This is a genomic window from Collinsella sp. HCP3S3_D1 (genome assembly GCF_052064015.1).
In the GTDB taxonomy this organism is placed as follows: domain Bacteria; phylum Actinomycetota; class Coriobacteriia; order Coriobacteriales; family Coriobacteriaceae; genus Collinsella.
On the sequence record NZ_JBQHWK010000011.1, the window covers coordinates 1 to 56,780 of the forward strand.

Sequence of the window (56,780 nt, forward strand, 5' to 3'; positions counted from 1 at the left end):
GCGCGGGCCCTCCCGACGGGAAACGAAAAAGCCCGGTTTAAAACCGGGCTCGAACAAACACGCCTATTGACAATGGCTTTCTCATATTAAAAGGGGAGGTGCCGGCTTTCGCAAGGCGCGAACCTACGAAAATCGCCGCACGGCAACGCGGGGCGATGAGCTCAGTCGGGGGATAGGGCCCGCTTCGCCCGCCGGCCCGTAAATTGTATCATCCAGTGTGGAACGAGAGCGCCCGTTTCCGTGTGCGACGGGCTTGCAATAAGAGGAGAGCCATGTCGAAGCAAGCGGTCGTTGGAATCTTGGCGCATGTCGATGCTGGCAAGACCACGCTGGCCGAGGCCATGCTGTTCAATGCGGGTCGCATTCGTAAGCGCGGCCGCGTGGACGATGGCGATTCGCATCTGGACACTAACGCGATCGAGCGCGAGCGCGGCATTACGATTTTCTCGTCGCAGGCCGTGCTCGACCACGGTGATACCCGCGTCATGCTCGTGGATGCACCGGGGCATGTCGATTTTTCTGCCGAGGCGGAGCGCACGCTGCGCGCACTCGATTACGCGATTTTAGTTGTGGGCGCCAACGACGGCGTGCAGGGGCACACCGAAACCCTGTGGCGCCTGCTTGCACGCTATGACATTCCGACGTTCATCTATATCAACAAAATCGATTTGGAGAATCCCGGCCGCGATGTTTTGCTGGCACAACTTGGGCGGCGTCTTTCCGAAGGCTGCCTGGATGCCAACGAACTGCTGGAGGGCGGCGCCGTTCAGGAGGACGCTGCAGCGTTGGACGAGGCGGCGCTCGAGGAGTTTCTTGAGGCAGGTGAGCTTTCCGTCGCAACGCTGTCGCGCATGGTTGCCGAGCGCAAGCTCTTTCCCTGCTTTGTCGGCTCGGCGCTCAAGGACCAGGGCGTGAGCGAGCTGCTGGATGGTATATGCGTGCTGATGCGCGAACAGATATGGCTTCCGGAGTTTGCCGCGCGCGTCTATCGTGTCAGCCGCGGGGATCGCGGCGAGCGCTTGGCATGGGTTAAAGTGACCGGCGGCACGCTGTGTGCAAAACAGATGATCAGCGGACGTTCCGGTGCCGAGGTATGGGAGCAGAAGGTCGATCAGGTGCGCATCTATAACGGTGAAAAGTATGAGCTTGCCCAAGAAGTTGCTGCTGGCGGTATTTGTGCCGTGACGGGTCTTGCGCACGTTCGCCCAGGGGACGCCTTGGGTGCGGAGCCCGTGTGTGATGCGCCCGTCATCGCTCCGGTCCTCACCTATACGGTGCTTCCGGGCGAACACGATGTCCATGCGGTGTTTAAAGCGCTGACTGAGTTGGCGGACGAAGACCCCATGCTCGGCGTAAGCTGGAATACTCATCTGGAGCAGATTCACCTGCAGCTGATGGGCGCCGTGCAACTCGAGGTCGTGCAGCGGGTGTTGGTCGATCGCTTTGGCCTTTCGATTTCGTTTGAGCCCGGCGGCATTCTCTATAAGGAGACTATTTCGCAGCCGGTCGAGGGCGTGGGCCACTTTGAGCCACTGCGCCACTATGCCGAGGTGCATCTGAGCCTGGAGCCGTTGCCAGCGGGTTCGGGCGTGCAGTTTGGCACCGTGACTTCGACCGACGAGCTCGATCTTAACTGGCAACGCCTGGCGCTTACAAACGCCATGGAGCGAGATCACCTGGGCGTGCTGACCGGCTCGCCCATCACCGATGTGCGCATTACGCTCACAGGTGGCCGTGCGCATGCCAAACACACCGAGGGCGGCGACTTTCGCCAGGCCACGTACCGCGCGATTCGCCAGGGGCTCATGCAGGCGCGTGAGGCCGGCGCGGCGGTGCTGTTGGAGCCGTGGTATCGCTTTGAGCTCGAGGTGCCGGGGGAGTGTGTGGGCAGGGCGTTGTCGACGCCACGCGCATGGGTGCCGAGTACGAGCCGCCGACAATGGCGGACGAACGGGCAAAGCTTGTGGGTCGCGTGCCGGCATCCGAGGTCCAGGATTATGCGCTGGAGGTGGCCGCCTACACGAGCGGTCGCGGGCATCTGTACCTGGAGTTTGCCGGTTATGCGGCATGCCATGATGCCGAGCGCGTCATCGAGACTGTCGCCTATGAGCCCGAGGCCGATCTACCCAACACGCCCGACTCGGTCTTTTGCTCTCACGGCGCCGGCTACACGGTCAAATGGTACGACGTGCCCGCCGCGGCGCACGTAAAGGTCGATCCCGCCACCTTCCGCCCCTGGCGAGCGGCGGACGTCGAGTTTTTCGGCCATAGGTGATGGAGGGTCAGTCTCTTTGTCGCATCCTGTTGGTATAACTCGGTATAAGTTGGTATAACTGTTACCAGGGTTTGCCAATCCGAGGAGGCCGACATGAATCCAAATCCCTTTAAGCCCACGGCTGGTAAGCGGCCTCCGATACTCATCGGCCGCGAGTCGGTCATCGAAGATTTCGAGGAAGGGCTCGATAACGGCGCCGGAGCTCCGGGCAGGCTCATGCTCATTACGGGAAACCGCGGCTATGGCAAAACGGTTCTCTTGCGGGAGCTGCAGCGTTTAGCTAGCGAGCGCGGATGGGCGGTTGTCTCTGATTCCGCCTCGCTTGGCCTATGCGACCGCCTGGCCGATGCGCTTCGCTCGAATATGTCGGTTGCGACGTCAATGGAGTTCGGGCCGTCACTTGGCCGGATGTCGGTCGAGGCGGCGCGGGCAAAAGGCGAGACGTTGCGCGGGTTAGTCAACGAACGCCTCGAGAAACTCGGGCCGGGAAAGGGCTTACTGTTTGCGATTGACGAGGCCCAATCGGCATCTATCGAGGAGCTGGCGGCGCTGGCCGTTCTCTATCAGCAGGTGCTCGGAGACCAGGATGCTACGGGCTTGCCCGATAGAGACCAGCACGGTCTTGCGCTGGTTTTTGCCGGCTTGCCCAGCATGGTTGATGACTTGCTCGAAGAGCCGATCGTAACGTTTTTGCGCCGCGCCCAGCAGCGTACGCTGGGTGCGATTTCTTTGCCCAAAGTGCGCGATTCATATATCCAGACGGTCAAAGGCACTGGTCTTTTCGTTGATGCGGAGACGGCGGACCTTGCGGCGCACAAGAGCATGGGGCATCCCTATATGGTTCAGCTGGTGGGATATTACATGTGGAGGTCTGCTGTCCGGCGTGACTCGCGGGTCATTGAAGTGTGCGATGTCGAGGCTGGCTACGCGGATGCCATCTCCGAGTTCTATGAAGCAGTGGACGCTCCCTTGTATTACGGGTTGCGCAGTCCGCAGCGCCTCTTTACCGAGGTCATGGCGGCTGATGGGGGCAAGCCGACGCGCATGGCGGCCATCATTGAGCGCTGCGACCCACCCAAAGCTGAGCGAGCAAATATCGCGCAAGCCTGATTCGCGAGCGCGTCATCGAGGCTGCCGGATACGGTCTCGTCCGGTTTACCGTGCCCATGCTGGGCGAGTGCATCCGCGACCGCGTTTTATGGCATGAGTAGGGTGATAAAGGTGACGGAACAGAAGATGAGCCCGCAGGCTATAGAGGTACGTGGCGCGCGTGTGCACAACCTCAAGGACATCGATATCGATATTCCGCTGGGAAAGCTCGTGGGTATTGCTGGCGTATCGGGTTCGGGCAAGAGTTCGCTGGCACTGGGCGTTCTTTACGCCGAGGGCTCGCGTCGCTACCTGGAGGCGCTTAGCACCTATACCCGCCGCCGTCTGACGCAGGCCGAACATGCCCAAGTGGACGAGGTGCTGCACGTACCGGCGGCGCTCGCATTGCATCAGCGCCCCAGCGTGCCGGGTGTGCGCTCGACCTTTGGTACCATGACCGAGCTCAACAATAGCCTGCGTCTGCTCTTTAGCCGTTGCGCCCATCACGTGTGCCCGCACTGCGGGGCGCGCGTGGAGCCGAGCCTTAACGTGGCCGCGGGTCTGTCGCTCACGTGCCCCGTGTGCGGCCGTGAGTTCTGCGCGCCGGGTGCCGAGGACCTTGCCTTTAACAGCGGCGGCGCGTGTCCCACCTGCGGCGGCACCGGTGTCATGCGCGAGGTGGACGAGGCGAGCCTGGTGCCCGACGAGTCCAAGACTATCAACGAAGGCGCGGTGCTTCCTTGGGGCACGCTCATGTGGGATCTGATGAAGCAAGTGGCAGGCGAGATGGGTGTGCGTACCGACGTGCCGTTTAACCAGCTCACGCCTCAAGAGCGCGACATTGTGTTTCACGGTCCGGCGGTTAAGAAGCACATTCTCTACGTTCCCAAAAACGGCGAGGGCGCCACGCCGCTCGACTTTACCTATTACAATGCCGTCTATACCGTCGAGAACGCGCTCGCCAAGGTTAAGGACGATAAGGGCTTAAAACGTGTGGCGCGCTTTTTGCGCGAGGGGCCATGTCGTGACTGTGGCGGCACGCGTCTCTCCGAGGCTGCGCGCCAGCCCCAGGTGCGCGGTATCAATCTGGCGCAGGCCGCGGCCATGACGCTTGGTGATGCGGTTGAGTGGGTGCGCGGGGTGCCCGCATCCTTGCCGGCCGAGATGCGGCCCATGGCGGCGGATATCTGCGATTCGTTTTTGAGCGCGGCCCGTCGCCTGGTCGATCTGGGTCTCGACTACCTTTCGCTCGATCGCGCTGGTGCCACGCTCTCCACGGGCGAGCGTCAGCGCGTGCAGCTCGCCCGCGTGGTGCGCAACCGATCGACGGGCGTGCTCTATGTGTTGGACGAGCCTTCGATTGGCTTGCATCCTGCCAATGTCGACGGCTTGGTGGGCGTGATGCGCGATCTGGTGGATGACGGCAACACCGTGGTTGTTGTCGACCACGATACACGTGTGCTGGCGGAAGCCGACTATCTGGTCGAGATGGGCCCCGTTGCCGGAGCTGGCGGCGGCAATGTGATTGCCGCTGGCACGGTGGACGAGGTCGAACAATCGAAGGGCAGCCGCATCGCCCCGTTTTTGAGCGCAGACCCCAAGCGTATGCGTCCGCAGGTGACTGACGACGAAATGTTCGACCAGGGCCACATCCGCATGGCAACCGATGCCATCCATACCGTCAAACCGCTCGAAGTCGATATACCGCGCGGTCGTCTCGTTGCGGTGACGGGCGTTTCGGGTTCGGGTAAGACGACGTTGGTGCTCGAGACACTCATCCCGGCGCTTAAGGCCCAGGCAGCTGGCGAGCGCGTGCCAAGCCATGTGCGCTGGGTCGACGCCGAGGGTATCGCACGCGCAAACCTGATTGACGCTACACCTATCGGCGCCAACGTGCGCTCGACGGTAGCGACCTATGCCGACATCCATGATGAGCTGCGTCGCGCTTTCGCCCGTACGCCCGAGGCCAAGGCAGCCGGCTACAAGGCGGGTGCCTTTAGCTACAACACTGGCGCCTTGCGCTGCCCTACATGCGATGGCACGGGCTCGATATCGCTCGACGTGCAATTTTTGCCCGACGTCGAGATCATCTGCCCAGCATGTCGAGGCTCGCGCTACGCCGAAGCCGCCTCGCATATCCATCGCGAGGGCAAGGACGGGAGCAAGCTTACGTTGCCGCAGCTCATGGACATGAGCGTGGACGAGGCTCTCGACGCCACGGTGGGGCTCAAGAAGGTTCAGGCGCGCTTGCTGACCTTGCACGACCTGGGCTTGGGCTATCTTACACTCGGTGAGCCCACGCCGGCGCTTTCGGGCGGCGAGGCGCAGCGTTTAAAGCTTGCGAGCGAGATGGGCCGCGTGCAGGACGATGCCGTATTCGTATTCGACGAGCCCACGATCGGCCTGCATCCGCTCGACGTTCAGGTGCTGCTGAACGTGTTTGACGGCCTCGTCGCCAAGGGCGCCACGGTTATCGTGATCGAGCACGATCTCGACCTTATCCGCAATGCCGATTATGTGATCGACATGGGGCCGGGCGGTGGCGATGCGGGCGGGCAAGTCGTCTGCGCCGGCACTCCGGCGGATATCGTTGCTTGCTCCAAGAGCATTACCGGCCGCTACCTATAACCGAATGTGACAAAGGGACAGTCCCTTTGTCACATGCCGGCAAAGCCTGTCAGCATCACGCTTTTCTTTTCTAGCCAATTCTAGTTAAAAGCAGTTAATTACCGTTAAAAGCTAGCATGTTGTCGACGTAGCACTTGAACAGCTTGTGTCCGAGGGCCAAAATGACCTCAGCCCATTCGCGAAATTTGCACGCCCTATAGTGAGTGGGTTCTCGCTTGAGCCGATGCTGCCAAGAGGCGGCCGATAGGGGCAATTATGGACAATCGAATCTTTGGGTATGTGCGTGTCTCTTCCGCGGACCAGAACTTGGACCGCCAGTTAGGCGCACTGGGAAGGTTTCCCGTTCAACAGGGTCAGATTTACGCTGACAAGGCAAGCGGTAAGAACTTTAGACGTCCCCAGTACCAGCGTCTTCTTCGCAGGTTGCGCGAGGGTGACGTTCTCGTGATCAAAAGTATCGACCGTTTAGGTCGCGATTATCGTGAAGTCCTCGATGAATGGCGACGCATCACGGTGGATAGGCGTGCTGCCATCGTGGTGCTTGATATGCCGTTACTCGATACGCGCGAGCAACCCGATGGCATCACGGGAACGTTCATGGCGGATCTGGTCCTTCAGATCTTGAGCTACGTGGCGCAGCTGGAGCGCGAGAACATAAAGCAGCGCCAGGCGGAGGGTATCGCGTCGGCGCGCCTGCGTGGCGTGAGATTTGGGAGGCCGGCGCTCGAACGCCCGGATGGCTATAACGATGTCATCAAATCATTCGAAGGGGATGAAGTTACGAGGCGAGAGGCCGCAACGCCCCTGAACGTCAGCGTATCGACGTTCGATCGTTGGAGACGGGCGGACACGAACTGATATGACCGTTCGCCGTCTGTCCGTCCTCTTTAACTAGACATTTTGAAGAGGGGAGTTTATTGCACAGAGCCACTCCTTCCCTCGATGTTTATCCAGTTCACGCCCTGGAACCAAATAGTGCCACCGTGTTGCCAATTCGTCTGCTTTTTGACGAGGGGTTATGAGCTGTAACGTCAATCGAAGGGAAATAGTCATGAAACGAAATATTACTAAAAAGATGCCCATGATGGGTTTGCTTGTTCTGCTCACCTGTTCTCTGGGGTTCATTTCGGCCTGTTCACAGAATGATGCAAACGCTGCAAAGTCGAAATATGTCGACGATAAGGCGATGAATGTTATCGCCGCCGGGTTCGAGAGAAGGTTCGACGTCATTGAATCTAATGCAAACGATGATGATCCTCATTCAACCGAGAACATCCAGGAAGCTATTGAGGCCGAAATCAAGAACGACAAGGAACTCAAGAACGCTAGGTTTAAGGATTCCAAGATGCAACAGGACGTAATCACATATCTGAATCTGCTTGATGACCAGCTTAAGGTGACCGAGGACTACTCGCAATCGTCTGCGGATTATTACGAAGAGTGGAATAAAGTCTACGATAAGCGGTCTGCGCAACTCAAGAAGCTTGTTGATAATTACGGGCTGGAAGTAGGGGAAAAATATAAGGATGATTTCAACGACTTAATTAAGAATGGAAAGTCCGTAACAGAGAAGACCTGCTATGAGGATGCCATCAACAGTTTGATTCAGGGAGCAAATTTCGAAAAATCGGATGACGGTTACGGTCTGTATACGTATACGGCGGTAGTTGAGAACACCTCTGGTATATCGTTCTCTAACGTCAGCCTGACACTTGCTCTCTATGATGCAGATGACATCAAAGCGGAGGAGACCTATGCGGACACTTCTTCGTGGGCGCCGGGTGAGAAAGTCAAGTTCGAGGCAATGTCCGATGTTGACGCTGCGCGCGTTGTCGCATCTGTTTCCAGCTACGATGTAAATAAATAAGTTCTGCACGGAAGGGGCGGGTTAATCGGCAATGAATGGTTGACCTGCCCGTTTTATGCCAAATATTGAGCAACAAGTGCTGCGAACGAATGTGTATTATTTCGGATTGCAAACAACTGCCCTCGTCTAAAGACATGCTGAAAACGACAATTAAGGCATGAGGTATAACCCACGGCAGTTTCTTAAATAACAGGGATTTTGAAAGGAATAGGGGATGGATGAGATGGAGGAAGGCATGGGGGCGCTGAAAGCGAAACTCGGGAGAATCCTGACAAAGCCCAAGGTATTCTTTGCGGGCCTGGCGCTTGGCGGAGTGATTGTGGCTGTACTTTTCATTACCATCTTTAGTAACGGCAAAGCTGCGGGCGCGAAAGAAACGACCCCCAATACGCTTTCCCCGTCGGTCGTGTTTGAACGCATCGCTTCCCAGAACGAGATGGTTTCTGCATCGCAGAACTATGCGATTGTCGATAAGGTGACGGATACCAAGAGGTTCTTCGATTGGTTTGATATCCCGTTTACGGAAAACAGCTTTTGGTACCGCTATGTGGGAACCATTAAGGCGGGTGTGAATCTCGAGACGGCAGAGATACATACAAACAAGAAAAAGCTGACCATTACGATGGATGAGCCTTATGTAATCTCGAACACGCCGGATATGAATAAGTCGGGTGCTCTCGAGGAACGCAACAACATCCTCAACCCCATTGAGGTCAAAGATGTCACGGCGTTTGAAGCGCAGTGCAAGGAGCGGAGTGAAAGCGAGGCCATCAAGGATGGCAAGCTGCTCGAAGAGGCTCGAGTGAACGCCGAAGCAAATATCCGTGCGATGTTCAACTCGGCATTTGGCGATGAATATACGGTTGATTTCGACTATCGGAAATAGGAGGTCACTATGGAGGATAAAGACGATCTAGCTGTTGTCGAAAGGGAGGAGCTGTCGCGACATAAGCAGAGCTTTGATATCCGTAAGGCCGCTGCCGGGTTGGTTGATGGCGCCGGAAGCGCGATGGCGGGCGCGGTTGCAACCGTACAGAAAGTTGCCGATGGTGTAATGTGTGCTGCAACTCCGATGGTCGATGACGCCTTGGCGGCTATTGCTGATGCGGCCGATGGTGCGGCAGGTGCTGCTGCGGATATCGGTGACGCCATCAACGATTGGGCATACCAGCAGCAGCTTAATAGATACAGGCCGGTAACCAAGGAGACCTATCAGAGTCCTTCATTTTATTTGCCGAATATGATTCGAATTGTTGACGGAAATGAGCGTCGTGGCATCGACGCCTGTAGGGATGCCATTGGTTGGCTGGATACCGTTAAGGGTACGCAGATTTTCAATCTGTACCGCGAGGCAATCGGGGATAGCGAATTGTCTTTCTACCCTAAACCATCTCTTTATTCCACATATTACATAGATGCTTTTGATCGGTCTCGCTTTGTTGATCTTGACTCTTATTTCGCAACCATGCAACAAGACAAGATGGCCGAGTTGAGACGGATTGCGTTCATGCTTGGCGCGAAGCGCTGCAAGTTGGAGGTGACGGAGTACGAGGAAACTCGGAGAGGCCACCAGGTTAAGGGAAATGCCAAAGCGGGAAAGAAGGGCTCGGCTCGAATCAACGGCTCTTTGAGCGATTTAACGAGAAATGAGAAGAAAATCCTGTTTACACAGGAATTTGAGGGAGACATGGTTCCACAGCGCCCTGAACTCCATTGGTATGCCCATGACTCTGACATTCTCTTGTTAATCGAAACGAGATGCGGTGGAGAGGATAAAAACAAGGCGAAGAGCTATCGGGTTGAATTGAAAAGCGAGACGACCATGACCATGTCCGTATCGCTTGCTATGGCTATCGATGAGGCATGCAGCAAGCTGAACATAAGGGCGAATTCGAGCCTGACAAGCCAAGCTAAGCGAGAACTTCGGCAGTCATTTGTATTTGAAGTTGAATTCTGACGTGAATTGCTAGCAGCCAAATGCGGCAAAGGGACTGTCCCTTTGCCGCATTTGATGTCAAAACCATTTTGTCAAGGACTAGAGAGTTTGAAAGTCTACCATTTCTGCCCCGTCCCCTAATGGCAGGTTTTTACATGCCGGCAAAGCCTGTTTGGCGCAGGGCTTCGTAGAGGACGATGGCGGCGCTGTTGGAGAGGTTGAGTGCGCTGATGCGGTAGCCGTCCGGATTGACGAAGTTGCCGCAGATATCCTGCCGAAGGATGGCCTCATGGCCGTTCTCGGTATGTCCGAGCGATTCCTCGTGGGCTTCCCAGGCCTCGGCGTTGTCGAGTGAGTCACAATCGCGCAGCATGGGGATGCGCTCGCAGCGCTCGGGCGCTGCGGCGAGCAGCCCTTCGGGAATCCCCGAGCTTTCGCTGCCAAAGACCAAATAGTCGCCGTCACGGTAAGTGCTTTGCGCATAGGTTCGGCGTGCCTTTTTGGTCAGCAGATGCAAGCGGTCGTCGGCGGGGGAGAGGTCATTGCGCGCAAGGAAATCCTCCCAGCTGGCATAGGTCGTCACGTCCAAGTTTTGCCAGTAGCCCAGGCCGGCGCGACGCACCGTTTTGTCGTCGAGCGAAAAGCCCAGTGGCTCCACCAGATGCAGGCGGGCGCCGGTGACCACGCAGGTACGGCCGATATTACCCGTATTGGCCGGAATCTCGGGAGCATACAGCACGATATTGAACATGAATCTCCTTGGCATAGAACGAAAAACCACCACGAAGGGTACCTTCGTGGTGGTTTGATGGTTACGTGGGCGGAAAACGCCCACTTGGATAACCTAAGCGCGGTGCCAGTCGGTCAGGCAGGCATCAAGGGCGGCGATGAGCGCATCCTTGTCCATGTGACGGCCGATGATGCACAGGCTCGTCATGCGGTCGCCCGTCTCGTCGTCCCAAATCTGCATGATCTCGGGGTTCTCGTCGATGATCTTCTGCTTCTCGCCCTCGGGCGCCGAGTCAACGAACAAGCCGTTCTCCATCAGGCGCATCTGGCGGCCGGCCTGCTCGAACATGTAGCACATGTCCGGATCGCCGGTCTGCCACAGCGGACCCTTGACGCGAATGACCTCGTCGGGCCACTCCTGCTCAACAAAATCGGTGAACTTCTGCAGGTCAAACGGCTTACGGCGCGAGTACACAAAGGTCTCGATGTCGTACTCGAGCACCTCGGGGTCGTCGTGCTCCTCGGGATGCTCCATGGCCTCGATCCAGGCGGCGGAGTTGTAGGCGCGCATAAAGTCGAAGCGATCGGTATCGAGCAGCTCCTCCATGGGGACCTCGCCGTTTTGAGCCTCGACAATCGCGGCGTCCTTCTGCAGACTGCGCACGATGGCCTTGAGCTCGGCGATCTGCTCAGGGCTCACGGTATCGGTCTTGTTGAGGATCAGCGTGGAGCAAAACTCGATCTGCTGGATGAGCAGGCTCTCGATGTCGTCCTCGTCGATATCCTCGGCCAGCAGGTCGCGACCGCCGTTGAACTCGTCGTACATGCGGGCGCAGTCGACCACGGCAACGATGTTGTCGAGCGCGAGCTTGGGTTCGCCGCCCACTTTGGCCTCGTCGCAGAAGCTCGAGATGGTGTAGGCGATGGGGATAGGCTCGCAAATACCGGAGGCCTCGATGATGATGTAGTCGAAATTGCCCGAATCGGCAATGCCCTGCAGCTGGTTGGCCAGGTCGTCCGAAAGCGTGCAGCAGATGCAGCCGTTGGTGAGCGGGATGAGGTCGTCGGTCTCGGAAAGGCCACCGTCGGCGATAAGGCTGGCGTCGACGTTGATCTCGCCGATATCGTTGACGATCACGGCGGCGCGGATACCGCCGTCGTTGGCGAGGATATGGTTGAGCAGCGTGGTCTTGCCGGCACCGAGGTATCCGGTAAGCATGATGATCTTCACGGGTTTGTTGGGCATGTGCCCTCCTTTGTTAGACATGGCTTACAGTAAAATCATATGCCAAACGCCTGCTCTTATACCCACGCGCCGGCAAATAACACAGGCTACTCCCAGGCTCCCCATACATCGGGGCAATAACCGACGGTGGCCTTTTTGCCGTTGCGCACGATGGGCTCGGCCAGTACCTGCTGATTCTCGAGCAGCTTATCAAAGCGCTGGCTGGGAGTGAGGTGCTGGATAAGTGCGAGTGTCTCCTCGTCCTTGGCTTTGGGGTTGAGCAGCTTGTCGATGCCGCCGACCGCCTGCATCACGCTCGTGAGCTCGCCTTTGCTCATCTCCTTTTCCTTAAGGTCAATAAACTGCACCTTAATGCGGCGCTCCTTAAAATAGCGCTGGGCCTTCTTGGTATCGAAGGACTTTTTGGTGCCGAAGATTTGCACGTTCATAGCATGTTCCGCCGTTCTAACGAACGGCGGTCACCTCGACGCTGCAAAGCCATCTGATGGGCAATCTGCCTTTCAATCGTCGGGCGCGGGCAACAGCCCAGCGCCCTCCTCTTTCAAGGCACCTTGCCTCATCAGCTGGCTTTTCGCTGACATTGATAGAACATCGAGGTGACCACCGCTGGACTTATCGAATGAAGTTGGTGCGCTCGCGATCGGCTTCGGGCGCGCTGATGCCGGCGGCCTGTCCTGCTTCGATACATTGCAGGAGCCAGGCCATGTTCTTGCCGATGTTGCGCATGGTGGCAAGGCCCTCGGCATCCCCATCGGCGTCGCCGGGTACGCGACCAAAGACGTTGTTCCAGTACGTGGAGGCGACCACGGGCATCTGGTTGATGGTGAAGTACTTGTTGAGCACATCGAAGGTGGTCGACGTGCCACCGCGACGGGCGACAGCGACCGCGGCGCCGGGTTTGTGCGCAAAGGCGTGCCCGCCCGCATAGAAGGCGCGATCGAGGGCCGAAAGGATGCGTCCGCTGGGGTGCGCATAGTAGACGGGTGAGCCAAAGACAAAGCCGTCTGCCTGCTCAGCGGCAGCGATGAGCTCGTTCACCACGTCGTCGTCAAAGGTGCAGCGACCGCCAAGCTTGCCGCACTGGCCGCAACCGATACAATCGCGAATGGGCTTGGCGCCCAGCTGAAACACCTCGGTATCAATGCCTTCGGCATTGAGCTGCTCGGCGACTTCGGCGAGTGCGCGGGCGGTGTTGCCGTTTGCCTTGGGACTGCCATTGACCAAAAGAACCTTCATCACAAACTCCCTCTGCTGTCGGTGACTTCTGCGGAGGATTATCGCACGAGAGGGGCAGATGGCGTGGGGAGCGATGTGAAACGGCTTGTGTTTCACATCGCTCCCCACGACGCTAGTCCAGCTTGGTGCCCGGTACTTGCGGCGCCTCTTCAAGCAGCGCTTTGAGCTCGTTCAAAATGGAAACGGGCTGTCGGTCGACAGCGTCTAGATGAAGTGTCGCCACACGAATGGGCGGCTGATATTCAAATGAGCCAAAGAGCACGGGCGACCCCAAGAATCGCTCGATTTCGTCTGCGATTGCGTCGGTCTCTTCGGGATCAAAGTCGTCGAAAAGCGCCACGAACATTGGTCCCGTCGAGCGGAACAGACGACCCTTGCCGCGCGAGCATTCCATAAGGCAGGCGGCACTTTCTGCCAAAACACGGTCGCCCGCATCAAAGCCAAAGCGGGCATTGACCTGAGCGATATCGTTGATTTTAATGGCAATAAAGCCTGCCTCGCGCGCCACGCGACGCATTTCACCAATGGCGTTGACCAGGGCGTGAATATCGCCCAGGCCAGTCACGGAATCTGTCGTATCTGCCAAGCTTCGGTTGATGATAATGCCCACATACATGCTGGGCTCGGTATCGGTGCCGTCCAAGCGGTAGCCCGTGCAGTCGCAAAGCGCGTATTTTCCGGTGGCATCCATTACGCGATACTGCATGTAATGGAAGTGCCACGTACCGTTTATCACCATGTCGAGCTCGGCGCGCACGTTGTCGCGGTCCTCGGGATGAACGCGGGCGAGCCACATGTCGAGTGAGTTAAAAGGGTGCTGGGAGGGCAGGTCAAAATCGCGCATGGCGTTAACCGACCATTGCGATTCTCCCGTATCGAGGTTAAGGATGAACGGATAGCGCGTCTCGGAGCTCATGGAGATCGCTTGGAACACCCGGTCGTTGCAGGGAAGCTGATCGACGATTGGGCGTTGCGGCGCATCATTGTCTTTCGGTTGCTGCACACGATGCATAAGCTTATAGCGATACATCTTGCGATCGGCATCCATCGTCATCTGGCGACGCGTGTCGCCGGCAAGCGGATCGACGCGCGAGCAGCCAAAGCTAAAGCTGGCGATCATGTGCGCCTTGCCACCTGAGCTCGCCTCGATCAGCCCGGCACGTACCTGCTCCAAGCGCTGCTCGAGTTCAGTCTCGTTTGCGGAGAGCGAGATAAGCACAAACTCGTCTCCACCGATACGGAACAGCATCTCATCGTGCTCCATGGTTTCGGAGAGTGTGCGGCAGATACTCAGAATATAGCGATTGCCTTCGGCGTGGCCAAACATATCGTTGCAATGCTTGAGATGGTCGATGTCAATATAGGCGCAGGTGAAGGGGTCGCCTTTGCGCCAGAGCTGCTCGACGTGACGGTCGAGTCCGCTGCGGTTGCCCAAGTTGGTGAGCGGATCGATATAGGCGTTGCGCTCAAGCAGCTGGCGCTCTTGTTGCAGGATGGCATACGTCTTTTGCAGTTGCTCACCAACGGCGCGTAGCCCAGCGGGCAGCGCGGCAACATCGAGTTCGGCGGTCGAGATGCCATTCGCAAGTCGCTGAAGATAGGCAATAATCGATTGCTCGCCCATGCGGTACGACTCGTTCATGATGGATAACCTCCTTGGGCAGGACAACGGTTTGTATCATATCCCCAATTCGGCTTGGATTGGGTATATGAGTTAGCCAATGGGGACAAATGCTTCCTTCGACGGTGGCGTTTTGCGCGCGAGCGTATCAGTTGTTATTGCTGCCATCGAGCAATGCCTCAAAATCCTTTGCCTGCATGGGTCGGTAGTAGAGGAAACCCTGAGCGTAGCGGGCGCCCATGTGGCGTAGCATGTTCGCCTGCTCATTTGTCTCGATGCCTTCGATTACAACGGGCAGATGGAGCGACTGCGCCATCTCGAGCATCGATGACACGATCCGCGCGCTGCGGCCTTGATCGCGGTCGGTGGGCACAAAGGTGCGGTCGAGCTTGATGACGTCAACATTCACGTTTCTGAGCATCGCGAGCGTGGACTGGCCGGTACCAAAATCGTCCATATAGGTCGAGAAGCCGCGGGTGTGCAGATCCGCGGTCAGCTTATCCACGGCCTCGGACTCTCCGGTATAGGCGGTCTCGGTGATCTCGATACGCATGAGCTCGGGCGGCAGGTTGTATTGGGCGGCGAGCGCCCCCATATGTTCGGCAACGTCGCAGGCAAGAATGTCCACGCGCGACACGTTGAGGGAGATCGGAACCACGCGAAGACCGCGATCGAGACGCTCGCGAAGCCATGTGGCAACGCCCTGCCAAACATATTTGTCGAGCGTTACCACAAAGCCGCTTTCCTCGAGAGCGGGGATAAAGGTGACAGGTGAAATGAGGGATCCATCCTTGTCAATCCAGCGTGTGAGCGCCTCGGCGCCAATGATCTCGCCGGTTTCCATATCGACCTGGGGCTGCAGGTAGTAAGTGATGCGGCCGTTTGAGAGCGCATACTGGAACTCGGTTAGCGTGTGGTGGAACGCAACCTCATGCTCGTATTCCTCGGGGCGGAAAACGGCAATGCGCTCCTTAAAGTCGTTTTTGGCGCGTCGATTGGTAAACATGGCCTTGGCCTGGGCATCAATGGTGATTTCCTCGCTCGCGTCGATGGGGCATACGCCCATGGACGGCCAAAAGCCTACGCCGTCGTCGTGCTTGGCTACAGCCTCGCGCACGCGCGCATAGACTCGGTGAACGAAATCGCGCTCAAAGGGTATGAGCAGACAAAAGTCGTCTTGCCCCCAGTATCCCGCGACACCCATGTCGGCGTTCTCGATATCCTTGAGCACCGTGCCCACATCGGCAAGCATACGGTCGCCTTCGGCCTGTCCATACCATTCGTTAAATAGGCGCATGTGGCCCATGTCGACGGTGGCGATACACCAAGCGCCGTCGCGCTTTGCCTTGATGAAGGCATTGGCACGGCGCATAAACTCGCTGGGTCGGCAGAGGCCGGTGAGCATATCGATGCGTTCGGCGATTGCGCTTTTGCGCTCGATCTCGGGTATAGGGAGGCTGTCGTTGGGGACAAGCCCGCCAGCCGTGCGAAGGCGACGGTCGAGTTCGCGCAAAACAGCAGATGTTTGGTAGTCCAGGCGCTCGTAAAAGACCGGGGCGACAATGCAAACGGGAGTGATGGTGTCGCCCGCGATCTGAACGGGGGCAAAAATGGTCTCTTTTAGACGATGGGTCAGGAGTTCAAATGCCCCGTGGTCCAAAGCGTTGCTGAGCACGACGAACTGGACACTTCGTGAACGGAAGACGCGACTCCTACCGCGGGTGATCGACAGCATACGGCTTGCGTATTCGGCAAGCATGCTGTCGACCGCCTCGGCTCCATAGAGCTCGTTGAGCTTCGTCGTGCCGCGAACGCGCACGGCGATGAGTCCTGTTTTGCAGCGGTCACGGCGACAGGCATCGATAGCGTTGACCAGCATACGCTGCGTTCCAAGCCCCGTGGCGGCGTCGACGGTCTCGGCAAGGGAATGATTGACGAGCTCGCCGACATAGAGCGAGGGCTCGTTTTCGCTCCCATCGATGCGAAAACCGCGAGCACGGCAGAGCACGTAGTCGCCTGTGGCGTTGCGTACACGATACTGCATGACTCGATGGTGCTTGGAGCCGTTATAGACTTGGTCGAAGTCGTCGGTAAAAGCCTCAAGGTCATCGGGATGGACGCGCTTTTTCCAGTAATCGCGACAGTTGTCTATGTGCTCTGAAGGAAGTCCGAGATCGCGCAAGGCACCTTGTGACCAAAGGGTGCGATGTTTGTCCAAGTTCTCGATAAAGAAATAACGACCTTCGTTGAGCATCGAAAAGGCGTCGAAAACACGGTCGCTTATTTCGAAGTCGTCGGTATGGACTTGCGTGATATTGCGTCGATCGAGGTGCAAGGCATGGCGTAGTTTGTAGTCGTACATGCGATGGTCGGCATCGAGCGTCATGCGATTGGGGGCTTCGCCCAGGGCGGGGTCGGCGTGGGACACTCCGTAACTAAACGAGTGGGGCATCCCGGAATCGTTGTTGTTGAGCAAGATTGTTCGGCAGTGTTCCAGACGATCGGCGAGGTCGTCCTCGGTTGCAATCGTAGAGAGGATGGCGAACTCATCGCCTCCCAGTCGAAACGCCGCCTCGTCCACCTTCATATACAGCTTGAGATAGAGGCTTACCTGCAAGATGTAGCGGTTGCCCTCGTCATGCCCAAAGACGTCGTTGCAGTGCTTAAGGTTATCGATGTCGATAAAAGCCATGGTGACGGGCAGTTCCTGCTCCCAGAGCTCCTCGAGGGAACGGACAAAGCCGCCGCGGTTGCCAAGTCCGGTAAGCTGGTCGGTAAAGGCGGTCCTGATCAGATCGTCCTGACGTTCAAGAAGGTCGCGGACGGTCTTTTCGAGCGTCTCGGTGTAATTGCTGACAGTATCCATGTCGTAAGCGGCTTTCTGAGGTCGGGCGAATTGCGTCGGGCGAGCTCGTTGTGCACACGCGTTGTTGTTCGGCGCTTTGCGTGTATCCAGGCCCCCGCCTCGCTGCGTTGTTGGGTTAATTTACCGGCTAATGTTTGCAGTTGATAACTGCTGAATAGTATAAACAACAGCGCAGAATTATATATGGGTGCCCATGCTGTGCGCGGCCATTATTCGCTAAACGGTACCGCAATGATGAGATGTCCGATAAAAATGCGACTGAGACGCTATATGTTGACGGGTATACTTGTCCCGGTTTTAAACGCAGGAACGGAGATGGTCGCATGGCACAGCCGGATACGACGCGCACGGTGGGGCTTGCGCTCGAGGGAGGCGGCTACCGCGGTATGTATACGGCGGGCGTACTCGATGTCTGGATGGAGCACGGCTTAACTTGTGACCATATGGTGGGTGTCTCGGCGGGTGCGGCGTTTGGGTACAATTTTAAGTCACGCCAGATCGGTCGCGCCATTCGGTATAACAAGGCCTATTGCGCCGACAAGCGCTATGCGAGCGTGACAAGCTGGTTGCGAACCGGTGACATGTTCAATGCCGATTTTGCCTATCATGAGGTGCCGCTTGAGCGCGATCCTGTCGACTTAGAGGCGTATCGTGCCTGTCCTATGCGGTTTACGTGTGTGTGCACCGATATCGAGACGGGTGAGGCCATCTATCACGACCTGCCGTATGGCGATGAGCGCGATATCGAGTGGATTCGGGCATCGTCGGCGATTCCCGTGGCGACCAAACCCGTTCGGATTGACGGACATCGATATCTGGATGGCGGCGTGGCCGATTCCATTCCCAGTGCGTGGTTATTCGAACAGGGGTATGACCGCAACATCGTGGTGCTGACGCAGCCGGCAGGCTTTGTAAAACAACCCAATAGCTTGATGCCTATGCTGCGCCGCGTGTTTCGCCGCTATCCAGAGTTTGTCGCGGCGCTTGAACGCCGGCACGAGGTATATAACGCTGCACTCGACGACCTGGCGCGTCGCGAGGCCAGCGGCGAGGTTTTCGTGGTGCGTCCGAGCGAATCGGTGAAGGTGCCATCGCTGTGTCGCGAGCCGGAGGAGCTCGAGCGCATCTACCAGGTCGGTCGTCGTGATGCGGCCGCGACCTTGTCGGCGTTGGAAGCATATCTGGCAGAGTAGGGCAAACTGCAGAGCTCTCGGCGGAAAGTGCGTCCCAGAATTTGCGTCTGGAATGGGATGCAGTTTCCCAATGGAGTCGCATGCGGAAAACGCATCCCAGAATGGAGGTCCAAACTGGGATGCGCTTTGCGCTATTGAAGATATGAGGCTGCGAATCAGCTGCTCGGCCTATGCCTATGCCTGCTGCCAGGTGTCGACAAGCTCCTTGGCTGCGGCGTGGGGGTCGTCAGCGCTGCAGACGGCGCTCACCACAAAGAAGCCCTCGACGCCGGTGGCCTTGAGCTGCGGCAGATCGGCTTTTTTGACGCCGCCGCCGACCACGATGGGAACGGGGCTTGCCGCATGGAGCGCGGCCAGGTCCTCAAAGCTCTTGGTGATGATGGAGCCATCTGCCGCGCGTCCACAGTCGCGCTTGGTCTCGGTCTCGTGGAGCGGGCCGATGCCCAGGTAGTCGACTAGGCTCATGTCGGCGGTCTTGACGTACTCGAGCATTTCCTCGCAACGGGCCGAAAGGCCCACGATGGCATCGGGGCCCAGAAGCTTGCGGCAGACCTCGACAGGAATATCGCTCTGGCCCACATGCACGCCGTCGACGGCGATACCCTGTTCGCGTGCGGCGAGTACGCAGTCCAGACGGTCGTCGATAAGCAGGGCGACCTTGCCGGTCTTGCCGGCGCGAGCGATTGCCTGCGCGGCGTCGCCCGTCAGCGCGATGATCTGGCGGGCACTTGCCACCTTGGAGCGCACCTGGATGCAGGTAAAGCCGGCATCGAGCGCCTGCGCTACCACATCGCCCACGGGACGTCCCAGCGTGTTTTCGGGGCCGAGTACCAGATAGGCCGAGATATCAAGGTTGTCGCGGATGCTCATCGTGCTTCCTCCTGCTTTTTGATCTGCGCTTCCATGCGCTCGAGTTTGCCGGTCATGGTGTCGGTAAAACCGGGTCGAATATCGGCTTTGAGCACGACTTCGGTGCGGATGCCCTTGCTTGCCAACACAAAGGTTGCATCGCGTACGACCTGCATGACCTCGTCCCAGTCGCCCTCGATCTCGGTGAACATCGAGGTGGTGCGGTTGGGAAGGCCGCTCTCGCGAATGACGCGCACGACCTCGGCGACCTCGGCGGACAGCTCGTCGCCTGTGCCGCACGGGGCGATGGCTACGGCGACGAGCGTGTTCATGTCGGCAGCGGTTGAGGGTTCGGACATGGCTTATGCCTCCTCGAGCTCGAGGTGGTTATTCGCAATATCCTGAGCGGTCGCGCGGTAGAGTTCGTCGATAAAGGCGACCTTAAAGCTTGCCGGGGCATCAGCGACAGCGGCGGCACGCGTGCCGGCAACGTTGTAGACAGCGGTACCGCAGATGGCTGCCGTAAACGGATCGGCGGCGCAAGCGTACACGGCCAGGACGCCGCCCTGCGAGCAGCCACAGCCGGTAATCTTGGACATGAGCGGGCTGCCGCCGTGGGACTTGGCCACGGTCGTGCCGTCGGTAATCAAGTCGACTTCGCCCGAGACCACTACGGCGCCGCGAGTGTAGCGGGCGAGTGCCACCGCAGCGCCGCGGGCGGCGTCGACCGTATCGGTGGTATCGACACCGCGCACGCGGCTCAGGTCAGCCGCCTCGCCTTCAAGACCCCACAGGCCGGCGAGCGCGATGATCTCGGAGGCGTTGCCGCGCACGATGGCGGGCTTGTACTGCTTGAGCTCGTTTACCAGCTGGGTGCGCAGGCTACCGATGCCCAGGCCCACCGGATCGAGCACCCAGGGTTTGCCGGCGTCGTGTGCCGCTTTGGCCGCACGGGGAATCGTCTGCTCGTAGATGGGGAAGAGCGTGCCCATGTTGAGATAGATGGCGCCGCCGCCGGCAACGAGCGCCTCGCCCTCGTCGGGCAGATAGACCATGGCGGCCGAACCGCCTACGGCGAGCTGCGCGTTGGCAACAAAGTCGATCGTCACCGTGTTGGTGATGGAGCCGGCCATCGGGTTGGTGGCGCGAATCTCCTCCACGGCCTTGACCACATTTTGTTTAAGCTGTTTCGAATCAATCACTGCACATGCCTCCTTGGCATAGAAAAGGGGCGCTGTGCATAGACAGCGCCCCTGTAAAGGCGGCATGCTCCCTACGCCAGCATTAACTGACAGGTTCAAAGGATTGGGCCCCATGCCCTCTCAGCCTTGTGGTTTGCACCGCCGGCACTCCCGCATCGAATCTGTTGTTCCCTATACTAGCGCACCTGCCAAAAAGGGACAGGTTTATTTTGGCAGGTGGCAACTGGGGCGTTGCATTTTCCCAGATAAAACCTGCCAAAATAAACCTGTCCCTTATTGGCAGGTCGCTACAATGGATACGGTGAAAATGACTGGGGGCCTTATGATTAAACTTGTGCTGACCGATATGGACGATACGTTGATTCCAGCCGGGCATGACGGCGCCAGCGACTACGCCATCGAGGGCATTCATGCCATGCAGGCGGCGGGCCTGCACTTTGGCCCGGTTTCGGGCCGTCAGCCTTCCGCGATGGGCTGGATGTTTCGTAATCGTTCCGAGTGCTTCTCGACCGGTGCGTTCTGCAACGGCCAGGTCATGTTTGTCGACGGCGAGGTGGTAGCCTCGCATGCGACCGATAACGCCGCCCTTATTCGCTTGGCTGACTACTTGGAGCAAGAGACCGATGATACCTATCTGAAGGTCTACAGCTTGGGTGATGACTTTTGGGATAATGACGCCTATTGCATGACGAGCGACCCCGAGCGCGTGCATCGCGCTATGGAGTCGGGCGGCAACGCGTGGCTCAAAGGCGAAGAGGCCCCGTGCCGTCCCGTTGTCGGTGACGCGCCGGTGTTCAAGGCGAATATCTGGAGTGCCCGTTCGCGTGAAGGGCTCGCGGAGCTACGCGAGCGCGTTGCCGCCGAGGTGCCGGAACTCTCGCTCGTGTTTCCCAACAACCGAGTGCGCCTTTTCGATATCTTGCCGGCTGGTTGGGACAAGGGCTGTGCCACGCTGGAGCTGGTGCGTGCTTTGGGCCTAACGCCCGACGAGGTGGCGGTGTTCGGCGATTCCGATAACGATCTGCCCATGATTAATGCCGTTCCCAACTCCGTTGCAGTCGCCAATGCCAATGAGGCCGTCACGGCTGCCGCGCGTTGGCATATCGGCGCTGCGGCAGACGATGCGGTTGCCGGGGCTCTGCATCAGATTGCCGCCTGCGCCGCGACGGGGGAGATGCCGTCGTTTATGCGCCAGATGGACGCGACGGGTCTTGGCGTCACGAACGTCTAGGGAGAAAGTCATGAAGCTTCAGCAGCTCAGGTATGTTGTTAAGGTTGCCGAATGCGGCAGCATCACCGAGGCCTCGCGCCGGCTCTTTGTGTCGCAGCCTTCGATTACCGCCTCGATTCGCGATCTCGAAAACGAGATGGGTGTGCACATCTTTGAGCGCACCAACAAGGGCGTCATTGTGTCCGAGGAAGGCGAGACATTCTTGGGCTACGCGCGCCAGGTACTCGATCAGGCCGATCTGCTCGAGGATAAGTACAAGGGTGCATCCGAGCAAGTGCCGCACTTTAGTGTGAGCTGTCAACATTATTCCTTTGCCGTTAATGCGTTTGTCGACGTGATCCGTGAGTTCGATGCCGCGCGCTACGACTTTACCCTGCGCGAGGAACAGACTCACGAGATCATCGAAGATGTCGCGCACATGAAGAGTGAACTGGGCATTCTGTACTTATCCGAACATAACCGCGAGGTTATCGAGCGCATGCTGGCGGCCAACGAGCTCGTATTCGAAGGACTCTTCTGCGCCACGCCGCACGTCTTTGTATGCGCCGACCATCCACTGGCGGACCACGCCAGCGTGACGCTCGAGGACTTGGAAGACTATCCGTTCCTATCCTATGAACAGGGCAGCTACAACTCGTTTTACTATTCCGAGGAACTGACCTCGACGTTTGAGCGCCGCAAGAATATCCGCGTGCGCGACCGTGCGACGTTGTTCAACCTAGCCATGGGTCTCAACGGCTACACGGTGTGTTCGGGCGTGATTAGCCACGAGCTTAATGGCCCCGGTATTATCTCGATTCCGCTCGATGTGGATGAATACATGGAGATTGGCATTATCACGCGCAAGAATACGACCCTCACGCGCTATGGACAGGCTTATGTCGAGGCCATCCGGAGGCATATCTAACCGGTAGCGTTTGATGTTGCTGTCTTGGGCTGTCGAAATTGCTATAGGAAAACTATATGGCAAACATATATAAACGCATATTTTACGATAACCAGGAGTGCGCTCATACTCTTGCTCGCCAAAGTATTCCATGCAAAAGGAGATTCCTATGAGCAATTCCACCCAGCTCAAAGCGCCGTTTCGCGCCGATATCGTCGGCAGTTTTCTTCGTCCGCAGGCCGTAAAGGACGCCCGCGCTGCCTATGCGGCAGGCGCGCTTGATGCCGAGGGACTTAAGGCAGTCGAGGACGAGGCCATTCGTGATTTGGTGGCAAAGCAAAAGGCCGCCGGCCTGCAGGTCATCACCGACGGCGAGTTCCGCCGCAGCTACTGGCACCTCGATTTTATGTGGGGTCTCAACGGCATCGAGCGCCGCACCTCGCGTACGGGCTATATGTTCCACGATGAGGAGACTACCGCCGACACCGCCGTGGTGACCGGACCTATTAGCGGCGAGAACCATCCGTTCGTCGAGCACTTCAAGTTTGTCAAGGCGCTTGAGGGCGAGGGCCAGGTTGCGCGGCAAACCATTCCGGCGCCGATCCAGACGTTCTCCGAAGTCACGCTCGACCGCTGCGATGGCCAGCAGGAGAGCCTGCGTGCCGTCTACAAGACCGACGAAGAGCTCGCCGATGCCATCACCGCAGCATACCGCACCGTGATTGCCGATCTGTATGCCGCGGGTTGCCGCAACATCCAATTTGATGACTGCACCTGGGGCATCTATTGCGATACTGACTTTGTGTCCAAGACCGGCATGAGCCCGGTTGACCTGCAAAAGGTGAGCGAGCTGGGCGTGGCGCTCAACAATGCTGCCATCGCGGGCAAGCCTGACGACTTGGTGATCAATACGCATGTATGCCGTGGCAACTACCACTCTACTTATGCCTTTGAGGGCGGCTATGATCCCATCGCCCCGTACCTGTTTGCGCATGAGGACGTTGACGCGTTCTATCTGGAGTTCGACACTCCGCGCGCCGGTGGTTTTGAGCCGCTCAAGTACGTTGCGCCCGGTAAGAAGGTCGTGTTGGGTCTGGTGACCACCAAGGCAGCCGAGCTCGAGGACGAGGACGCGACCGTCGAGCGTATTCATGAAGCAGCAAAGTACGTGCCGCTTGAGAATCTGTATCTGTCTCCGCAGTGTGGCTTTGCCAGCTGCGAGATTGGCAACAAGCTGACCGAAGGCGAGCAGTGGGCAAAGATCGCGCTGGTCAAGCGTATTGCCGAGCGTGTTTGGAAATAGCGGTACCGTTTGCAAGTGACGGCGCGTGCGAGACTTGGCGTATCGCGTACAATGGTTCGGACCGTATCGTTCGGGCAGGTTATCCGCTATGCCCGAGCGCCCTTCCATTCGAAAGGACATCCATGTCCCAGTCCTCGACGCCCGCCGTCACCGATGCCATCTACGACGCTTCGTCGCTCGGCCGCCCGCGCATGTTCCTGCTTGGTCTGCAGCACCTGTTTGCCATGTTTGGTGCCACGGTGCTGGTGCCCGTGCTCACCGGCCTTTCGGTATCGGCAACGCTTTTGTTTGCCGGCTTGGGCACGCTGCTATTCCACTTCCTGTCACGCGGTAAGGTCCCCGCATTTTTGGGCTCATCGTTTGCCTTTATTGCCGGCTATGCCGCAATCGCGCCCAACGGCGAGGCCGAGCTCTTGCCCTACGCTTGCCTGGGCGTTGCCTGCGCCGGTTTGCTCTACCCGGTGCTTGCGGCGCTCTTCCGCGCGTTTGGCGCCAAGCGCGTCATGCGCTTCTTCCCGCCGGTGGTGACTGGCCCCATTGTCATTTCGATCGGTCTGATCCTGGCGAGTTCCGCTATTGCCAACTGCCAGACTAACTGGCTCGTTGCCGTGGTTGCCGTCGCCGTAATCGTCATCTGCAATATTTGGGGTCGCGGCATGGTCAAGATCGTGCCGATTTTACTGGGCGTCGTGGTGAGCTATGCCGTTGCGGCTGCGCTGGGCGAGGTCGATTTCTCCGGCGTCGCAGCCGCTCCCTGGCTTGGCTTGCCTGTCGTGTGGGACAACACGGTGTTTGCACTCTTTGGGCCGCAGTTCGATAGTGGCCTTGCCACGACGGCCATCATCACCATCATGCCGCTGGCCTTTGCAACCATGATCGAGCATATCGGCGATATATCCGCTATTGGCTCCACCTGCGAGCGCAACTACATCGCCGATCCCGGCCTGCATCGCACGCTGCTCGGTGATGGTTTCGCCACGATTCTGGCTTCGCTCTTTGGCGCTCCGGCCAACACCACGTATGGCGAGAACACCGGCGTGCTCGCCCTGACGCGTGTGTTTGACCCGCGCGTGATTCGCATTGCCGCGTGCTGCGCCATCGTGCTTTCGTTCTGCCCCAAGTTCGCTGCCGTGATCGCCGCCATGCCGGCATGCGTTATCGGCGGCGTGTCGCTCGTGCTCTATGGCATGATCAGCGCCGTGGGCGTCCGTAACCTCATCGAGAACCAGGTCGATTTCCAGAACAACCGCAACGTGCTGGTGGCCGCTCTGGTTCTCGTGCTTTCACTCGGCATTGCCTACAGCGCCGCCGGTGCCATCGTGCTGGAGCTGGGCGGCGTGACGATTTCGCTTTCGGGCCTTGCCGTGGGCTCGCTGGTGGGCATCGTGCTCAACGCGATTCTGCCTGGCAACGACTTTGAGTTCGCCGTTTCTGAACTCGAGGAGGCTGTCGAGTAGTAGTTGTGTTCAGCTAAATCAAAAAAATGGCGCCCGTGCGTACGCGTGGGCGCCATTTTTAATGCGTCAGTATCCAGTGTATGCCGCGGGCCATGCGCAGACCGGTTTGGGCAAAGTGGTTACCGGGGTTGAGCTCGAAGGTCGCGGGGATGCCTCGGTCGCCGAGTAGTTTTTCCATTGCGCGTGTGTCGTCGAGTACGTGCCGCATCATGCGGTTGGGCGTCTTGGTCTCCTTTTTGCCGAGTGATAGATAGACGGCGTTGGGCGCGGCTGGCATCGTGTGCCCGTGTGCGTAATCGAGAAATCCGGGAAACCATAGGGACCCCGATGCGCTTGCGGCGCGGTCAAAGGCATCGGTCTGCCAGAGCGACCAAAGCGAAAAGAGGCCCGCCAATGAGTAACCGGCAATGCCGCGCCAGGTAGGCGGGCAGGGAAGTGATGGCTCGACCTCTGGGATTATCCGATTCAGCAGTTCATCGAGAAACTCGGACGCCTGTCCACCAAAGGGCTCGGCATCGTGCACGGTTCCGTCGCATTCCCAAGGGCTCAGCTCGCGATTCCAATCGAGCCCGCCAATGGCGACCAGGGTGAATGGCGGGCAATCAAGCTCAAGACAACGGCTATAGACCTCGGTGCCGTCACCCATGACCGCGGGAAGGTAAATGACGGGCGCGCTTCCGACATGCTTTGAATGAATGGTTATCTGCTTTTGACGCGCTTCCATGACAAGCTTCTCTCTGCATTTCGACATCTACAAATATGATTGTCGCACGTCGGCGTAGGGACCGTCGCTAAAAGAAAGGCGCAGAGCCGCTTGATGCGACTCTGCGCCTTGAGGTTTTGCTTTGGCAGCTTTGCCCTTACGCTACAAAGAAGTAGACGAGGAAGGCGAGTGCTGCGATCCACATGAGCGGCTTGATCTTGGAGGCCTCGCCCTTAAAGAGCGCGACGACCACGAAGGCGATAAAGCCCAGACCGATGCCGGCAGAGATGGAGTAGGTGAAGGGCACGCCGGCGACAATCATGAACGCTGGGAAACCCTGCGACACGTCGGACCAGTCGATCTCGGAGGCCTCGCTCATCATGAGGTAGCCGACGTAGACCAGAGCACCGCAGGTGGCGGCGCTGGAAACGATGGTGACGATGGGGGAGAAGAACGCGGCGAGAAGGAACAGCACGCCGGTGGTGACGGAGGTGAGGCCCGTGCGGCCACCGTCGGCAGCGCCAGAGGTGGACTCGACGAAGGTGGTGATGGAGGAGACGCCCATAAAGCCACCGGCAGCGGCGGCCACGGAGTCGACGACCAGGATGGGACGGATGTCCTCGACATTGCCGTCCTCGGTCAAGAACTCGCCCTGCTTGGCGACGGCCATCGCAGTGCCCATGGTGTCGAAGAAGTCACTCATGAGCAGCGAGAAGGCAACGACGAGCAGCATCGGGTCGGTCAGGACCTTCACGATGGCCATGTTGCCATCAGCAGTGCTGGCAAACGGGGCGCCAAAGGTCGAGAAGTCGAGCGGTGCGATGAGACCCTCGGGCGCATGGGTGACGCCCAGCGGGATACCGGCGATAACGGCGACGATGATGCCGATGAGCAGCGAGCCCGGCACGTTGCGGGAAGCAAGGGCAACCGTTACGACGATGGAGATGATGCCGACGATAAAGGTGGGGGAGGCGATGTCGCCCAGGCCGACGAGCGTACCGGTGCCAGCGGTGATGATGCCGGCGTCGCACAGGCCGATCATGGCGATAAACAGGCCCAGACCCACCGAGATTGCGTGGCGCAGGACCACGGGGATGGCGTCCATGATGGCCTCGCGCAGGCCGCAAAGGACGAGCAGCAAGATGATGATACCTTCGAGGAAGATAACACTCATGGCAACGTGCCAGTCACCGCCGCACATGGTGGCGGTGATGCCCGCAATCATGGCGTTGATGCCCAGGCCCGACGCACAGGCGAGCGGGCGGTTGGCGAAGATGCCCATGCAGATGGTCATGATGCCGGCGCCCAGACAGGTGGCGCAGGCGAGCGCTCCCGCATCGATGCCAGCGCCCGAGAGCACCGCAGGGTTGACGGCGATGATGTAGGCCATCGCCAGGAATGTTGTCAGTCCAGCGCGAAGTTCGGTCCCGATTGTGGACTTGCGCTCGCTGACGTGAAAAAGTTCGTCCATGCATACCCTTTCCTTGTTCGGCCCCGAGTTTAGGCCGATTGACACGAACTTACCTACTATATCGCCTTTGGAAGGTCGATGTTCCTCGCATGTTGAAGTTCGGCGCTTTGTAACAGGCGGACGGTATTTTTCGCATGAAAATGTGTAGGTACCGTATACTTAAGCAGTTACATTGAACTCTTTGGAGGAACGTATGATTAAAGAGCTCTGCCGCGACGAGGCTATCCTGTCCCAGCGTTGCGAGGTTGCGACTGTTGAGGACGAGTCGGTCGCACAGGACCTGATCGACACCATCAAGTCGCTCGAGGACGCCGGCTGCCTTGCCGCCAACCAGATTGGCGTCACCAAGAAGGTCTGCGTCTATCTGGACGACGCCGGCGAGCCCCACGTGCTCTACAACCCCCGTCTGGTGTTTGGCCTGGGCGCCAGCAAGATGGAGGAGAGCTGCCTGACGCACGACGAAATCACCAAGTCCACGCGCTATATCAAGTGCAAGGTTGCCTTTGACCAGATCGTCGACGGCAAGATGAAGGAGTGCCGCCGCGACTACACGGGCTTTGAGGCACAAATGATCCAGCATATGATCGATCACTGTCTTGGAAAGTTGGTCTAAGGGGACCAAAGCCCGCACCTTGCCGCTCAAGCGTCGCTCGCGTACCTTAAGTACGCTCCGCTCCTCTTTCGTGACAATCTGCGGTATTTTGACCCCTTAGACGACCTGCGAGGTTGACTTGGTTGAGTTTATCTTGCTTGTGTGGTCCGGACGTGACGTTATTGTCATGTCCGGACCTTTGTGTTTAGCGCCTATTTGTTTGGTAACAATGAGCTTAACAAGGACGTATGGCTAGGAGGCGCCATGTGCACGAGCATTCGATTTACCGATAATTCCGGCAACATGTATCTGGGTCGCAACCTCGACTGGAGCTTTAGCTACGGCCAACAGGTTCGCGTGATGCCCCGCGGGTTCCATATCCCGTATTCGTTTATCGACGATGCGTCGGCGGCACACGCGGTAATTGGCATGTGCATCGATTACAAGAACTATCCTATGTTTTTCGACTGTGGTAACGATGCGGGTCTGGCTGTGGCAGGGCTCAACTTTCCCGGTTATGCCGAGTATGCCGAGGACCCGGTTGATGGCAAGACCAATATCGCAGCCTATGAGTTTCCCCTGTGGGTGGCAGCGACGTTCTCGACGGTCGACGAGGTCGAGGCTGCGCTGCGCGACACGGTGATTGTTGCCAAATCTGCCGGAGAGGGGCTGGGTGTGTCGCTGCTCCATTGGATTATCGGCGACAGCCGACGCAGCATCGTGGTCGAGATGATGGCTGACGGTTTGCATGTATACGACGATCCGGTCGACACCCTTGCCAATCAACCGACCTTCCCGTGGCACATGGAAAACCTGCGCACCTATATCACCGCCACAAGCGATTTTCCTCAGACGGCGACATGGCGTGGCGCCGAGCTCAAGCCCTATGGCGCGGGTGCCGGCATGCGCGGTATTCCGGGTGACTGCTATTCGCCGAGCCGTTTTGTAAAGGCGGCATACCTCAATGCCAATTACCCGCAAAAAGACAGCGAGGCCGAGAACGTCATTCGCATGTTCCGCTCGCTCGAGGGGGTGGCGATGATCGAGGGTGCGTCCAAGATGGGTGACGGCAAGTTCGAGAAGACTATCTACACCGGATGCTTTAGCGCGCGCACGGGCAATTACTATTACTCAACGTATGAGGATCCGTCGATTCGCTACGTGAGCCTGATGGATGCTGAGGGCGCGAGCCCCGATAGGCTCGTGGTTCCCGAGCCGCGTCGTTCGTAGCCGGCGTTTTTACTGCAATGCAAAGCGGCCCTGCCCCCCCCGTTTGGGGGGGGGGCCCCGGCCCGGGGGGGTGCTCGCCGGGTGTTTTACGCCAATTCAACCGCGCCCGGCCCCCCCGGGGGCGGCGCAGGGCCGCTGTCGTCGACGCGCGACGTCGTTAGAAGTTGGCGTCGTTGAGTTGTTCGCTCTCGAGGCCGTCGAGCTGTTGCTGTTCGGGCGTATCGGCGACGCTCCTGAGCAGCTCGGTGGGGTCGACGTTCATGTCCCTACCGGCTTCGTTGCCGTTGACAAGGTCGTTCGAGAAGATATCGACATCCATTTCCTCGGCTTCCTCGATCTGAACTTCGAGCTGGAGTTATGGGCGAGCAGCGCCGCGCCGCCGATCATGGCAGGTAGGATCAGCCACGGCGCCACTTTGCGCACCAGGCTAAACAGGGCGAAGATGCCGCTCTCGTTGTGGTTGTCGGCCTTCATGGCGATTACCACGTACTTGACCGTGCTGGTCTTGGAGGTTTGCCTCCAGTTTGGCGTGCGCCACGTGGACTCCCTTGGACATCCGGTTATCTGTCTTGGACAGATAACTTTTATGCCGTCTTTATACATACAAGAGCTGTTTGGCACATCGGGTAATTTTAGACAATAATCCCCATCTGGGGATTATTTATGTACGCAGGTAGCATTTCAAAACAGGGGCGCATCCGCTGTATGGCTTTGCTGCAATGTAATAACTGCGGACGCGCTCCTGCTTTGAAACTGAAGAGGGAACTTTTAGACGCGTGCTGCCTGAGCGATACCGGTCTTGGCGCCTGAGCGTTTACCGGCGAGTTCGCAAAAGATCGCGCCGCCGATGATAAGCACGGCGCCCATCAGGCGGACCGGTGTTATGACTTCGCCCAAAAGGGCGGACGAGAACACGACGGCCGAAAGCGGCTCGAGGTAGCCGACGACAGCGACGGTCTGCACGGGCAGTTTGGCGACGGCGCTAAAGTAGAGCAGGCAACCGATGCCGGTGTTGACGACGCCGAGCATAGCGACGGCGCGCCAATCGATGGTTGCGGCGATGCTGGCGGACAGGAATGAGGGGGTGCCTTGGGTGACGAGTGTAAGGACCAGCGCGGTCACAAAGGCGGCGCTCACCTGGAGCGCGGAGTTCTCGAGGCCTTCGATGTGCGGCGCGCCCTTGCTGGCGATGACCATCAATGCATAACAGAAGGCCGAGGCGATTCCGCAGACGATGCCCGCAATGGGCATATTGCCGCCTAGACCTTGCGCTGCAATGAGAAAAGCGCCGCAGGCGACTGCGATAAACCCGGCGATTTTGCCACCGGTTAGTTTTTCGCCAAAGATAAACGGCGAGAGAGCCATGACGATGATGGGACCGCAGTAGTACAGCAGCGAAGAAACGCCGACGCCGATCGTCTGATAAGCACGGAACAGAAAGATCCAGCTGGCGCCCAGCGCGGCTCCCGAGAGGAGGAGGGCTGCGGCTTCGCGGGGGCGAGAAGGCGCCTGCAGCTTATGGCGCTGGGTAATGGCGAGGATGGCGACAAGCGAAAGGGCTCCCAGAAAAGTGCGTAGCAGCACGATATCGGAGCTCGGGAGTGCGATGGCCGCAGCGATGATGCCGTTGGAGCCAAACAACAACAATGCTGCTAAATACGTAATCAATCCGTTGTTCATGCGCTGCCGCCCCCTCTATATCCGTGCATATTCACTATGGTTGAACTGGCTTTAGAAGAAAAGCGAATATAATGCATGGAAAACATGACAAAAACTCGTGCAAAGGTGGAGGCATGTCGTGGAAACGAATATTCAAAAGATGCAGGTGCTGCTGGAGACCGTGCGCGCTGGAAGCTTTACGCGTGCTGCCGAGCGCCTGAGCTACTCGCAATCGGGCGTGAGCCGCATGGTGGCCGATCTTGAGGCCGATTGGGGCTTTAAGGTACTCGACCGCAGTCGTGAAGGTGTTGCTCTTTCTGCCGACGGGCGGCAGGTCATGCCGGCTGTCGAGGCGCTCTGCGAGGAATTCGTTCGCTTGCAGCGACGGGTGGATGAGATGCGAGGGCTCATGCGCGGCAAAATCTGCATCGGTACGTTTTCGAGCGTGGCGACCCACGTGCTGCCGCCGGTGATTGCGCGTTTTCGTGCTGATCATCCAGACGTCGATTACGAGTTGCTGATGGGCGACTATTCAGAGATTGAACAATGGGTGGCAGAGGGTCGCTGCGATCTGGGCTTTATCCCTCGTGAGCCCCGAGAAAACGGCATGACATCGCTGCCTTTGGTGCGTGACGAGTTAATGGCGGTAGTGCCGTCAGGCTCGTTGTTTGCCACGGCGGAGGTCGTCTCTCTTGCCGACTTGGCCAACGAGCAGTTTATTCTGCTAGAACGCGGCACCGATGACGAGATTACGCCGCTGTTTCGTCGGGCGGGACTGGCAGTGCACTCAAAACTGTCGACCTGGGATGACTATGCGATTATGGCTATGGTCGAGGACGGCCTGGGTGTGAGCATACTTCCCGCTCTCATCATGCGCCGCTGTCAGTTCGATGTTGCCGTGCGTCCGCTCGAAGAGCATCCCCATCGGCAGATCAACGCCATATATCGAACGGCCGATGTTTCGCTTGCCGCCGCCCGTTTTCTCGAATACCTCTAAATGGGCGCACGTCGTTACCGCCTTGGGATAAATCTTGAGGTTCGGGTCATGTTATTTTTGAAATTGAACTTTTAGAAATAGCACGGCGCTATACTGCTTGCTAAATTGAACCTTGGTTCAATTCGTGTACTATAAATTGAACTTTGCCAGCAAGGAGGTTCCTGTGACCCAAGAGACGTTTAGCGATCGCCTGCGACAGGCTATGTCCGATCGCGACGTTCGCCAGTCGGACGTAATCCGCGCATCGGAGATGCTCGGCAAAAAACTCGGCAAGAGTCAGATGAGCCAATATGTGAGCGGCAAGACGATTCCGCGGCGCGATGTGGCAGAGCTGCTCGCCCGCATTTTGGAGGTCGATGTTACCTGGCTGCTCGCCGGTGACGCCGATCAAGGCGAGACATCATCGACCCACAACGTTTCCAAGCCCGAACCCCATCCCTCAGATCAAATTGCAAGGAGCACCACCATGCGTACTTTTTCTAAATCCACCAAACTCGAGAACGTTCTGTATGACGTGCGCGGCCCCGTTGTCGACGAGGCAGCCCGTATGGAGGACGAAGGCGAGTGCATCCTCAAGCTCAACATCGGTAATCCGGCGCCCTTTGGTTTCCGCACGCCCGATGAGGTCATTAAGGACATGCGCCAGCAGCTGCCCGACTGCGAAGGCTATTCCAACTCGCGCGGTCTGTTCTCTGCGCGCAAGGCGATCATGCAGTATTCGCAGATCAAGGGCCTGCCCAATGTTCAGATGGAACATATCTACACGGGCAACGGCGTGTCCGAGCTCATTCAGCTTTCGATGAACGCGCTGCTCGACAATGGCGACGAGATTCTGATTCCCAGCCCCGATTATCCGCTGTGGACGGCGTGCGCAACTCTTGCCGGTGGACATCCCGTGCACTATCTGTGTGATGAGCAGGCCGATTGGTATCCCGATCTGCAGGATATGGAGTCCAAGATCACGAGCGCGACCAAGGCCCTCGTCATCATCAACCCCAACAACCCCACGGGCTCTGTCTATCCGCGCGAGGTGCTCGAGGGCATCGTTGAGATCGCGCGCAGGCACCAGCTCATGATTTTTGCCGACGAGATCTATGACCGCCTGTGCATGGACGGCTACGAGCACGTCTCCATTGCATCGCTCGCCCCCGACCTGCCCTGCATTACGTTTAGCGGCCTGTCCAAGTCGCATATGATCGCGGGCTATCGCATTGGCTGGATGGTGCTTTCGGGCAACCAGCGCTGCATGAGCGACTTCATCATGGGCATCAACATGCTCTCCAACATGCGCCTGTGCTCCAACGTGCCGGCCCAGTCGATCGTCCAGACGGCGCTTGGCGGCCATCAGTCGGTTAACGACTACATCCGCCCCGGCGGTCGTGTCTACGAGCAGCGCAACTTTGTGTATGAGGCGCTCAGCAAGATCGACGGCATCTCGGTGGTCAAGCCGCGTGCGGCGTTTTATATCTTCCCCAAGATGGATGTTAAAAAGTTCAACATCACCGATGACGAGCAGTTTGCCCTCGACCTGCTGCACGAGAAGAAGATCCTCATCACGCGTGGCGGCGGCTTCAACTGGGCTGAGCCCGATCACTTCCGCATCGTGTACCTGCCGCGCATGGAAGTGCTCAAAGAGTCGCTCGAAGACCTCGCCGATTTCTTTGATCACTACCGCCAGTCCTAATTGGTTCCGCCGTTCTACCGAACGGCGGACCGCTTGACGCTACGCGAGCCGCATTCACGCCAATCTGACGTTCAATTTCGAGGGCGCGACCAGAAGGTCAGCGCCCTCTCATTTCACGTCACCTTGGCGCAAATGCGGCTCGCTCGCTGTCGTGTGCTCAGCCTGCGTCGTTACCATGATCCAAAGGGGACGGAGGAAAACAGATCATTTTCCTTGACTCGCGGAACTATATAACGACGCCGTTGCAGTGGTCGATTTCGTGCTGGATGATCTCGGCGGTGTAGCCCGAGAAGTTTTTGATGCGGTGGACGAAGTTCTCGTCCAAATACTCCACCTTAATGCGACGATAGCGGGTACAGGGACGCTCGCCGATCAGCGAGAGGCATCCTTCGCTGGTCTGATAGGCATTGACCTGCTCAAGAATTTGAGGGTTGTACATCAGGAGCGTCCTGTTGCCGTCCTTTACGCAGATGATGCGTTTGCGCACGCCGATCATGTTGGCGGCGAGCCCCACGCACTCGTGCTCATGCTCGTGGAGCGTATCCAGGAGGTCCTGCCCGATCACGGCATCGTCGGGCCCTGCGTCTTCGGAAGGCAGGCGCAAAAAGAACTCGGATTTCATGATGGGCTTAATCATGGCGGGCTCCTTAAGGTGGACACGTTTGGTTCAGGCCATGATACCGCGACATGTCGCATTAATGTGTGCACATAGATTCTGCAGCTAGATTGGATGGCGACACCATAAACTAAGGAACGTTTTGCCGAGAGGCATGAATGTTTAAAGCGCAAAGAGTGCGCGACGGGCCCCGCGAATGGGGCGATGATGCCCGAGAGGGCCAAGAAGGAGTCTCATGTCCGAGAACGAAGAGATCATGAACGAGACCGAGAACGAGACCATGGCTGCCGAGGTCGATGCAGTCGAGACCGTGGAGACCGAAGCTACCGAGGTTGAGGCTGCTGACGAGGTTTCCGCCGAGGAGGAGGCCGAGGTTGTCGAGGCCGCCGTTGATTACGATGACGAAGAGCTGATGGACAAGATGCAGAAGGCCGCCCGCCTGCTGCGTAGCCGTCGCTTTGCTATTTCCAAGGAGGAGGAGGCCAAGGCCGAGCGTATGGCGAACATCGAGCGCGCCATCAAGCTCCTTGACCTCAAGCCCAAGATGGAGCAGAAGGAAATGTCCGATCTGCTGGGCATGCGTCTTCGTGAGCTCGATGGCCTGATGGCCGAGGCCGAGGCTGCCGATCTGGTCGGCCGCATCGACAACGCCGAGGGCGATATGCGCAAGATCGTCGTCTTCGCTGCCGAGGATGCCGCTGAGGGCCTGGTCGAGCTTGCCAACAAGAAGGAGAAGCTCCTGCCCGAGCTTTCTTACGAGGAGGCCACCGAGCTGATGGCCGCGCTCGATAAGGTTATCGCTCCGCTCGTCGCCATGGGTCTGGACGAGGATCGCGGTCCTCGCGGCGGCCGTGACGACCGTGGTGGCCGTGGCGGCGACCGTGGCGGTCGCGGCGGCTTTGGCGACCGCGGTGGCCGTGGCGGCGACCGTGGTGGTCGCGGTGGCCGTGGCGGCTTTGGTGACCGTGGCGGCGATCGTGGCGGTCGCGGCGGCTTTGGCGGCAACCGTGGTGGCTATGGCGACCGCGGTGGCAACCGTGGCGGCTTCGGCGGCAACCGTGGCGGCGACCGCAGCGGTCGAGGCGGCGACCGTGGCGGCCGCAACGGCGGTGGCTTCCGCGGCAACCGTTTTTAGGGGTTACGCGGTTCTACGAACCGCGTAACTAGTTGACGCTGCGCGCCCACCAGAGCGACAACTTGTCATTCAAAGAGGACGGCATGACCAGAAGGTCTATGCCGTCCTCTTTTCATGCCAATTTATTCGCTCTGGTGGGCGCTCGCTGTCGGTGTCAAAACATCGGCGTCGCCTTGATTCAAACTTGCCAAAAAGGTAGTCATTGGGGACGTTCTTAAATGACTAGTCGTTGGGGACGTTCTTGTTTGACTAGTCGTTGAGAACGTCCCCAACGACTACATAGTATGAGAGTGGATAATCTCCCGGTTTGAGCCTGCATCCAAGCTCAAAGTGCGAGATTTCCACTCTCATTTGCTATGCGTCCGAAAATCCACGTTCGTTTGTTTTCTGCCTACATTTGGAGGAAGAGCTCGTGGAGGCGGGTGTCGTCGTCGAGCTCGGGGTGGAAGGTAACGCCGAGCTGATTGTCTTGACGGGCGGCGACGATGCGGCCATCGACTTCGGCTAGGGCCTTGGCATTGCCGTGCACCTCGACGATGCGGGGTGCACGGATAAACGTTAACGGCACTTCACCGTCGATACCGCCTACCTGCCCCTTGGTGCGAAAACTGCCGAGCTGCCTGCCATAGGCATTGCGCTCAACGAGTATATCCATGGTTGCCAAGCGCGGTGTCCCCTTGTCATCGTGGGCGGCAAGGTCGCGCGCCAACAGAATCAGACCGGCACAAGTTCCCAGTACAGGCATGCCTTCAACAATGCGGGTACGAAGATCCTCGAGCATATCGAGTTCGGCAAGTAGCTTGCCCTGAACGGTGGACTCGCCGCCGGGAAGTACCAGACGGTCAAAGTTCTGCTGCAAATCGGCCGCCTGCCTCAGCTCAATACAGTGTGCGCCCAGCTCGGATAGTCTTGCTTCGTGCTCGGCAAAAGCGCCTTGGACCGCCAGCACGGCGACCGTTTGGTCTGCATAATCGCTCATGGGCGATCCTTTCTGCCGGACTAGCGCCCGCGCTCCTCCATGATAATCTCGATCTCGTCGGCGTTGATGCCCACCATGGCCTCGCCCAGGTCCTCCGAAAGCTCGGCGATGAGTTTGGCATCGGTGAAGTTTGCCACGGCCTTGACGATGGCGGCGGCGCGCTTGGCCGGGTCGCCGCTCTTAAAGATGCCCGAGCCCACAAAGACGCCCTCGGCGCCCAGCTGCATCATCAGCGCGGCGTCGGCGGGAGTCGCTACGCCGCCGGCGGCAAAGTTCACGACGGGAAGCTTGCCCGTGGCATGGACCTCGCGCACCAGCTCGACCGGAACCTGCAGTTGCTTGGCTGCCTCAAAGAGCTCGTCATCGCGCAGGGCAACAACGTCGCGGATCTGCTTTTGGATCTTGCGCATGTGACGCACGGCCTGGACGACATCGCCCGTACCCGGCTCACCCTTGGTGCGAATCATCGTGGCGCCCTCGGCAACACGGCGCAGCGCCTCGCCCAGATCGCGGGCGCCGCAGACAAACGGCACGTCAAACTGGGTCTTGTCGATGTGATAGACGTCGTCGGCAGGGGAGAGAACCTCGGACTCGTCGATGTAATCGATCTCGATGGCCTGCAGGACCTGCGCCTCGACAATGTGGCCGATGCGGCACTTGGCCATAACGGGGATGGAGACGGCCTCTTGGATGCCCTTGATCATCTTGGGGTCGCTCATGCGTGAGACGCCGCCTGCGGCACGGATGTCGGCCGGGATGCGCTCGAGTGCCATGACGGCGCAGGCGCCCGCCTCTTCGGCGATGCGTGCCTGCTCGGGCGTGGTGACGTCCATGATGACGCCGCCCTTGAGCATCTGCGCGAGCTCGCGATTGAGTTTGACGCGATCTGCCTTGCTGGTCTGTTCTGCCATGGTTGCTCCCTTGGTTGGCATGTGCATTGCTTGACGGAACATCCTATCGGGGAGCTGGGTATGGCGAAATACTCAGTTTTCGAGATAATAATAAGGCCAGACTAATACCAGATTGAATGACTCAATAAGGTCAGGTGATAAACTCATGCTTGACTACAATTTGGAAAAACGCGGCGAAGCATCGCTCTATGAGTATATTTACCAGCAAATTCGAGATGATATCGTTGCTGGACGCATTGCGGCGGGGGAGCATCTTCCGTCTAAGCGCGCCTTTGCCAATCATCTGGGAATCAGTGTCATTACCATCGAGAATGCATATAGCCAGTTACTTGCCGAGGGCTATATTTGCTCAATGCCGCGTCGTGGTTACTACGCTTGCAAGCTTCCGGATGCACCGGTTTTGGCTTCGGCTGTAGAGGGCATCGACCGGGATGCCGTCTCTGCGGGTTCCGGCGCGCATGATGTCAACGGACAGGTCGAGCGATTCGATGCACTTTCTCCTTCTGCTTTGGAGGCGGCGCGGCTTTGGCAAAGCGCGCTGCGGGCGACGCTGGCATCCGAAGACGAGAGCGAAATCTTTTCGACCGCGCCGGCACAGGGCACCACTCGGCTACGACGCGCAATTGCCCACCATCTGCGCGGGACAAGGGGCATGAATGTCGACCCCAACAACGTTGTTATCGGCGCAGGCGCCCAGCTGCTCGATACCATGTTGGTTCAGTTGCTTGGAGCCGACAAGGTGTATGCTGTTGAGGACCCGGGCTATTTGCGCTTGACGCGCATCTATCAGGCTATGGGTTGCAAAGTTCGACATATCCCGTTGGATGATGAGGGTGTAGACTTGAGCGCTCTGCAGAAAACGGGGACCGATGTCCTTCACCTGATGCCGTCCCATCAGTATCCGACCGGCCTTGTGACGAGCATTGCGCGTCGTTATGCGCTGCTGAGCTGGGCCGCCGAGCGACCAGGTCGATATCTCATCGAAGATGACTTTGATTGCGAGTTTCGTCTGGCCGGCAAGCCGATTCCCGCGCTTGCTTCGATCGATGCCGCTCAATCGGTTATCTACACCAACACGTTTTCGAAGAGCCTTTCATCGGCGTTGCGTCTAGCGTACATGGTGTTGCCCGATAAGCTGATGAAGCGGTTTAGGTGCAACCTTGGTTTCTACGCCTCGTCGGTGAGCTCTGTCGACCAGGTCGCTTTGGCTCGTTTGCTGGAATCGGGTGATTACGAGCGACATGTGAACCGCATGCGCGTTCGTGCTCGTGAGGCGCGTGATGGCCTGGCGGCGCTTGTACGGGATGCGTTTCCAGCAGGAGAGGTTTCGATCGAGCATGCAGACGCAGGCCTTTACTGCACCGTGGTTGCGGAGCGGGGAACGGGCGGAAGCTCTTTTGCGCAGGCCCTCACGCGCTCGAGCATCCCTTTTATCGACATCAGTAACTGTTATTGGTGCGCCGATGGCGCATCTGTCCCTGAAAACTCAACTCAAATTCTTGTCCAGTATGACGACCTGAGTCCGGAGGTGCTTAATACCCTGGAATCGCAGCTAATGGGGCACTCTGTAACCTAAGTGAGTAGACTTTTGGCACTTTGGCGACCAGACAGTTTTGTAACAAGCTATCTACCTGTGGTTTTGAGAAGTGGGATCATCGGTCTGCTCGGGATGTTCCAAAAAGTCTACTCACTTGCCGCGCAAAGCTTCCGCATGAGAAAAAAAGTGGGGTTTCCAACAGGGCTTCGTCCAGTTCTCGGTAAGCTTTTGGCCAGTTGGGGAGGGCTGTTGAAAACTTTGCAGTTCGTTCGGAGCCATTTTTGGTGCGTTCGCCCCAATGAGAGACCGACTGGGTTGAAATTCGTGCTTTCCTGTGCCTATGAAGGATTTACTTTGTGACATATCGGCTTTTAGGTACTGGCGTTTGCCCCCTCAAGTCCGCGCTTTGTGTCCTCCGCTTCCGCGGCCGGATGAAGACCGGCAGCGATATGACCTCGTCCGCAACCCGACGGCTGCGGTCGCGCTCGGTTTTCCGTTGTATACATTGGTTCGGACGAGAAACAAACGGACTTGCCCTGCCAACATTAGGCAGCGGCTGTTTCTTGGTGAACTCCCCAGGGAATCCGTGCTGGAAACGGAGCATGGATTTTTGGTCACGTCTCCTCTACTGACGGCATTTATCATGTCTCGACATCTGACGGATCTCCAACTTCTTCTGGTATTGGCGGAGATGTGCGGCTTGTTTGCGGTATGCGCCCTGCCGGCGGCACTTGAGGTGGTGCTTTCGCGTGCAATTGATTCGGGTGCGATTTCGACAACGTTGGGTTGGGTGCGCTGCCCGTCCGAGGGCGGCGCCGCCTCAAATTTATGGCGTCGCGCCGCTTTGGTTTCGGATGGGGACCTTGACCGTTTTTGTTCAGATGTTTGCGGGATGCGTTACGGCAATCGATTTATGGCGGTGTCGCAACTCGTTCCATTGGGTGCCGCTTCGCCTTTTGAGGTCGAGGCGTATTTGTTGCTTGGACTGCCGCGAGCCCTGGGAGGTGAAGGTTTTTGCGGCATAGAGCTCAATGTCAAAGTGATGTTAAGCACAAGTGCTCGAGCGATTGTAGGAAAGACCCGCGTATATATCGATCTACTTCTTTCCTCGCCGGACGGGAGGCGACAGGTGGCCATTGAATGCCAGGGAAAGGCCTCGCACGGGCGCGCGGGGGATGGCTTGCGTGACGCTGATCGCATGACGGCGCTTCAAGCCATGGGCTACGACGTGCTTCTCCTGACACACGGACAGATATCCGATGAGGATAGATTCCGTGCGATCGTTAAGGCCGTATGCAGGATGCTCGATGTTGAATATCGCGAAAAAAGCTCGGATGAGCAAAGGGTTGAGGCGTTACTCCGGTCTGAACTATTCGTTGACTGGACAAAATTGGGAGTAATCGACGGAAAGATGTCCATTGGACACAAAACAGCTCGATCGTGGACGGCGCGGATCTAAGTGAGTAGACTTTTGGCGTGATGGCGACCAGGCCGTTTTGCAACAAGTCATTTACCTGCTGCTTTATAGAGCAATATGGATGGTCTGCTCGGCAAGTTCCAAAAAGTCTACTCACTTAGTTTTTGACGAGAAGTCGATGCCGAAGGTGGCCCTATTTCAGGGCGTTAACGAGTTCATGAGACACGAAAAAAGCCCGAACCATGCGGTTCGGGCCCTTTAAAGTTAGAGATTATCTCTCAGGCGGTTGGCTTAGCCAAAGTAGCGCTTGAGCAGGCCGGCGAAAGCCTTGCCGTGGCGGGCCTCGTCGCGAGCCATCTCGTGCACGGTATCGTGGATGGCATCGAGGCCAGCGGCCTTGGCACGCTTGGCAAGATCGGTCTTGCCGGCGGTGGCGCCGTTCTCGGCCTCAACGCGCATCTCGAGGTTCTTCTTGGTGGAGTCGGTCACGACTTCGCCCAGGAGCTCGGCGAACTTGGCGGCGTGCTCGGCCTCCTCGTGGGCAGCCTTCTCCCAGTATAGGCCGATCTCGGGATAGCCCTCGCGATGGGCGACGCGAGCCATGGCCAGGTACATACCGACCTCAGAGCACTCGCCCTCAAAGTTGGCGCGCAGATCGGCAACAATGTCCTCGGAGACGCCCTCCATCTTGGCGACGCCCACGACGTGCTCGGCAGCCCACTCGAGCTTGCCCTCCTCCTGCTTCAGGAAACGAGAACCGGGAACGCCGCACTGGGGGCACTTAAAATCCTCGGGCAGCTGGTCGCCGTCGAACTCTTCCACATAACCGCAAACGGGGCAAACAAATTTCATGATTCGATCCTTTCGATGGATGGCGATGGGGCGCTTGTCCGATCCCGTAAGGGCCCTCTCCGGACGTGCGTCTTGACGAGTTCTATTATCCATAAATGCAACAAAATGTGAAGCCTATTAGGAATGATTTTTGATAAAACAATTTTGAGATATGAAGATGTTGATTGATTAACGATTGGCAGGCCGCCTGCGACCTCTGATGAGTACAATCGGTCGAACAAATGTTGACCAATCAACAAATGAGGGAGTTTCCTTTATAATCTAGCCCGCTGCGCCTGGTGCCGAACGTATCAAACGGTTTTCGCATCGCATTGCCGGTGCTGCCCTATACCGAGCCACACATTCTGGAGCATGCTGAGAGAGCGCCTGCCAGGCCATTATCGGCTTTGGCGGTGGCTCGGCCATGGACTGTGCCAAGGGCGTGGGAGCACGCATCGCGCAGCCAAACAAGCCCATCAACAAGATGCGCGGTCTGCTGCGCGTCCACCGTCTCCTGCCGCTGCTTATTGCGGTTCCCACTACCGCCGGTACGGGAAGCGAAGTCACGCTTGCGGCGGTTATCACCGATAACGAGACGCACTACAAGTACCCCATTAACGACTTTGTGCATATCCCACGCTTTGCGGTGCACGACCCCGAGTTTACGCGCGGTCTGCTCGCCTCCATTACGGGGCAGACGGGCATGGACGCCCTGACGCATGCCGTCGAGGCCTTTATCGATTGGGTCGATCGAATGAACGCCGCCTTGGACATTCCCAAATATGTGACGGGCATTCGCCGCTCCGACATTCCCGAGATGGCGGCGCATGCCGATGCCGAGGCCAATCCGCTGTACCCCGTTCCACTTTTGATGGACCGTTTGGAGCTGATGCGCATGTACGAGGTCGACGCGGGTGGTATGTTTGAGGGCGAGAACTAGGAGGGTCCATGAATACCGAGGAAATTGCGCGCATTGTCGGAGACCAGCGCGTCTACTTTAAGACGCACGCCACGTTTGATGTCGATGCTCGACGTCGTGCGCTCGTGAGTTTACGCGATGCGGTGCGGGCCCACGAGGCCGATATTGCCCATGCGCTCAAGACCGATTTGGGAAAGTCGCATGACGAGGCGTATATGTGCGAGATCGGCACGTCGCTTTCCGAGATTCGTCATCAGATCGCGCATGTGGCTCGATGGAGTCGTCCGCGCCTGCGTCCGTGCGACCTTGCCAACGCCGTGAGTGTGTGCAAAACGCAAGCCGTGCCCTATGGCGTCACGCTCATCATGGCCCCGTGGAACTACCCGTTTTTGCTAACGCTCGAGCCGCTCGCCGGCGCCCTTGCCGCGGGCAATACTGTGGTCATCAAGCCGAGCGCCTATGCTCCAGCATCGAGTGCGGTGCTCAAGCAGATCTGCGAAGAGGCATTTGATCCGTGCCTGGTGACAGTTGTCGAGGGCGGGCGCGCCGAGAACGAAGCGCTGCTCGATGAGTGCTGGGACAAGATCTTCTTTACCGGTAGCGTTCCGGTCGGCAAGCTCGTCATGGAGCGCGCAAGTAAAAACCTTACGCCCGTGACGCTTGAGCTGGGTGGAAAGAGTCCCTGCATCGTGGATGCGACGGCAAACTTGAAGGTTGCGGCACGGCGTATCGCCTTTGGTAAATGGCTCAACGTGGGGCAGACCTGTGTGGCGCCCGACTACCTGCTGGTCGATACGCGCGTGCACGACGAGTTGCTGGGCCTCATCAAGGAAGAGGCGCGCCGTATGTTTGGCGAGCATCCGCTCGACAACGAGGATTACGGGCATATCGTCAATGCCAAGCATTTTGCGCGCGTGCACGGGCTAATCGATTCCGATAAGGTCGTGCTTGGAGGTGCTGCGCGCGAGGCTTCGCTCAAGATTGAGCCGACAATTTTGGACGGCGTGGCCCCCGATGACGCCGTGATGCAGGAGGAGATTTTCGGTCCCATCTTGCCGGTGCTGACGTTTGAGAGCCTAGACGAGGCCGAGACGTTTATTACGGATCGTCCGACGCCGCTGGCCCTGTATATCTTTAGCCAGGACCGTGAGGTTCAGCAGCGCTTTGTGCGTTACGTGCCCTTTGGTGGCGGTTGCGTCAACGACACGATCATGCACCTGGCTACGAGCCATATGGGCTTTGGCGGCATGGGAGCGAGCGGTATGGGGCAGTATCATGGACGCGAGAGCTTCGATACGTTTAGCCACAAGAAGAGCATCGTGAACAAGGCAACGTGGCTGGACGTGCCATTCCGCTATGCCCCTTACGCAAACTGGAAGCACAAATTCGTGCGCATGTTTGTGCATTAAAATCAGATGACATAGGGACAAACGGTCGAAAAGACGCAGGCAGGATGAATTTGTGTCCGTACGGACCCGTAGACTTCTCGGTAAGGTTAAGCGCCGGTTTATCCGGCCGTTAGGGGAGTTGCTATGTACGAGCCTTCACGTGTTCTTCTGTCGTTTCACATTGCGGGATTTCAGTATGCCGACGGCGCTTTGGTCCTGGGCGATCTTAAAGCGGGCGATAAACTGACGCTGTGCGCCGAGCGCGATAATCCCCATGATCCCGAGGCGGTTGCGATCTACTACGGCAACACCAAGCTTGGCTATGTTCCGGGAAACGAGGTCGGTCCGCTGTCCTTGATGATGTATTACGGCCATGAGGACGTATTTGAGGCCCGCGTGCAGCAGGTTGCCCCCGAGCGTAGCCCGTGGCACCAGGTGCGCGTTGGGCTCTATGTGGTGGATGCCCGCTAATCGGTAAGGGAGGCTGCCATGTTTGATGACGACGACCTGTTCGATTTGACGGACGATTCGTTTGAGTGGGATATGCTACTCGACGACGATGAGCTGGAGCAGGATCGTAAGATGCGACAGGACAAGAAAACTCAGGGTGATGCGTCGAAAAAGAAAGACAAGCGCCGTCGCGGACTGTTTGGCGGGCTCTTTGGGTAACTGCCGCATCGCTGCGTCTGTATACTTAGCACGAGTTGGACGCGTTGCGAAATGAGGACTGAGACGATGATGTGGTTTACCGCCGACCTGCACCTGGGCGATACGAATATCTTGCACGACATGGACCGACCGTTTGGCTCGGTTGAGGAGATGAACCGCAAGGTCATCGATGTCATCAATGAGTGCGTGGCTGCGGACGACCGCCTCTATATTCTGGGTGACTTTACCTATCGTCTGCCCCTAGCGGATGCCGTGCGCCTGCGCGAGCGCATCGAATGCCAGAAGGTGACGCTCATCCGTGGTAACCATGACGGCGACTGGGAAGATCCCGACGTGCCGCAGATTTGGGAAGACGTGCGTGATTACCTGGAGATTGCCCCCGGCTATGCCAAGGGTCATCGTCTGGTTATGAGCCACTACCCCATGCTCAGCTGGAATGGCAAGGCACGTGGCGCCATCATGCTGCACGGGCATATCCACAGCAGGGGAGACCGCACCAATACGCGCAACCGCGATCGCGAACGTCCTATCTTTCGCTACGATGTCGGCCTCGATGCCAACGAGTACAAGCCCGTAAGCCGTGACCAAATCCTAGGCTTCTTTGGATTGTAATTCTCGAACCGTCACACAAACCGCCACAAAGGGGACGGGCACCTTTGTGGCGGTTCTGGCGCCGTTGCCATTATGGCGGCGGCGCCTTTTTTGTCCGCGCAGCGCGGTAGAGTGTAGGCGGTTGAAATTTGCGTCCAGCGAGGAGCTGCTATGAACGAGATCAAGTGCCCGCATTGTGGCGAAGTTTTTAAGGTCGACGCGTCCGGCTATGCGGATATCGTCAAGCAAGTGCGCGATGCCGAGTTTTCGCGCGACCTGGATGAGCGTGTGAAGGCGGTCCAGCGCGAGGGCGAGCAAGCGCTGGAGCTTGAGCGCTCGCGTTCGATGGCTGCCTTGCAAAAGGCAGAGTCCCAGCGCAACGCTCAGCTTACCGAGCAGAAGAACGCTGCGGCTCAACAGCTGGCACAAGAGGTTGCCAAGCGCGATGCTGAGCTCGCCGAGCTGCGTGCCAAGCTCGAGGGCGCTGCCGCAGAGCGCGAGAGTGCAAGCCAGCGCGCGGCGGTAGAGGCACGAGCCAACGCTCAAAAGGAGAATGCCGAACTCCAGCGCGAGATCGACAATTTGCGTGCGCAGCTGGAGCGCAAAGATGACGAAGCCAAGCTCGTCGAGTCGGCGGCACGCAATGCCGCTCAAAACGATTTAGCTGCACGTGATGCTCAGATTGCCGAGCTGCAGGCCAGGCTTGCCGCGGCGGACAAGGCCCAGGAGATGGCGCTTGCCGCTGCCGCGGCAGAGTCGCAGCGTGAGCTCGATGCCGCTCGCAGCGAGGCCGAGCGCGCGCTTGCTGACTATCGCGCGAAGGTACAAGAGAAGTTTTCCGCCGCAAAGGCTCAGTCTGAGCGCGAGGCCGAGGGCCTTCGTGCACAGCTTCGTGAGCAAGAACTTTCTGCAAAAATGGAGCTGTCGAAGGCGGTCGCCGCGGCGGAGCGAGAGCGCGATGAGGCGCGTGCCAAACTGACGAGCGAGCTGGCGGTGCGCGATTCTCGCGAGGAACAGGTCAAGGCGGCACACGAGCTCGAGCTTGCGCAGGCCAAGCGCGCGAGCGATGACCTGATTCGCTACAAGGATGAAGAGATCGAGCGCCTTAAGGACATGAAGGTCCGTCTGTCCACCAAGATGGTGGGCGAGTCGCTCGAGCAGCACTGCGAGACCGAGTTTAACCGTCTGCGCATGACGGCATTTCCCAACGCGTACTTCGAGAAGGATAACGATGCGTCCGAGGGTACCAAGGGCGACTTTATCTTCCGCGAGTGCGACGCGAGCGGCAACGAGGTCATTTCGATTATGTTCGAGATGAAAAACGAGAACGACGAGACCGCGACCAAGCATAAAAACGAGGACTTCTTTAAGAAACTCGATCACGATCGTCGCCAGAAAGGCTGTGAGTACGCGGTGCTCTGCACGCTGCTCGAGCCCGAGAGCGAGCTCTATAACGTAGGGATAGTCGACGTGAGCTATCGCTACGAGAAGATGTACGTGATTCGCCCGCAGTTTTTCATTCCCATGATCACGCTCCTTCGCAACGCCGCCATGGGCTCACTGCGCTATAAGCAGGAGCTAGCGGAGTACAAACAGCAGAATATCGACGTCACGAACTTCGAAGCCAAGATGGAGAAGTTCAAGAATGATTTCGGTCGCAACTACGAGATCGCGAGTCGCAAGTTCCAAACGGCAATCGATGAGATCGACAAGACGATTAGCCATCTGCAGAAAACCAAGGAGGCATTGCTGTCCTCCGAGAACAATCTGCGCCTAGCCAACAAGAAGGCCGACGATCTTACCATTCGCAAGCTCACGTGGGGCAACAAGACCATGAAGGCGGCGTTTGATGAGGCGCGCGGGGCTGCGCCAGAGACAAACGATGAGCCAGCCGAGGCGGATTCGTATGAGGTCGAGGATACCGAGTAAGGCATAGCGTATAGTGCAAAAACGGGGCCGCTGGCGATATTGCCAACGGCCCCGCTTCGTTTCGTTCCAGTATGTTCGACTAGTCCTCGAGCAGGTCTTCGATAAAGCCGACGCGGTAGTTTTTGAAGATGACTTCACCGCCGTCTTGCGTGGCGTCCAGATCGACATCGCCCATGATGCCAAAGTCGTGGTCGCCGTCCTCGTCGGCAAAGATCTGGTGCACGTGCCATACGTGCGCGGTCTTCTCGTCGGACTCATCGATGGAAAACATCGCGGCGCTGCGGGCATCTCCGTCGGTGAGGATTTCCTCGTGCTGCTCATGGTAGGCATCGAGGGCCTTTTGCCAGCGGATCTCGCTCATGCCCCAGTCGTCGTCGAGCTCGCCCAGGTCGCGAACGTGCTCACGGGCGGCAAGGGTCACGCGGCGGAAGAGCGCATTGCGCACCAGCAGCGTGCAGCCGCGGCGGTCCGCCACGACCTCGTCGATGCCCTGTGGCGGCGCGGCATCGAGGGCTGCCGGGTTGCCGGCGTTCTCCCACTCGTCCACCAGGCTCGAGTCCACCGAGCGCACCACAAAGCCCAGCCACGAGATAATGTCGCGCAGGCGCTCGTCGCGCTTCTCGATGGGTACGGTGCGGTCGAGCGAACGGTAGGCCTCTGCCAGGTAGCGAAGCAAAATGCCCTCGGAGCGGGCGATGCCGAGCTTTTGAATGTAACCCTTAAAATCGCTCGCGCTTTCCAGCATATCGCGCAGGACACTCTTGGGAGAGAGCTGGTAGTCGTTTGCCCAGGGCACTTCCTGGCAGTACTTGTCAAAAGCGGCGTCGAGCAAATCCTCGAGCGGCTTTTCGTACGTGACGTCTTGAATGCGCTCCAAGCGTTCCTCATACTCGATGCCGTCGGCCTTCATCTCGGCCATAGCGCGATCGCGTGCGGCGCGCTCCTGTGCACGCAATACCTGCTTGGGGTCCTCGAGCGTGGCCTCGACCATCGAAATGAGATCCATGGTATAGGTCTCACTTTCGGGGTCGAGCAGCTCCAGCGCGGCAAGCAAAAAAGGCGAGAGCGGCTGGTCGAGCGCAAAGTCCTCGGGCAGGTCGACCGTCAGCGCGTAGTCGATGTCCGGCGCGGCGTCAACCGGAGCGTCGGGTGCGGGCGGCATCTCGGTGCGCACGACGACGCCGGAGTCGATGAGCGTGGCGAAGATCTCGTCGGCGCGAACCTCAAGCTTGGCCTTCTCTTCGGGGGTCTGCAGGCTTGTCTCGATGAGGTCATGTACGCGGGCTCGGGCATTGCCGCCCTGCTCGACCACACTAATCACCATAGAGTGCGTGATGCGCAGGCGTGGCTTGAGTGTTTCGGGTTGCGTCTCGATCAGGCGCTCAAAAGTTTGCTTGTTCCAGGAGACAAAGCCCTCGGGGGGCTTTTTCTTTTTAATCTTACGGAGTTTTTTGGGGTCGTCGCCCGCCTTGGCCATAAGCTTGGCATTCTCGATCTCGTGCTCGGGTGCCTCGGCGATTACCATGCCCTCGGTATCGAAGCCCGAGCGACCGGCGCGACCGGCAATTTGATGGAACTCGCGGGCGCGCAGACGACGCATTTTGTAACCATCGAACTTGGTGAGCGCGGTGAGCACCACGGTGTGGATGGGTACGTTGATGCCGACGCCGAGTGTGTCGGTGCCGCAAATGACGGGCAGCAGGCCCTGCTGCGCCAATCGCTCGACCAGCAGGCGATAGCGCGGCAACATGCCAGCATGGTGCACGCCGACGCCGCATCCAAGCAGGCGCTTGAGAATCTTGCCAAAGGCCGTGGAGAAGCTCGTTCCCTTTGCCGCTTCTTTGATGGCCTCGCGCTGCTCCTTGCTGGCGATGCCAAAATTGGCGAGCGATTGTGCCGTCGCAAGGGCGGCATCCTGGCTAAAGTGCACGATATAGAGCGGGGCCTCGCCACGGCGCATGGCGAGCTCGACCGTGCCCTCGAGGGAGGTCGTCACATAGTCGTAGCTCAGCGGAACAGGACGCGGGGCATCGACAACCAAGTCGCAAGCAGCGCCGGTGTGCTCCTCGAGCGAGGCGGCGATGGCGGTGACATCGCCGAGCGTGGCGCTCATGAGCATAAACTGCGTGTGGGGCAGGGTGAGCAGCGGTACCTGCCAGGCCCAGCCGCGGTCGGGGTCGGCAAAGTAGTGGAACTCGTCCATGGCGACGCAGCCAACATCGGCATCTTCGCCCTCGCGCAGCGCATCGTTGGCAAGGATTTCGGCCGTGCAGCAGATGACGGGCGCCTTGGTATTGATATGCGTATCGCCGGTGATCATGCCGACGTTATCGCGGCCGAGTACCTGTACCAGGTCGAAGAACTTCTCGCTGACCAGGGCTTTGATGGGGGCCGTGTAATAGCAGCGCTTGCCCTGAGCCATGCCCATAAAGAGCATGCCCAGCGCGACGAGCGATTTACCCGATCCGGTCGGTGTGCCTAAAATGACGTGATCGCCGGCGGCCAGGTCCATGAGGGCCTCTTCTTGGTGATCCCACAGCTCAATGCCACGGTCGCTCGTCCATTCAAAGAAGCGTTCGAAGGCCTGATCGGGCGTGAGCCATGGTTCGGGCTCGCTGCCGTCCTCGGGCTCCCACCAGGTGGGAGAGAGCGCGCCGAGCGAGCCAAACTCGGCTTCGGTTCCCGTGCCGCCCGAGAACGAGCTGGCGGCGCCGGCACCGGAGACGGTGCTGGCGGCGGTATCTGTCGTGGTCTGTGCCATGTGTTTGCTTTCTCTCGCGATTGTCCGCCAACTATTATGGCGTAGCGTCGCATCGATGCGTTCGCAGGCAAGAAAATGCAGGAAATGGGCGTTCTGCCCAGCTGTTTGGTGCAGTTGCCAGCTAAGTGAGTAGACTTTTTGCAATATCGCGAGCACATGGCTTTTGCACAAAGGCTCTACCTGCGGTTTTAGTATTGGTTATGCGGGTTGTGCTTGGCTATTGCAAAAAAGTCTACTCACTTAGATTTGAGGGTCGTTTGCTGGCGCCTATTTGCGCTTGTTTGCCGAAGCCGCGACCATCAGGGGCCCCTGGGACTCCTGCGGTAAGCGCTTCTTGCCCTTGCGGGCGCGGTTTTTAAAGTTCTCGACGGCCTCTTCCATGCCGAGGGGCACGTAGGTGAGCTCATCGAGATTGTCGGGCAGGTAGCACGCAAGGCTTTGCTCCTGCGCGCGCCCCGCCGTGAGCTGTTCATCGCTGGGCAGCGCGTCGGGAGTGGCGCAAATGCCATAGACGGCGGCACCCATCTCGCGCGTGCGGCGCTCGTATTCGGTCTCGGGATGCTCGGGATGGTCGCGGCGAACGTCGTCACTTACCCATAGTGTGTCGTAGCCGGCCGCGGCAAACTGCCCCAGGGCGTAGTCGCGCAATGGCTTGCTGTCGGTGCGCAGCGTGACGGTGGCGCCGGCTGAAAAAAGCGGACGGTAGAGCATCAGATGGTCGACATGGACGAGTCGTTTTTTGGCGTACTTGGCCTTAGGCTGCGGCGTGGGAAAGTTGATGGTGATGGCATCGAGCTCGCCTGTGGCAAACAGCTGCGGCAACGATGCGGCGCCTCGGGGCAGGACGAGTGCGTTGGTCAGTTCCTGCTCGCAGATTTTCTGTGCGGCATAGGCGATGCAGATGGGCTCCTGGTCCATGCCGATAAAGAGCGTGTTTGGCTCGTGGGCCGCGCGCTCTACAAGGTACGTTCCCTTGCCGCAGCCAAGATCCAGGTGAAGGTGTTCGAAAGACTTGCTGCCTGCGGGCGCACAGGCCTCGCGCCAATCTCCGGCATAGATTTCAGGGTTCGTCTCAATCGCATCGGCGTAGCGCTCCAGGCGCTCTTCGAGCACAAAGTTCTTAGGCGTGCGAACGTGGACGGCTCCCATGAGGCTCCTTGGTCATAAGTATGGAACGCATAGCTGCGCGTTCCGTTAATGGGTTGAAAAAAGGGTAGGCATAGCTTGCCCGAAAGACGCGGTGCGGCTCGACGGCGAGTCGTCGGCGCCTACAGGCGCTTGAGAATCACGTAGCGGTTGAGCTCGCCACTGCGACCGTCGGCATGGAAGCGCTCAAGCTCGCGTACGGGGACCTCGCCGCTCTTGTAGAACGTGCGAACGCCGCGCACCAGGTCGGTGATCTGCTGATCGTCAAAGTGATGGCAATAGCGGTAGGCGTGGCGGTCGTTTTGCCAGCCAATGAGGTGGTCGCCGGCTTCAAACTGCGCTGAATCGTAACCCTCAAACGGCGGGGTGAGCTCGGCGCGGGCCTCGGCGCGAACGGCCTTGCGCGCCATGCGCTCGTCGTTCATAAACTCCCAAAAGCTAATGGCGATGATGCCGCCCGGGCGCGTCTGCCGCACCAGGGCGTCGAGCACGCGTACGCGGTACTCGCACGACGGCACGTGGTGCATAAAGCCAAAACAGACCGAGATGTCGGCGAGCGGGGCGTCGAAAAGCGCGTCGGGCGCCTCGGCGGGGTTGAGCTTCATGAGGGCATCGAGCACGTCGAGTTCCTGGAAGTGCAGGTTGGGAATGCGCAGGGCGTGACCGTGCGCATCGATAGCCAGGTCTTGGCACGAGTCGACGCCATAGAACTCAAACGGGCAGCTGGCATCTGCCGAGGAGTTTGCGCCGTCGACGCCCTTGGCGGCAAGTGCGCCGCCGGCGGCAAAGTTCTCGAATCGCATATTGCCGCAGGCGAGATCGAAGACGCGGACGGGATGCTCGATTGTGGCGACGTCGAGCTGCCCGAGCGCTATATCCATGGTGCGCACCCAGCCGGGCCACGGGGCCTGACGCGTATCGGAAAAGGAGGCGGAGTGCTCGCGATAGAACGTGTTGTTGAGCTGGATGAGCGATGAGGCGAAATCGCGGTTCACGGCGCGGGACTCCCTCCGTTGGCGGTGCGGAATTAACAGTACGACCATACTACCGTTAACGCCGCAACGGGGACAACCGGGCTAGGTGCCATTGCTTTGTTTGGACACATTTCCGCAGCTCACATGCACCCGCAACCGCCGGTTGTCAAAAATCTCACTAGAATAGGTGGCATGCTTTTGGCGGTGGCGGATAGATTTTTAACTGTGCAAGGCGCCTTAAGAACAAAAACGGTCCGGCGGCACGGCTGGCATCACATAGGAGGAACCATGAATGTAGAAACTGCGCAGCGGCTCGCCGACCTTCGCCGCAGCAAAGGCTTTAGTCAAGAAGGGCTGGCACGAAAGCTGGGACTGTCGCGCCAAGCGGTCAGCAAATGGGAACGCGCGGAGAGCTCGCCCGATACCGAGAACCTGATCTCGCTCGCCAAGCTCTATGGCGTGAGCCTGGACGAGCTGCTCAATCCGAGCGATGAGATCGAGGACGATATCGAGTTTGAGAACGAGGACCGCGCCCGCCAGCGCGAGGCCGAGGCCGCGGAGCGCGCACGCACCCATGAGGCGGCGGCACGTGCCACCGAGGCGGCAACACAGGCGAGTGATGCTGCGGCCAAGGCGGCGCAAGCGGCAAGCTGGAGTGCGCAGGCCGCCAATGCTGCTACGGCGCAGGCGACGAGTGGCGGCGCAGTTGGCTCGACTCCGGTGAAGGGCCCGTTCCAGTCGTTCCCGTATTGGGCCGTGTGCTGGCTGCTGTTCTTTTTGCTGATGTTCCCGTTTGGCGCCGGCCCCTTTGCCGCGCTGATCTTCTTTACGATTCCCATCTATCACTGGGTGGCGCGTGCGCTCGATGGCGATTGGGCGCGCGGTGATATTCAGGTTGGTCCGGCGCCGGTGACGGCTAGGGCTCGGAATGTTTCCGCTGCGGTTGATGCTGACGTGGCTACCGCGACCACCGCTGAGCCGATTGCCAAAGAGGGTGATGAATGATGAAGCTTTCGCATGAATCCAAGGTACGCTTGGGCGTTGGCGTCGGAGCGTTTGTGCTCATCATTGGGCTTGTCTTTGGCATTTCGCGGCTATTGGCTCATTCCGATATGGTGCGTACGACCGGTATTCTATCTGGCCATTTGTCTGATTTTGACGATATGTTTGACGAGGACGATTCCTTGAATAGCGGTAACTATTCCGCTCGGCCTCAGCAACTTTCGAGTGTGACTTTTGATGCCGATGAGTTCCGCTACCTCGATTTCGATATCAATGCGGCTTCGGTGGACGTCAAGGTTGTTGATGGCAACAAGGCTCGCGTTATAGAGCGGGGGCGCGTTGCCGAGGGTATGGATGCCTCCAAGGCCGCGACGCAAAACATCGCATCCGTCGAGGACTCGACGCTCAAGGTTTCCCAGTTTGGAAGTGATGACGGTAAGGCAATCGATCGCTCAGTTACGGTTGAGCTGCCACGCCGTGTTGCCGAACATCTGAAGGGAGTCAACGCGCACGTGGGCTCGGGTGATCTGCAGATTGCCGGTGTCATCTGTGATGGTTTCGACCTTTTCCTGGGTGCGGGAGATGTAGAGTTTTCGGGCAGCGTGACTGATGCGCTCAGCGCTGAGGTCGGTTCGGGCGATGCGACGTTCGAGCTCTACCAGGCCCCCGCGAAGTCGATGGACGTGAGCGTGGCCTCGGGCGATGTGGAGATGACGGTTCCGAACTCGACGGGCTTTAAGGCGAGCGTCACCTTGGGCAGCGGCGACTTCGAGAGCGATTTCCTTCCGCTTGGCTACGACGGCGAGACCATTTTGAATCTTGAATTCGACAACGGGGATAAGTCTGCCACGTATCGTTTTGAGGTCGGTTCGGGCGACATGTCGTTTGATTCGGAGTGACATGCGGTTTTCGGAGATCGGTACATATAGGCGTGCTCTTTGATGGAGGCGCCGGGGCCGTGACGGGCTCCGGCGCCTTTGCCTTTACAATGGGGGCATGGAACAGATTATCTTGAACATACTTGAGGCCCTGCGTCGCGGCGAGACCGTAGACGACAAGGCGCTCGTCAAACTGATACATGCCGAGGCGCGCCGTGAGGGTGCCGACAAGCGCGATCTGGCCAAGCGCCGTCTGCTGCCGTTCTACCAGCGGGTTAAACGTGAGGATCCGGCTCGTTGGGCTGCGTGGAATGTCGATTCCGATCTGGAACGTCAACTGCTGCAGGTGCTACGCATGAAGCCGCGCCGCACGGCTTCGGGCGTAGCGACCATTACCGTCATCACCAAGCCGTGGCCGTGCTCGGGCGATTGCCTGTTTTGCCCCAACGACCTGCGTATGCCCAAAAGCTATTTGCATGCCGAGCCCGCGTGCGCCCGTGCGGAGCAAAATTGCTTCGATCCGTATTTGCAGGTGAGCGCTCGTCTGACCGCGCTTTCGCAGATGGGGCATGCGACCGATAAGATTGAGCTCATTGTGCTCGGTGGCACCTGGAGCGACTATCCGGAAGGCTATCAGACATGGTTTATGTCGGAGCTTTTCCGTGCGCTCAATGACGATGCCGTCGCCGGCGTGGCGGCCAACCCCATGTTGGCGCGTCCGGGCATCAGCCGTGCCGAGGCGGGGCGTCTGCTCGACGATGCACCCGCCGATGCGCTGCCGCCGGTGGTAGCGGAGCGCCGCGAGCGCTATCGGGCTGCCGGCATTGCGACAGACGAGGCCGAGCTCGCTGCCGGCGTTGCCGACGAGCAGGAGCGTGTGGATGCTGCCGTGGGCGGCTATAACCGTGCGGTGCGTCGTCTGTACGGCCCCGGTACGCCGTGGGGCGAGGTCACCGAGTGGCAGACGGCAACGATGGAGGAGCTCGAGCGTCAGCAGCGCATCAACGAGACGGCGAAGCATCGCGTGGTGGGACTCGTTATCGAGACGCGCCCCGATGCCGTAACGCCGCAGGCGCTTACGCTCATCCGCCGCCTGGGCTGCACCAAGATCCAGATGGGCATCCAGAGCCTCGACCAGTACCTGCTCGATATCAACGAGCGTCGCATTTCGGTGGGGCAAATCGAGCGGGCGTTTTCGCTTGCGCGCCTGTTTGGCTTTAAGATCCACGCGCATTTTATGCTCAACTTGCTGGGTGCCACACCCGAGGGGGACAAGCGCGACTACGAGCGCTTTATGACCGAGGGGGCCTTTATGCCCGACGAGGTCAAGGTCTACCCGTGCGCGCTCATCGAGGGTTCGCGTCTGGTGGGCTGTTACGAGCGCGGCGAGTGGCGCCCCTATACCGAGGAGGAGCTGCTCGACGTGCTAGCCGATGACATCGTGGTGACGCCGCCGTTCTGTCGCATCAGCCGCATGATCCGCGATTTTAGCTCCGACGACATTATGGTGGGCAACAAGAAGCCCAACCTGCGTCAGCTCGTCGAGAACCGCCTGGCTGCTCGGGGTGACGGTGCGACGGTGTGTGAGATTCGCTATCGCGAGATCAGCACGGCGGGTGCCGACTTGGATGAGCTGACCCTTGACGAGGATGTAGCGTACGAGACGCCGGTGACGCACGAGCGTTTTTTGCAGTGGGTGACGCCGCAGGGCAAGATTGCGGGCTTTTTGCGCCTGTCGCTGCCCGACCATTCGTTTGTCGCCGCGCATGTGGACGAGTTGCCGACGACGCCGGACGAGGCGATGATTCGCGAGGTGCACGTGTACGGCATGGCGGCACGCGTGGGCGACCAGGGTCAGGCGGCGCAGCATCATGGACTGGGGCGGTCGCTGGTGGAGCGTGCGTGCCATATTGCTCGGGACGCGGGCTATACGCACATCAACGTGATCAGCGCGATCGGTACGCGCGAGTACTATCGCCATTTGGGTTTTTACGACCATGGACTCTATCTGCAAAAGGAGCTCTAGATGAACAAGCCGAGTGTTTCTGCCGGCGTTGTTGCCGGCGTTGCTCTGGGAGCCGCGGCGCTGGGCGCGGCTGCCGTCGCTGTTCGCGCTGCCTGCCTGCAGGTTGCGCGAACCCGCAATGGGTTGACGCGCGTGAAACGCGTGCACGATGAGGGCGGCGATGAAGTCCGCGTATTGGTGCAAGGCGGTGTCTACCAAAGCGCGAGTTACGTCGGCGAGCGCTGGGCGGAGCCCGTCTTTGCGTATTATCGAGCGTTCGACGACGTGTTTGAGGCCGAGGATGCGATGCGTGACGTTTATGGTCACGGTATCAGCCGTATGCTTATGCTAGGTGGCGGCGGGTTTGCCTATCCCAAATTTGCGCTGATGTCGCACGAGGGCCTGCGCATGGACGTTATCGAGTATGACGGAGAGATTACGCGCCTGGCGCGCCGCTGGTTCTACCTAGACGAGCTAGAGCGCTCGGCGGGCGATCGCCTGCGGGTGATAACCGCTGAGGCTCGCTCGTATCTGGGTGTGACGAGTGTGGGCCATCGTCGCTACGACGTGGTCGTGAGCGATTGCTTTGGCGGTGCCGAGCCCGTACGCGAGCTGGCGACGGTTGAGGCGTTGCGTTTAGTGCGGGGCAGCCTGAACCCCGGGGGTATCTACGTTGACAATATCGTGAGCGCAAACGAGGGGAGCGATGTAACGTTCCTGCGCGACTGCGCTGCCACGGCACTCGAGGTATTCGCCCACGCCTGGGTGGTCCCCTGTGGCGATGCGGAGTTCGGTGGCGAGGAAAACTACCTGCTCATCGCCAGCGACGGGAACTATGCCTTTGCCGAAGCCGTGCCCTTTGACGCCGACTTCCTCGGCGCCGTCCTTCACGACTAGCGCGTCTTTCTGCGACCAGTCTTTCTGGGACGGGGCTTTTTAGCTGCTTTCGGATGCCGGCTCGCTCCACATCGGGAGCAGTCAATTTGGGACGGGGCTATTTTAGCTATCCCTGCCACTAATCGGCCAAACCTTTCGCTTTACCTGCAAGGGCAGCTAAAATAGCCCCGTCCCAAATTGACTGCTCATATAGTCAGCCCCGTTTTATGCGTGGTCGCGCCAGCTGCGGACACGCTGCTTCATAC

General features: G+C 58.7%; 50 protein-coding genes, 2 pseudogenes and 1 riboswitch (1 of these 53 running past the window's edge). Of the genes and pseudogenes, 30 read left to right on the forward strand and 22 right to left on the reverse strand.

Annotated features, from left to right (window positions below):
• Positions 1–272: 272 nt before the first annotated feature.
• From ACTNDJ_RS05140 to ACTNDJ_RS05175, 8 genes and pseudogenes are all read left to right on the forward strand, one after another.
• Positions 273–1,754 (forward strand): annotated as a pseudogene (locus ACTNDJ_RS05140) (GTP-binding protein); the annotation flags it as partial.
• A gap of 185 nt (positions 1,755–1,939) precedes the next feature.
• Positions 1,940–2,275 carry a hypothetical protein gene (locus tag ACTNDJ_RS05145; protein ID WP_441063679.1) on the forward strand — a complete coding sequence of 112 codons (336 nt, stop codon included), beginning with the start codon at positions 1,940–1,942 and terminating at the stop codon, positions 2,273–2,275.
• 93 nt (positions 2,276–2,368) lie between these two features.
• Positions 2,369–3,385 carry an AAA family ATPase gene (locus ACTNDJ_RS05150; RefSeq protein WP_441016544.1) on the forward strand — a complete coding sequence of 339 codons (1,017 nt, stop codon included), beginning with the start codon at positions 2,369–2,371 and terminating at the stop codon, positions 3,383–3,385.
• 93 nt (positions 3,386–3,478) lie between these two features.
• Complete coding sequence (locus ACTNDJ_RS05155; protein ID WP_441063681.1) at positions 3,479–5,992, forward strand: excinuclease ABC subunit UvrA; 2,514 nt, start codon at positions 3,479–3,481, stop codon at positions 5,990–5,992.
• 255 nt (positions 5,993–6,247) lie between these two features.
• Positions 6,248–6,850 (forward strand): recombinase family protein, encoded by a 603-nt coding sequence (locus ACTNDJ_RS05160; protein ID WP_441063683.1) that lies wholly within the window; start codon positions 6,248–6,250, stop codon positions 6,848–6,850.
• Positions 6,851–7,043: 193 nt separating this feature from the next.
• Positions 7,044–7,859, forward strand: a complete 816-nt coding sequence (locus ACTNDJ_RS05165) for an FxLYD domain-containing protein (protein ID WP_427794255.1) — start codon at positions 7,044–7,046, stop codon at positions 7,857–7,859.
• A gap of 214 nt (positions 7,860–8,073) precedes the next feature.
• The gene (locus tag ACTNDJ_RS05170) at positions 8,074–8,745 is read left to right on the forward strand and encodes a DUF4230 domain-containing protein (protein ID WP_427794254.1); all 672 of its coding nucleotides are present in this window, start codon (positions 8,074–8,076) and stop codon (positions 8,743–8,745) included.
• 9 nt (positions 8,746–8,754) lie between these two features.
• On the forward strand, positions 8,755–9,816 hold the full coding sequence (locus ACTNDJ_RS05175) for a hypothetical protein (protein WP_427794253.1): 1,062 nt from the start codon (positions 8,755–8,757) through the stop codon (positions 9,814–9,816).
• Positions 9,817–9,946: 130 nt separating this feature from the next.
• Here ACTNDJ_RS05175 and ACTNDJ_RS05180 read toward each other — a convergent pair whose 3' ends face one another.
• The 6 genes from ACTNDJ_RS05180 to ACTNDJ_RS05205 form a co-directional block, all read right to left on the reverse strand.
• Complete coding sequence (locus ACTNDJ_RS05180) at positions 9,947–10,546, reverse strand: tRNA (cytidine(34)-2'-O)-methyltransferase (protein WP_441063685.1); 600 nt, start codon at positions 10,544–10,546, stop codon at positions 9,947–9,949.
• A gap of 93 nt (positions 10,547–10,639) precedes the next feature.
• A complete protein-coding gene (locus ACTNDJ_RS05185; RefSeq protein ID WP_441063686.1) occupies positions 10,640–11,770 on the reverse strand; it encodes a GTP-binding protein in 1,131 nt (376 codons plus the stop codon).
• Positions 11,771–11,856: 86 nt separating this feature from the next.
• Entirely contained in the window at positions 11,857–12,198 is a 342-nt protein-coding gene (locus ACTNDJ_RS05190; protein ID WP_055252194.1) for an arsenate reductase family protein, read from the reverse strand.
• A gap of 184 nt (positions 12,199–12,382) precedes the next feature.
• Positions 12,383–13,006 (reverse strand): flavodoxin family protein, encoded by a 624-nt coding sequence (locus ACTNDJ_RS05195; RefSeq protein ID WP_427728306.1) that lies wholly within the window; start codon positions 13,004–13,006, stop codon positions 12,383–12,385.
• A 112-nt stretch (positions 13,007–13,118) separates the two neighbouring features.
• Positions 13,119–14,648: a diguanylate cyclase domain-containing protein gene (locus tag ACTNDJ_RS05200; RefSeq protein ID WP_441063688.1), complete on the reverse strand. Its 1,530-nt coding sequence runs from the start codon at positions 14,646–14,648 to the stop codon at positions 13,119–13,121.
• Positions 14,649–14,775: 127 nt separating this feature from the next.
• Positions 14,776–17,493: an EAL domain-containing protein gene (locus tag ACTNDJ_RS05205; protein ID WP_441063690.1), complete on the reverse strand. Its 2,718-nt coding sequence runs from the start codon at positions 17,491–17,493 to the stop codon at positions 14,776–14,778.
• 323 nt (positions 17,494–17,816) lie between these two features.
• On the opposite strand from ACTNDJ_RS05205, the gene ACTNDJ_RS05210 reads away from it, so the two are divergent.
• Entirely contained in the window at positions 17,817–18,686 is an 870-nt protein-coding gene (locus ACTNDJ_RS05210; protein WP_441063692.1) for a patatin-like phospholipase family protein, read from the forward strand.
• Between the two features lie 174 nt (positions 18,687–18,860).
• On the opposite strand, the gene ACTNDJ_RS05215 is transcribed toward ACTNDJ_RS05210, so the two are convergent.
• From ACTNDJ_RS05215 to thiM, 3 genes are read right to left on the reverse strand one after another with little or no spacing between them, the layout of a single operon-like run.
• A complete protein-coding gene (locus ACTNDJ_RS05215) occupies positions 18,861–19,556 on the reverse strand; it encodes a thiamine phosphate synthase (RefSeq protein ID WP_441063693.1) in 696 nt (231 codons plus the stop codon).
• Positions 19,553–19,894, reverse strand: coding sequence for a thiamine-binding protein (locus ACTNDJ_RS05220; protein ID WP_441083424.1), 342 nt, complete (start codon positions 19,892–19,894; stop codon positions 19,553–19,555). Before ACTNDJ_RS05220 ends, ACTNDJ_RS05215 begins: the two co-directional genes overlap by 4 nt.
• 3 nt (positions 19,895–19,897) lie before the next feature.
• Positions 19,898–20,737, reverse strand: a complete 840-nt coding sequence (thiM, locus tag ACTNDJ_RS05225; RefSeq protein ID WP_441063694.1) for a hydroxyethylthiazole kinase — start codon at positions 20,735–20,737, stop codon at positions 19,898–19,900.
• 51 nt (positions 20,738–20,788) lie between these two features.
• Positions 20,789–20,899, reverse strand: a riboswitch (TPP riboswitch).
• Positions 20,900–21,059: 160 nt separating this feature from the next.
• Between thiM and ACTNDJ_RS05230 the strand changes: the two genes are divergently transcribed.
• The 4 genes from ACTNDJ_RS05230 to ACTNDJ_RS05245 all read left to right on the forward strand — a co-directional run bounded on the left by ACTNDJ_RS05230 (position 21,060) and on the right by ACTNDJ_RS05245 (position 25,614).
• The gene (locus ACTNDJ_RS05230) at positions 21,060–21,968 is read left to right on the forward strand and encodes an HAD-IIB family hydrolase (protein WP_441063696.1); all 909 of its coding nucleotides are present in this window, start codon (positions 21,060–21,062) and stop codon (positions 21,966–21,968) included.
• 10 nt (positions 21,969–21,978) lie between these two features.
• Complete coding sequence (locus ACTNDJ_RS05235; protein WP_427747880.1) at positions 21,979–22,875, forward strand: LysR family transcriptional regulator; 897 nt, start codon at positions 21,979–21,981, stop codon at positions 22,873–22,875.
• A 148-nt stretch (positions 22,876–23,023) separates the two neighbouring features.
• Complete coding sequence (locus tag ACTNDJ_RS05240; RefSeq protein ID WP_441063698.1) at positions 23,024–24,157, forward strand: 5-methyltetrahydropteroyltriglutamate--homocysteine S-methyltransferase; 1,134 nt, start codon at positions 23,024–23,026, stop codon at positions 24,155–24,157.
• Positions 24,158–24,279: 122 nt separating this feature from the next.
• Entirely contained in the window at positions 24,280–25,614 is a 1,335-nt protein-coding gene (locus tag ACTNDJ_RS05245) for a uracil-xanthine permease family protein (RefSeq protein ID WP_441063700.1), read from the forward strand.
• A 58-nt stretch (positions 25,615–25,672) separates the two neighbouring features.
• On the opposite strand, the gene ACTNDJ_RS05250 is transcribed toward ACTNDJ_RS05245, so the two are convergent.
• Positions 25,673–26,338 carry an alpha/beta hydrolase gene (locus tag ACTNDJ_RS05250; protein WP_441063702.1) on the reverse strand — a complete coding sequence of 222 codons (666 nt, stop codon included), beginning with the start codon at positions 26,336–26,338 and terminating at the stop codon, positions 25,673–25,675.
• A 136-nt stretch (positions 26,339–26,474) separates the two neighbouring features.
• Positions 26,475–27,788 (reverse strand): NCS2 family permease, encoded by a 1,314-nt coding sequence (locus ACTNDJ_RS05255; protein WP_441063704.1) that lies wholly within the window; start codon positions 27,786–27,788, stop codon positions 26,475–26,477.
• 193 nt (positions 27,789–27,981) lie between these two features.
• Between ACTNDJ_RS05255 and ACTNDJ_RS05260 the strand changes: the two genes are divergently transcribed.
• Together ACTNDJ_RS05260 and bsh are read left to right on the forward strand one after the other, a co-directional pair.
• A complete protein-coding gene (locus tag ACTNDJ_RS05260; protein ID WP_154517060.1) occupies positions 27,982–28,401 on the forward strand; it encodes a peptide deformylase in 420 nt (139 codons plus the stop codon).
• Positions 28,402–28,644: 243 nt separating this feature from the next.
• Positions 28,645–29,610, forward strand: a complete 966-nt coding sequence (bsh, locus tag ACTNDJ_RS05265; RefSeq protein ID WP_427719772.1) for a choloylglycine hydrolase — start codon at positions 28,645–28,647, stop codon at positions 29,608–29,610.
• A gap of 157 nt (positions 29,611–29,767) precedes the next feature.
• Here bsh and ACTNDJ_RS05270 read toward each other — a convergent pair whose 3' ends face one another.
• The 3 genes and pseudogenes from ACTNDJ_RS05270 to ACTNDJ_RS05280 form a co-directional block, all read right to left on the reverse strand.
• A complete protein-coding gene (locus tag ACTNDJ_RS05270) occupies positions 29,768–29,929 on the reverse strand; it encodes a hypothetical protein (RefSeq protein WP_441041849.1) in 162 nt (53 codons plus the stop codon).
• A gap of 41 nt (positions 29,930–29,970) precedes the next feature.
• Positions 29,971–30,111: pseudogene (locus tag ACTNDJ_RS05275) on the reverse strand (KUP/HAK/KT family potassium transporter); the annotation flags it as partial.
• Positions 30,112–30,378: 267 nt separating this feature from the next.
• Positions 30,379–31,290 (reverse strand): DMT family transporter, encoded by a 912-nt coding sequence (locus ACTNDJ_RS05280; protein WP_427747886.1) that lies wholly within the window; start codon positions 31,288–31,290, stop codon positions 30,379–30,381.
• Between the two features lie 118 nt (positions 31,291–31,408).
• Here ACTNDJ_RS05280 and ACTNDJ_RS05285 point away from each other — a divergent pair, with 118 nt between their 5' ends.
• Together ACTNDJ_RS05285 and ACTNDJ_RS05290 are read left to right on the forward strand one after the other, a co-directional pair.
• Entirely contained in the window at positions 31,409–32,266 is an 858-nt protein-coding gene (locus ACTNDJ_RS05285; RefSeq protein WP_441063706.1) for a LysR family transcriptional regulator, read from the forward strand.
• 202 nt (positions 32,267–32,468) lie between these two features.
• Positions 32,469–33,950, forward strand: a complete 1,482-nt coding sequence (locus tag ACTNDJ_RS05290) for an aminotransferase class I/II-fold pyridoxal phosphate-dependent enzyme (protein ID WP_427747912.1) — start codon at positions 32,469–32,471, stop codon at positions 33,948–33,950.
• Positions 33,951–34,176: 226 nt separating this feature from the next.
• Here ACTNDJ_RS05290 and ACTNDJ_RS05295 read toward each other — a convergent pair whose 3' ends face one another.
• Positions 34,177–34,587 carry a peptide deformylase gene (locus ACTNDJ_RS05295; protein ID WP_154517072.1) on the reverse strand — a complete coding sequence of 137 codons (411 nt, stop codon included), beginning with the start codon at positions 34,585–34,587 and terminating at the stop codon, positions 34,177–34,179.
• A gap of 214 nt (positions 34,588–34,801) precedes the next feature.
• On the opposite strand from ACTNDJ_RS05295, the gene ACTNDJ_RS05300 reads away from it, so the two are divergent.
• Positions 34,802–35,701, forward strand: a complete 900-nt coding sequence (locus ACTNDJ_RS05300) for a hypothetical protein (protein ID WP_441063707.1) — start codon at positions 34,802–34,804, stop codon at positions 35,699–35,701.
• 391 nt (positions 35,702–36,092) lie between these two features.
• On the opposite strand, the gene pdxT is transcribed toward ACTNDJ_RS05300, so the two are convergent.
• The gene (pdxT, locus tag ACTNDJ_RS05305) at positions 36,093–36,680 is read right to left on the reverse strand and encodes a pyridoxal 5'-phosphate synthase glutaminase subunit PdxT (RefSeq protein WP_441048504.1); all 588 of its coding nucleotides are present in this window, start codon (positions 36,678–36,680) and stop codon (positions 36,093–36,095) included.
• Between the two features lie 20 nt (positions 36,681–36,700).
• Positions 36,701–37,591: a pyridoxal 5'-phosphate synthase lyase subunit PdxS gene (pdxS, locus tag ACTNDJ_RS05310; protein WP_022094325.1), complete on the reverse strand. Its 891-nt coding sequence runs from the start codon at positions 37,589–37,591 to the stop codon at positions 36,701–36,703.
• A gap of 145 nt (positions 37,592–37,736) precedes the next feature.
• Here pdxS and pdxR point away from each other — a divergent pair, with 145 nt between their 5' ends.
• Positions 37,737–39,167 (forward strand): MocR-like pyridoxine biosynthesis transcription factor PdxR, encoded by a 1,431-nt coding sequence (pdxR, locus tag ACTNDJ_RS05315; protein WP_441063708.1) that lies wholly within the window; start codon positions 37,737–37,739, stop codon positions 39,165–39,167.
• A 547-nt stretch (positions 39,168–39,714) separates the two neighbouring features.
• Positions 39,715–40,587, forward strand: a complete 873-nt coding sequence (locus ACTNDJ_RS05320) for a hypothetical protein (protein WP_441063709.1) — start codon at positions 39,715–39,717, stop codon at positions 40,585–40,587.
• Between the two features lie 249 nt (positions 40,588–40,836).
• Here ACTNDJ_RS05320 and ACTNDJ_RS05325 read toward each other — a convergent pair whose 3' ends face one another.
• Positions 40,837–41,397, reverse strand: a complete 561-nt coding sequence (locus tag ACTNDJ_RS05325) for a ferritin family protein (RefSeq protein ID WP_154517090.1) — start codon at positions 41,395–41,397, stop codon at positions 40,837–40,839.
• 403 nt (positions 41,398–41,800) lie between these two features.
• Between ACTNDJ_RS05325 and ACTNDJ_RS05330 the strand changes: the two genes are divergently transcribed.
• From ACTNDJ_RS05330 to ACTNDJ_RS05355, 6 genes are all read left to right on the forward strand, one after another.
• Positions 41,801–42,316 carry an iron-containing alcohol dehydrogenase gene (locus ACTNDJ_RS05330; RefSeq protein ID WP_441063710.1) on the forward strand — a complete coding sequence of 172 codons (516 nt, stop codon included), beginning with the start codon at positions 41,801–41,803 and terminating at the stop codon, positions 42,314–42,316.
• Positions 42,317–42,324: 8 nt separating this feature from the next.
• Positions 42,325–43,704, forward strand: coding sequence for an aldehyde dehydrogenase (locus tag ACTNDJ_RS05335; RefSeq protein ID WP_441055208.1), 1,380 nt, complete (start codon positions 42,325–42,327; stop codon positions 43,702–43,704).
• A 123-nt stretch (positions 43,705–43,827) separates the two neighbouring features.
• Positions 43,828–44,154: an HIRAN domain-containing protein gene (locus tag ACTNDJ_RS05340; RefSeq protein ID WP_117655201.1), complete on the forward strand. Its 327-nt coding sequence runs from the start codon at positions 43,828–43,830 to the stop codon at positions 44,152–44,154.
• Between the two features lie 18 nt (positions 44,155–44,172).
• On the forward strand, positions 44,173–44,352 hold the full coding sequence (locus ACTNDJ_RS05345) for a hypothetical protein (protein ID WP_154517096.1): 180 nt from the start codon (positions 44,173–44,175) through the stop codon (positions 44,350–44,352).
• Between the two features lie 51 nt (positions 44,353–44,403).
• Positions 44,404–44,964 carry a metallophosphoesterase gene (locus ACTNDJ_RS05350; RefSeq protein WP_441083425.1) on the forward strand — a complete coding sequence of 187 codons (561 nt, stop codon included), beginning with the start codon at positions 44,404–44,406 and terminating at the stop codon, positions 44,962–44,964.
• Positions 44,965–45,114: 150 nt separating this feature from the next.
• The gene (locus tag ACTNDJ_RS05355) at positions 45,115–46,872 is read left to right on the forward strand and encodes a DUF2130 domain-containing protein (RefSeq protein ID WP_441063714.1); all 1,758 of its coding nucleotides are present in this window, start codon (positions 45,115–45,117) and stop codon (positions 46,870–46,872) included.
• A 79-nt stretch (positions 46,873–46,951) separates the two neighbouring features.
• Here the strand turns inward: ACTNDJ_RS05355 and ACTNDJ_RS05360 are convergent, their stop codons facing one another.
• From ACTNDJ_RS05360 to ACTNDJ_RS05370, 3 genes are all read right to left on the reverse strand, one after another.
• Entirely contained in the window at positions 46,952–49,633 is a 2,682-nt protein-coding gene (locus tag ACTNDJ_RS05360; RefSeq protein WP_441063716.1) for a DEAD/DEAH box helicase, read from the reverse strand.
• A 267-nt stretch (positions 49,634–49,900) separates the two neighbouring features.
• Positions 49,901–50,782: a tRNA (guanine(46)-N(7))-methyltransferase TrmB gene (trmB, locus tag ACTNDJ_RS05365; protein WP_154517108.1), complete on the reverse strand. Its 882-nt coding sequence runs from the start codon at positions 50,780–50,782 to the stop codon at positions 49,901–49,903.
• 119 nt (positions 50,783–50,901) lie between these two features.
• Entirely contained in the window at positions 50,902–51,774 is an 873-nt protein-coding gene (locus ACTNDJ_RS05370; RefSeq protein ID WP_441044870.1) for a class I SAM-dependent methyltransferase, read from the reverse strand.
• Positions 51,775–52,041: 267 nt separating this feature from the next.
• Between ACTNDJ_RS05370 and ACTNDJ_RS05375 the strand changes: the two genes are divergently transcribed.
• The 4 genes from ACTNDJ_RS05375 (at position 52,042) to ACTNDJ_RS05390 (ending at position 56,535) form a co-directional block, all read left to right on the forward strand.
• A complete protein-coding gene (locus ACTNDJ_RS05375) occupies positions 52,042–52,758 on the forward strand; it encodes a helix-turn-helix domain-containing protein (RefSeq protein WP_441063717.1) in 717 nt (238 codons plus the stop codon).
• Positions 52,758–53,654 carry a DUF4097 family beta strand repeat-containing protein gene (locus ACTNDJ_RS05380; protein WP_441063719.1) on the forward strand — a complete coding sequence of 299 codons (897 nt, stop codon included), beginning with the start codon at positions 52,758–52,760 and terminating at the stop codon, positions 53,652–53,654. The genes ACTNDJ_RS05375 and ACTNDJ_RS05380 overlap by 1 nt, the downstream gene beginning before the upstream one ends.
• 97 nt (positions 53,655–53,751) lie before the next feature.
• Entirely contained in the window at positions 53,752–55,659 is a 1,908-nt protein-coding gene (locus ACTNDJ_RS05385; protein ID WP_441063721.1) for an elongator complex protein 3, read from the forward strand.
• Positions 55,660–56,535: a spermidine synthase gene (locus tag ACTNDJ_RS05390; RefSeq protein ID WP_441063723.1), complete on the forward strand. Its 876-nt coding sequence runs from the start codon at positions 55,660–55,662 to the stop codon at positions 56,533–56,535. It abuts the gene before it with no gap.
• Positions 56,536–56,739: 204 nt separating this feature from the next.
• On the opposite strand, the gene ACTNDJ_RS05395 is transcribed toward ACTNDJ_RS05390, so the two are convergent.
• A protein-coding gene (locus ACTNDJ_RS05395; RefSeq protein ID WP_441063724.1) for a DEAD/DEAH box helicase crosses the window boundary here: on the reverse strand, positions 56,740–56,780 show its final stretch. Its footprint extends 2,404 nt past the window's final position; the window shows 41 of its 2,445 coding nt (coding positions 2,405–2,445); its start codon lies beyond the right edge, outside the window; the stop codon is at positions 56,740–56,742.

Coding starts and splice junctions, on each gene's coding strand:
- ACTNDJ_RS05145 (WP_441063679.1), top strand. CDS start 1,940: ATGGCGGACGAACGGGCAAAGCTTGTGGGTCGCGTGCCGGCATCCGAG.
- ACTNDJ_RS05150 (WP_441016544.1), top strand. CDS start 2,369: ATGAATCCAAATCCCTTTAAGCCCACGGCTGGTAAGCGGCCTCCGATA.
- ACTNDJ_RS05155 (WP_441063681.1), top strand. CDS start 3,479: ATGAGTAGGGTGATAAAGGTGACGGAACAGAAGATGAGCCCGCAGGCT.
- ACTNDJ_RS05160 (WP_441063683.1), top strand. CDS start 6,248: ATGGACAATCGAATCTTTGGGTATGTGCGTGTCTCTTCCGCGGACCAG.
- ACTNDJ_RS05165 (WP_427794255.1), top strand. CDS start 7,044: ATGAAACGAAATATTACTAAAAAGATGCCCATGATGGGTTTGCTTGTT.
- ACTNDJ_RS05170 (WP_427794254.1), top strand. CDS start 8,074: ATGGATGAGATGGAGGAAGGCATGGGGGCGCTGAAAGCGAAACTCGGG.
- ACTNDJ_RS05175 (WP_427794253.1), top strand. CDS start 8,755: ATGGAGGATAAAGACGATCTAGCTGTTGTCGAAAGGGAGGAGCTGTCG.
- ACTNDJ_RS05180 (WP_441063685.1), bottom strand. CDS start 10,546: ATGTTCAATATCGTGCTGTATGCTCCCGAGATTCCGGCCAATACGGGT.
- ACTNDJ_RS05185 (WP_441063686.1), bottom strand. CDS start 11,770: ATGCCCAACAAACCCGTGAAGATCATCATGCTTACCGGATACCTCGGT.
- ACTNDJ_RS05190 (WP_055252194.1), bottom strand. CDS start 12,198: ATGAACGTGCAAATCTTCGGCACCAAAAAGTCCTTCGATACCAAGAAG.
- ACTNDJ_RS05195 (WP_427728306.1), bottom strand. CDS start 13,006: ATGAAGGTTCTTTTGGTCAATGGCAGTCCCAAGGCAAACGGCAACACC.
- ACTNDJ_RS05200 (WP_441063688.1), bottom strand. CDS start 14,648: ATGAACGAGTCGTACCGCATGGGCGAGCAATCGATTATTGCCTATCTT.
- ACTNDJ_RS05205 (WP_441063690.1), bottom strand. CDS start 17,493: ATGGATACTGTCAGCAATTACACCGAGACGCTCGAAAAGACCGTCCGC.
- ACTNDJ_RS05210 (WP_441063692.1), top strand. CDS start 17,817: ATGGCACAGCCGGATACGACGCGCACGGTGGGGCTTGCGCTCGAGGGA.
- ACTNDJ_RS05215 (WP_441063693.1), bottom strand. CDS start 19,556: ATGAGCATCCGCGACAACCTTGATATCTCGGCCTATCTGGTACTCGGC.
- ACTNDJ_RS05220 (WP_441083424.1), bottom strand. CDS start 19,894: ATGTCCGAACCCTCAACCGCTGCCGACATGAACACGCTCGTCGCCGTA.
- ACTNDJ_RS05230 (WP_441063696.1), top strand. CDS start 21,060: ATGATTAAACTTGTGCTGACCGATATGGACGATACGTTGATTCCAGCC.
- ACTNDJ_RS05235 (WP_427747880.1), top strand. CDS start 21,979: ATGAAGCTTCAGCAGCTCAGGTATGTTGTTAAGGTTGCCGAATGCGGC.
- ACTNDJ_RS05240 (WP_441063698.1), top strand. CDS start 23,024: ATGAGCAATTCCACCCAGCTCAAAGCGCCGTTTCGCGCCGATATCGTC.
- ACTNDJ_RS05245 (WP_441063700.1), top strand. CDS start 24,280: ATGTCCCAGTCCTCGACGCCCGCCGTCACCGATGCCATCTACGACGCT.
- ACTNDJ_RS05250 (WP_441063702.1), bottom strand. CDS start 26,338: ATGGAAGCGCGTCAAAAGCAGATAACCATTCATTCAAAGCATGTCGGA.
- ACTNDJ_RS05255 (WP_441063704.1), bottom strand. CDS start 27,788: ATGGACGAACTTTTTCACGTCAGCGAGCGCAAGTCCACAATCGGGACC.
- ACTNDJ_RS05260 (WP_154517060.1), top strand. CDS start 27,982: ATGATTAAAGAGCTCTGCCGCGACGAGGCTATCCTGTCCCAGCGTTGC.
- bsh (WP_427719772.1), top strand. CDS start 28,645: ATGTGCACGAGCATTCGATTTACCGATAATTCCGGCAACATGTATCTG.
- ACTNDJ_RS05270 (WP_441041849.1), bottom strand. CDS start 29,929: ATGGATGTCGATATCTTCTCGAACGACCTTGTCAACGGCAACGAAGCC.
- ACTNDJ_RS05280 (WP_427747886.1), bottom strand. CDS start 31,290: ATGAACAACGGATTGATTACGTATTTAGCAGCATTGTTGTTGTTTGGC.
- ACTNDJ_RS05290 (WP_427747912.1), top strand. CDS start 32,469: ATGTCCGATCGCGACGTTCGCCAGTCGGACGTAATCCGCGCATCGGAG.
- ACTNDJ_RS05295 (WP_154517072.1), bottom strand. CDS start 34,587: ATGATTAAGCCCATCATGAAATCCGAGTTCTTTTTGCGCCTGCCTTCC.
- ACTNDJ_RS05300 (WP_441063707.1), top strand. CDS start 34,802: ATGTCCGAGAACGAAGAGATCATGAACGAGACCGAGAACGAGACCATG.
- pdxT (WP_441048504.1), bottom strand. CDS start 36,680: ATGAGCGATTATGCAGACCAAACGGTCGCCGTGCTGGCGGTCCAAGGC.
- pdxS (WP_022094325.1), bottom strand. CDS start 37,591: ATGGCAGAACAGACCAGCAAGGCAGATCGCGTCAAACTCAATCGCGAG.
- pdxR (WP_441063708.1), top strand. CDS start 37,737: ATGCTTGACTACAATTTGGAAAAACGCGGCGAAGCATCGCTCTATGAG.
- ACTNDJ_RS05325 (WP_154517090.1), bottom strand. CDS start 41,397: ATGAAATTTGTTTGCCCCGTTTGCGGTTATGTGGAAGAGTTCGACGGC.
- ACTNDJ_RS05330 (WP_441063710.1), top strand. CDS start 41,801: ATGGACTGTGCCAAGGGCGTGGGAGCACGCATCGCGCAGCCAAACAAG.
- ACTNDJ_RS05335 (WP_441055208.1), top strand. CDS start 42,325: ATGAATACCGAGGAAATTGCGCGCATTGTCGGAGACCAGCGCGTCTAC.
- ACTNDJ_RS05340 (WP_117655201.1), top strand. CDS start 43,828: ATGTACGAGCCTTCACGTGTTCTTCTGTCGTTTCACATTGCGGGATTT.
- ACTNDJ_RS05345 (WP_154517096.1), top strand. CDS start 44,173: ATGTTTGATGACGACGACCTGTTCGATTTGACGGACGATTCGTTTGAG.
- ACTNDJ_RS05350 (WP_441083425.1), top strand. CDS start 44,404: ATGAGGACTGAGACGATGATGTGGTTTACCGCCGACCTGCACCTGGGC.
- ACTNDJ_RS05355 (WP_441063714.1), top strand. CDS start 45,115: ATGAACGAGATCAAGTGCCCGCATTGTGGCGAAGTTTTTAAGGTCGAC.
- ACTNDJ_RS05360 (WP_441063716.1), bottom strand. CDS start 49,633: ATGGCACAGACCACGACAGATACCGCCGCCAGCACCGTCTCCGGTGCC.
- trmB (WP_154517108.1), bottom strand. CDS start 50,782: ATGGGAGCCGTCCACGTTCGCACGCCTAAGAACTTTGTGCTCGAAGAG.
- ACTNDJ_RS05375 (WP_441063717.1), top strand. CDS start 52,042: ATGAATGTAGAAACTGCGCAGCGGCTCGCCGACCTTCGCCGCAGCAAA.
- ACTNDJ_RS05380 (WP_441063719.1), top strand. CDS start 52,758: ATGAAGCTTTCGCATGAATCCAAGGTACGCTTGGGCGTTGGCGTCGGA.
- ACTNDJ_RS05385 (WP_441063721.1), top strand. CDS start 53,752: ATGGAACAGATTATCTTGAACATACTTGAGGCCCTGCGTCGCGGCGAG.
- ACTNDJ_RS05390 (WP_441063723.1), top strand. CDS start 55,660: ATGAACAAGCCGAGTGTTTCTGCCGGCGTTGTTGCCGGCGTTGCTCTG.